The organism is Streptomyces sp. NPDC001443, assembly GCF_053597355.1.
The window spans coordinates 1-57671 of sequence record NZ_JBSFIA010000036.1 but is presented as its reverse complement, the minus strand read 5'-3'; the positions used below and the strand labels follow the sequence as shown (position 1 = coordinate 57671).

At 73.0% G+C, this 57671-nt stretch carries 46 protein-coding genes (1 of these 46 running past the window's edge); 24 read left to right on the top strand and 22 right to left on the bottom strand.

The features are described 5' to 3' along the window. On the top strand, window positions 1-849 hold the 3' portion of the coding sequence (locus ACWC24_RS30845) for an acyl-CoA dehydrogenase family protein (protein ID WP_450666218.1). The gene continues 324 nt to the left of window position 1, outside the view; 849 of the gene's 1173 nt are visible here — the last part of the coding sequence; its start codon lies beyond the left edge, outside the window; the stop codon is at window positions 847-849. Here the strand turns inward: ACWC24_RS30845 and ACWC24_RS30840 are convergent. Together ACWC24_RS30840 and ACWC24_RS30835 are read right to left on the bottom strand one after the other, a co-directional pair. Further along, complete coding sequence (locus tag ACWC24_RS30840) at window positions 812-1060, bottom strand: hypothetical protein (protein WP_450666173.1); 249 nt, start codon at window positions 1058-1060, stop codon at window positions 812-814. The genes ACWC24_RS30845 and ACWC24_RS30840 overlap by 38 nt on opposite strands. Before the next feature lie 355 nt (window positions 1061-1415). Continuing rightward, window positions 1416-1850, bottom strand: a complete 435-nt coding sequence (locus ACWC24_RS30835; RefSeq protein ID WP_450666172.1) for a hypothetical protein — start codon at window positions 1848-1850, stop codon at window positions 1416-1418. Window positions 1851-2153: 303 nt separating this feature from the next. Here ACWC24_RS30835 and ACWC24_RS30830 point away from each other — a divergent pair, with 303 nt between their 5' ends. The 4 genes from ACWC24_RS30830 to fxsA all read left to right on the top strand — a co-directional run bounded on the left by ACWC24_RS30830 (window position 2154) and on the right by fxsA (window position 6400). Then, entirely contained in the window at window positions 2154-2594 is a 441-nt protein-coding gene (locus ACWC24_RS30830; protein WP_004002750.1) for an Lrp/AsnC family transcriptional regulator, read from the top strand. Window positions 2595-2640: 46 nt separating this feature from the next. Continuing rightward, window positions 2641-4257 (top strand): amidohydrolase, encoded by a 1617-nt coding sequence (locus ACWC24_RS30825; protein WP_450666171.1) that lies wholly within the window; start codon window positions 2641-2643, stop codon window positions 4255-4257. 645 nt (window positions 4258-4902) lie between these two features. Next, window positions 4903-5712, top strand: coding sequence for a polyprenol monophosphomannose synthase (locus ACWC24_RS30820; protein ID WP_450666170.1), 810 nt, complete (start codon window positions 4903-4905; stop codon window positions 5710-5712). Window positions 5713-5812: 100 nt separating this feature from the next. Continuing rightward, window positions 5813-6400, top strand: coding sequence for an FxsA family membrane protein (gene fxsA, locus ACWC24_RS30815; protein WP_450666169.1), 588 nt, complete (start codon window positions 5813-5815; stop codon window positions 6398-6400). Between the two features lie 114 nt (window positions 6401-6514). On the opposite strand, the gene ACWC24_RS30810 is transcribed toward fxsA, so the two are convergent. The 4 genes from ACWC24_RS30810 to yczE all read right to left on the bottom strand — a co-directional run bounded on the left by ACWC24_RS30810 (window position 6515) and on the right by yczE (window position 9970). Beyond that, window positions 6515-6889: an RNA polymerase-binding protein RbpA gene (locus tag ACWC24_RS30810; RefSeq protein ID WP_152894188.1), complete on the bottom strand. Its 375-nt coding sequence runs from the start codon at window positions 6887-6889 to the stop codon at window positions 6515-6517. A gap of 255 nt (window positions 6890-7144) precedes the next feature. Further along, window positions 7145-8491, bottom strand: a complete 1347-nt coding sequence (locus ACWC24_RS30805; protein WP_450666168.1) for an MFS transporter — start codon at window positions 8489-8491, stop codon at window positions 7145-7147. A gap of 61 nt (window positions 8492-8552) precedes the next feature. Further along, a complete protein-coding gene (locus ACWC24_RS30800) occupies window positions 8553-9320 on the bottom strand; it encodes a glycerophosphodiester phosphodiesterase (RefSeq protein WP_450666167.1) in 768 nt (255 codons plus the stop codon). Further along, the gene (gene yczE, locus ACWC24_RS30795; RefSeq protein WP_450666166.1) at window positions 9317-9970 is read right to left on the bottom strand and encodes a membrane protein YczE; all 654 of its coding nucleotides are present in this window, start codon (window positions 9968-9970) and stop codon (window positions 9317-9319) included. The genes ACWC24_RS30800 and yczE overlap by 4 nt, the downstream gene beginning before the upstream one ends. Before the next feature lie 97 nt (window positions 9971-10067). Between yczE and ACWC24_RS30790 the strand changes: the two genes are divergently transcribed. Continuing rightward, on the top strand, window positions 10068-11567 hold the full coding sequence (locus ACWC24_RS30790) for an SCO1417 family MocR-like transcription factor (RefSeq protein ID WP_450666165.1): 1500 nt from the start codon (window positions 10068-10070) through the stop codon (window positions 11565-11567). Window positions 11568-11603: 36 nt separating this feature from the next. Here ACWC24_RS30790 and ACWC24_RS30785 read toward each other — a convergent pair whose 3' ends face one another. Together ACWC24_RS30785 and ACWC24_RS30780 are read right to left on the bottom strand one after the other, a co-directional pair. Beyond that, entirely contained in the window at window positions 11604-13214 is a 1611-nt protein-coding gene (locus ACWC24_RS30785) for a hypothetical protein (protein WP_450666164.1), read from the bottom strand. 40 nt (window positions 13215-13254) lie between these two features. Next, a complete protein-coding gene (locus ACWC24_RS30780) occupies window positions 13255-13449 on the bottom strand; it encodes a hypothetical protein (RefSeq protein ID WP_152894702.1) in 195 nt (64 codons plus the stop codon). Window positions 13450-13803: 354 nt separating this feature from the next. On the opposite strand from ACWC24_RS30780, the gene ACWC24_RS30775 reads away from it, so the two are divergent. The 5 genes from ACWC24_RS30775 to ACWC24_RS30755 all read left to right on the top strand — a co-directional run bounded on the left by ACWC24_RS30775 (window position 13804) and on the right by ACWC24_RS30755 (window position 19483). Further along, a complete protein-coding gene (locus ACWC24_RS30775) occupies window positions 13804-14196 on the top strand; it encodes an ankyrin repeat domain-containing protein (RefSeq protein ID WP_450666163.1) in 393 nt (130 codons plus the stop codon). 322 nt (window positions 14197-14518) lie between these two features. Further along, a complete protein-coding gene (locus ACWC24_RS30770; RefSeq protein WP_450666162.1) occupies window positions 14519-15937 on the top strand; it encodes a HEAT repeat domain-containing protein in 1419 nt (472 codons plus the stop codon). A 338-nt stretch (window positions 15938-16275) separates the two neighbouring features. Beyond that, window positions 16276-17448 carry a glycosyltransferase family 4 protein gene (locus ACWC24_RS30765; RefSeq protein WP_450666161.1) on the top strand — a complete coding sequence of 391 codons (1173 nt, stop codon included), beginning with the start codon at window positions 16276-16278 and terminating at the stop codon, window positions 17446-17448. Next, window positions 17445-18611: a glycosyltransferase gene (locus ACWC24_RS30760; RefSeq protein WP_450666160.1), complete on the top strand. Its 1167-nt coding sequence runs from the start codon at window positions 17445-17447 to the stop codon at window positions 18609-18611. Before ACWC24_RS30765 ends, ACWC24_RS30760 begins: the two co-directional genes overlap by 4 nt. Continuing rightward, window positions 18608-19483 (top strand): SGNH/GDSL hydrolase family protein, encoded by an 876-nt coding sequence (locus ACWC24_RS30755; RefSeq protein ID WP_450666159.1) that lies wholly within the window; start codon window positions 18608-18610, stop codon window positions 19481-19483. Before ACWC24_RS30760 ends, ACWC24_RS30755 begins: the two co-directional genes overlap by 4 nt. Before the next feature lie 45 nt (window positions 19484-19528). On the opposite strand, the gene ACWC24_RS30750 is transcribed toward ACWC24_RS30755, so the two are convergent. From ACWC24_RS30750 to ACWC24_RS30730, 5 genes are all read right to left on the bottom strand, one after another. After that, window positions 19529-20419: a 5-oxoprolinase subunit C family protein gene (locus tag ACWC24_RS30750; RefSeq protein ID WP_450666158.1), complete on the bottom strand. Its 891-nt coding sequence runs from the start codon at window positions 20417-20419 to the stop codon at window positions 19529-19531. Next, the gene (locus ACWC24_RS30745; protein WP_450666157.1) at window positions 20416-21033 is read right to left on the bottom strand and encodes a 5-oxoprolinase subunit B family protein; all 618 of its coding nucleotides are present in this window, start codon (window positions 21031-21033) and stop codon (window positions 20416-20418) included. Before ACWC24_RS30745 ends, ACWC24_RS30750 begins: the two co-directional genes overlap by 4 nt. Continuing rightward, window positions 21030-21788 (bottom strand): LamB/YcsF family protein, encoded by a 759-nt coding sequence (locus ACWC24_RS30740; RefSeq protein ID WP_450666156.1) that lies wholly within the window; start codon window positions 21786-21788, stop codon window positions 21030-21032. Before ACWC24_RS30740 ends, ACWC24_RS30745 begins: the two co-directional genes overlap by 4 nt. Window positions 21789-21793: 5 nt before the next feature. After that, window positions 21794-22606, bottom strand: a complete 813-nt coding sequence (locus tag ACWC24_RS30735) for a putative hydro-lyase (RefSeq protein WP_450666217.1) — start codon at window positions 22604-22606, stop codon at window positions 21794-21796. A 92-nt stretch (window positions 22607-22698) separates the two neighbouring features. After that, on the bottom strand, window positions 22699-24018 hold the full coding sequence (locus ACWC24_RS30730; protein ID WP_450666155.1) for an MFS transporter: 1320 nt from the start codon (window positions 24016-24018) through the stop codon (window positions 22699-22701). 248 nt (window positions 24019-24266) lie between these two features. Here ACWC24_RS30730 and ACWC24_RS30725 point away from each other — a divergent pair, with 248 nt between their 5' ends. From ACWC24_RS30725 to ACWC24_RS30710, 4 genes are all read left to right on the top strand, one after another. Next, entirely contained in the window at window positions 24267-24989 is a 723-nt protein-coding gene (locus ACWC24_RS30725) for a GntR family transcriptional regulator (RefSeq protein ID WP_450666154.1), read from the top strand. A 225-nt stretch (window positions 24990-25214) separates the two neighbouring features. After that, a complete protein-coding gene (locus ACWC24_RS30720) occupies window positions 25215-26741 on the top strand; it encodes a hypothetical protein (protein WP_450666153.1) in 1527 nt (508 codons plus the stop codon). 52 nt (window positions 26742-26793) lie between these two features. Beyond that, window positions 26794-27672, top strand: a complete 879-nt coding sequence (locus tag ACWC24_RS30715; protein WP_450666152.1) for a hypothetical protein — start codon at window positions 26794-26796, stop codon at window positions 27670-27672. 139 nt (window positions 27673-27811) lie between these two features. Further along, window positions 27812-32428, top strand: coding sequence for a hypothetical protein (locus ACWC24_RS30710; protein ID WP_450666151.1), 4617 nt, complete (start codon window positions 27812-27814; stop codon window positions 32426-32428). 136 nt (window positions 32429-32564) lie between these two features. Here ACWC24_RS30710 and ACWC24_RS30705 read toward each other — a convergent pair whose 3' ends face one another. After that, window positions 32565-33134: a hypothetical protein gene (locus ACWC24_RS30705; protein WP_450666216.1), complete on the bottom strand. Its 570-nt coding sequence runs from the start codon at window positions 33132-33134 to the stop codon at window positions 32565-32567. Between the two features lie 420 nt (window positions 33135-33554). On the opposite strand from ACWC24_RS30705, the gene ACWC24_RS30700 reads away from it, so the two are divergent. Genes ACWC24_RS30700 through ACWC24_RS30680 form a run of 5 tightly spaced genes read left to right on the top strand, consistent with a single transcriptional unit; the run spans window position 33555 to window position 41564 of the window. Further along, window positions 33555-36482 (top strand): nitrate- and nitrite sensing domain-containing protein, encoded by a 2928-nt coding sequence (locus ACWC24_RS30700; RefSeq protein WP_450666150.1) that lies wholly within the window; start codon window positions 33555-33557, stop codon window positions 36480-36482. Next, the gene (locus tag ACWC24_RS30695) at window positions 36479-36913 is read left to right on the top strand and encodes a roadblock/LC7 domain-containing protein (RefSeq protein WP_450666149.1); all 435 of its coding nucleotides are present in this window, start codon (window positions 36479-36481) and stop codon (window positions 36911-36913) included. The genes ACWC24_RS30700 and ACWC24_RS30695 overlap by 4 nt, the downstream gene beginning before the upstream one ends. 9 nt (window positions 36914-36922) lie before the next feature. Beyond that, window positions 36923-37318 (top strand): DUF742 domain-containing protein, encoded by a 396-nt coding sequence (locus tag ACWC24_RS30690; RefSeq protein ID WP_450666148.1) that lies wholly within the window; start codon window positions 36923-36925, stop codon window positions 37316-37318. 24 nt (window positions 37319-37342) lie between these two features. Continuing rightward, window positions 37343-40978: a hydantoinase B/oxoprolinase family protein gene (locus ACWC24_RS30685; protein ID WP_450666147.1), complete on the top strand. Its 3636-nt coding sequence runs from the start codon at window positions 37343-37345 to the stop codon at window positions 40976-40978. After that, window positions 40959-41564: a GTP-binding protein gene (locus ACWC24_RS30680; protein ID WP_450666146.1), complete on the top strand. Its 606-nt coding sequence runs from the start codon at window positions 40959-40961 to the stop codon at window positions 41562-41564. Before ACWC24_RS30685 ends, ACWC24_RS30680 begins: the two co-directional genes overlap by 20 nt. 27 nt (window positions 41565-41591) lie before the next feature. On the opposite strand, the gene glpK is transcribed toward ACWC24_RS30680, so the two are convergent. The 5 genes from glpK to ACWC24_RS30655 form a co-directional block, all read right to left on the bottom strand. Then, window positions 41592-43115 (bottom strand): glycerol kinase GlpK, encoded by a 1524-nt coding sequence (gene glpK / locus ACWC24_RS30675; protein ID WP_450666145.1) that lies wholly within the window; start codon window positions 43113-43115, stop codon window positions 41592-41594. Window positions 43116-43137: 22 nt separating this feature from the next. After that, window positions 43138-43431 carry a hypothetical protein gene (locus tag ACWC24_RS30670; protein WP_450666144.1) on the bottom strand — a complete coding sequence of 98 codons (294 nt, stop codon included), beginning with the start codon at window positions 43429-43431 and terminating at the stop codon, window positions 43138-43140. 769 nt (window positions 43432-44200) lie between these two features. Continuing rightward, the gene (locus ACWC24_RS30665; RefSeq protein ID WP_450666143.1) at window positions 44201-45853 is read right to left on the bottom strand and encodes an EAL domain-containing protein; all 1653 of its coding nucleotides are present in this window, start codon (window positions 45851-45853) and stop codon (window positions 44201-44203) included. Between the two features lie 144 nt (window positions 45854-45997). Continuing rightward, on the bottom strand, window positions 45998-47188 hold the full coding sequence (locus ACWC24_RS30660) for a lipid-transfer protein (protein WP_450666142.1): 1191 nt from the start codon (window positions 47186-47188) through the stop codon (window positions 45998-46000). A gap of 4 nt (window positions 47189-47192) precedes the next feature. Beyond that, window positions 47193-47612, bottom strand: a complete 420-nt coding sequence (locus tag ACWC24_RS30655; RefSeq protein ID WP_450666215.1) for a Zn-ribbon domain-containing OB-fold protein — start codon at window positions 47610-47612, stop codon at window positions 47193-47195. A gap of 141 nt (window positions 47613-47753) precedes the next feature. Between ACWC24_RS30655 and ACWC24_RS30650 the strand changes: the two genes are divergently transcribed. Both ACWC24_RS30650 and ACWC24_RS30645 read left to right on the top strand, forming a co-directional pair. Continuing rightward, window positions 47754-48578: a M15 family metallopeptidase gene (locus tag ACWC24_RS30650; protein WP_450666141.1), complete on the top strand. Its 825-nt coding sequence runs from the start codon at window positions 47754-47756 to the stop codon at window positions 48576-48578. A gap of 46 nt (window positions 48579-48624) precedes the next feature. After that, window positions 48625-49161 carry an NUDIX domain-containing protein gene (locus ACWC24_RS30645; RefSeq protein WP_450666140.1) on the top strand — a complete coding sequence of 179 codons (537 nt, stop codon included), beginning with the start codon at window positions 48625-48627 and terminating at the stop codon, window positions 49159-49161. Here ACWC24_RS30645 and ACWC24_RS30640 read toward each other — a convergent pair. Further along, a complete protein-coding gene (locus ACWC24_RS30640) occupies window positions 49152-51521 on the bottom strand; it encodes a glycoside hydrolase family 31 protein (protein WP_450666139.1) in 2370 nt (789 codons plus the stop codon). The two genes, ACWC24_RS30645 and ACWC24_RS30640, sit on opposite strands and share 10 nt — an antisense overlap. 213 nt (window positions 51522-51734) lie before the next feature. On the opposite strand from ACWC24_RS30640, the gene ACWC24_RS30635 reads away from it, so the two are divergent. Further along, window positions 51735-53702: an acetoacetate--CoA ligase gene (locus tag ACWC24_RS30635; RefSeq protein WP_450666138.1), complete on the top strand. Its 1968-nt coding sequence runs from the start codon at window positions 51735-51737 to the stop codon at window positions 53700-53702. 260 nt (window positions 53703-53962) lie between these two features. After that, complete coding sequence (locus ACWC24_RS30630; protein ID WP_450666137.1) at window positions 53963-54856, top strand: hypothetical protein; 894 nt, start codon at window positions 53963-53965, stop codon at window positions 54854-54856. Between the two features lie 68 nt (window positions 54857-54924). Here ACWC24_RS30630 and ptsP read toward each other — a convergent pair whose 3' ends face one another. Further along, window positions 54925-56595 carry a phosphoenolpyruvate--protein phosphotransferase gene (gene ptsP / locus ACWC24_RS30625; RefSeq protein ID WP_450666136.1) on the bottom strand — a complete coding sequence of 557 codons (1671 nt, stop codon included), beginning with the start codon at window positions 56593-56595 and terminating at the stop codon, window positions 54925-54927. 75 nt (window positions 56596-56670) lie between these two features. Then, on the bottom strand, window positions 56671-57120 hold the full coding sequence (locus tag ACWC24_RS30620; protein WP_450666135.1) for a PTS sugar transporter subunit IIA: 450 nt from the start codon (window positions 57118-57120) through the stop codon (window positions 56671-56673). Between the last annotated feature and the right edge of the window lie 551 nt (window positions 57121-57671).

The following is a 57671-nucleotide window of genomic DNA, read 5'->3' as shown; positions in this document are numbered from 1 at the left end:
TACGGCACCAAGGAGCAGCAGGTCGAACACCTGCCCGCCATGCTCGGCGGCGGGCTGCTGGGCGCCTACTGCCTCTCCGAGCCGTCGTCCGGCTCGGACGCCGCGTCCCTGCGCACCAAGGCGGTGCGGGACGGTGACGGCTGGGTGATCACCGGCACCAAGGCCTGGATCACCCACGGCGGGGTCGCCGACTTCTACACGGTCATGGCCCGCACCGGCGAGGACGGCCCGCGCGGGATCACCGCGTTCCTGGTGCCGGCCGACGCCGAGGGGCTGAGCGCGGCGGCGCCCGAGAAGAAGATGGGCATGAAGGGCTCGCCCACCGCGCAGGTCAACTTCGACGGCGTACGGGTCCCCGACGCGCGGCGCATCGGCGAGGAGGGCCAGGGCTTCGCCATCGCGCTGTCCGCGCTCGACTCCGGCCGGCTCGGCATCGCGGCCTGTGCGATAGGCGTGGCCCAGGCCGCGCTCGACGCGGCGGTCGCGTACGCCACCGGGCGCCAGCAGTTCGGGCGGCCGATCGCCGACTTCCAGGGTCTGCGCTTCATGCTGGCCGACATGGCCACGCAGATCGAGGCGGGCCGGGCCCTGTACCTGTCGGCGGCGCGACTGCGGGACGCCGGGCGGCCGTTCGCGAAGCAGGCGGCGATGGCCAAGCTGCACTGCACGGACACCGCGATGAAGGTCACCGTCGACGCCGTCCAGGTCCTCGGCGGCTACGGCTACACCGCGGACTTCCCCGCCGAGCGCTACCTGCGCGAGGCCAAGGTCCTCCAGATCGTCGAGGGCACCAACCAGATCCAGCGCATGGTCATCGCCCGTCACCTCGCGGGTCCGGAGACCCGCTGAACTGACCCGGCCGCACCTGCGGGGCCGCCAGCCTGACCCACTCCGGGTCGTGGCGGCCCGGCAGGGTGCGGCCCCGGTCGGCCCAGGCGCGCATCAGAGCGCGGTAGATGGGCGGGTCCGGGGGCTGCGGGGGTGGCAGCGGAACCGATTCCGCGGGCGCCGGGACGAACACCCGGCGCGTGACTGCGGGCACCGACTGGGCAAGGGTCATACCAGGGCAACGCGACGGCGCGCGGCAGGTCACCTTCCCGCGCAATCGACCGTGAGTTCGCGGTGTGCCCCCAGGGTCGGAGTGTCGTGCGCGAGGCTGCCGCCGCGCATCTGACGTACCGTCAACTGTGTTGTGTGCAGGGCGGTAAGTCGAACTCACCAAGCATGCGCCGAAGTCCAGGACGTCAACGTCCGGTGCGCGGCGCCGGCGCGCGCCCTCGTCATGCCCCGGACCGCCTGCCGCCGGGCGCACTTCGGCGGGATCGCCGTCCCGGTGGATCCGGACACACCGAACCCGCACCACGGCGGCCTGCGGGCCATGGTGCGGGGCGGCTACGAGGATGGGGCGAGGGGCCTCAGGCGGCCCGGCGCATCACCGGCACGCGCATCGGGCGCGAGCCCGGGCCGCCGACGTGCGAGAAGGGCTGCGTCCGCCAGTCGAGTCCCTGGGGAAGCGTCAACAGCAGTGCGGTGTCCTGCTCCTGGGGCTCGATGGACTCGTCCGCGGGCTGCGCCGCGGAGGCCTCCCGGCCCGTACCGGCGCACACCGTGAGCCCGAAGGGGTTCCACGGCGAGGCGCACAGCGCGTGCTCCGGCAGGAACTCCTCGTCCGCCAGCAGGGCGATGGGCTGCGCGCAGTCCGGGCAGATCACCCGGAACATCTCGAAGGTGTCGTACGCGTCGAACTCGTCGCCGTCGAAGTCGTCGGGTTCGACGCCCTCCGGCGCGGGCTCGACGACGGGCTGCTGCCGCTTGGCAAAAGTACGACCAGGGCGCTTAAGACTCTGCATGGGATTCTCCCCCTCGGGCTGGGCCGTGAAGGCACTGCGGCCTCGACCACAGCAAGCACTTCCCGTCCGGTCTCGGCGGTAATCGCGAGACCAGCACGGAGACGGTCCGGGTGCTGTGGCGTTCGTCACATGCCGCTCGCAGATGCCGCGTGCGGAGGGACGCGGGCGCCCCGCGCGCGGGATCCGTCCCCCGCCGGGGGCGCCGTCCGGCGCCCCCGGCGGGCCCCTCCACATCACGAACCGGGTATGACCTGGGCTGCTCGGGTTTCGGAGGAGATCAAGCGCACTGTAGGTTCTTGCGCCATGGAGGAGCTCGACCGTCAGATCGTGCAGCTGCTCGTCAAGGACGGGCGGATGAGCTACACGGACCTCGGCAAGGCCACCGGCCTGTCCACGTCCGCCGTGCACCAGCGGGTGCGCCGGCTGGAACAGCGCGGCGTGATCCGCGGCTACGCGGCCGTCGTCGACCCCGAGGCCGTCGGGCTGCCCATGACCGCCTTCATCTCGGTGAAACCCTTCGACCCCAGCGCGCCCGACGACATCGCCGACCGCCTCGCCGGGGTCCCCGAGATCGAGGCCTGCCACAGCGTCGCGGGTGACGAGAACTACATCCTCAAGGTGCGCGTGGCGACCCCGCACGAACTGGAGGAACTGCTGGCCCGGCTGCGCTCCCTGGCGGGCGTGTCCACCCGGACCACCGTGGTGCTCTCGACGCCGTACGAGGCCCGGCCGCCGCGCATCTGACCCACCTGCGTGCGGCGCCGCCGTGGCGAGGCGCGAGACTGTTCCCATGAGTGAGCGCACCACCGAACCGAAGACCGTCCTGCTCCGCCGCGGAGAGGTCCACAGCCCCGCCGACCCCTTCGCGACCGCGATGGTCGTCGAGCGCGGCCAGGTCGCCTGGGTCGGTTCCGAGGGCGCAGCCGACGCCTTCGCCGACGGGGTCGACGAGGTGGTCGACCTGGACGGCGCCCTGGTCACCCCGGCCTTCACCGACGCCCATGTGCACAGCACCGCCACCGGCCTCGCGCTGACCGGCCTGGACCTGTCGTCCGCGCCGTCCCTGGCGGCGGCGCTCGACCTGGTGCGCGAGTTCGCCGCCCGCCGCCCGGACGACCGGGTGCTGCTCGGCCACGGCTGGGACGCCGCGCGCTGGCCCGAACGGCGGGCTCCCCGGCGGGACGAGCTGGACGAGGCCGCGGCCGGCCGGCCGCTCTACCTCAGCCGGATCGACGTCCACTCGGCCGCCGTCACCACCGCCCTGCTCGACCTGGCGCCGCACGCGCGCACCGAGCCCGGCTTCGCGGACCGGGAGCCCCTCACCCGCGCGGCCCACCACGCCGTGCGCGCCGCCGCGTTCGCGGCCGTGACGCCGGCGCAGCGCGCCGCCGCCCAGCGCGCCGCCCTCGCCCACGCGGCCTCCCTGGGCATCGGGTCCGTGCACGAGTGCGGCGGCCCCGAGATCTCCTCCGAGGACGACTTCACCGGCCTGCTGCGGCTCGCCGCCCAGGAGCCGGGGCCGCGGGTCGTCGGCTACTGGGCCGACCGGGACCTCGACAGGGCGCGTGAGCTGGGTGCCCTCGGTGCCGCCGGGGACCTGTTCGTCGACGGCGCCCTCGGCTCCCACACCGCCTGTCTGCACCGGCCCTACACCGACGCCGACCACACCGGCACCGCCTACCTTGACGCCGCGGCGGTCGCCGCCCACGTCGCCGCCTGCACCGAGGCGGGCCTCCAGGCGGGTTTCCACGCGATCGGCGACGCCGCCGTGACCGCCGTCGTCGAGGGCGTGCGCGCGGCCGCGGAGAAGGTCGGCCTCGCCCGCGTACGGGCCGCCAGGCACCGGGTCGAGCACGCCGAGATGCTCACCCCGGAGACCATCGCGGCCTTCGCCGAGCTGGGACTGACCGCCTCCGTCCAGCCCGCCTTCGACGCGCTGTGGGGCGGCGAGGACGGCATGTACGCCGACCGCCTGGGCGCCGAGCGGGCCCGGACGCTGAACCCCTTCGCGGCGCTGCTGCGGGCCGGTGTGCCGCTGGCCTTCGGCTCGGACTCCCCGGTCACGCCCCTCGACCCCTGGGGCACGGTCCGGGCCGCCGCCTTCCACCGCACGCCCGAGCACCGCGTCTCCGTCCGAGCCGCGTTCACGGCGCATACGCGTGGCGGCTGGCGCGCGATCGGACGCGACGACGCGGGCGTCCTGGTGCCCGGCGCGCCCGCGGACTACGCCGTGTGGCGCACCGACGCCCTGATCGTCCAGGCCCCGGACGACCGGGTCGCGCGCTGGTCCACCGACCCCCGCTCCGGCACCCCCGGCCTGCCCGCCCTCACCCCCGGCGCCGACCTCCCCGTCTGCCTGCGCACGGTGGTCGGCGGACGGACGGTCTTCGTACGGCCGGGCGAGTGATCCGGCGGGGCGGGCGGGCGGTCGCCCGCCCGCCCCGGTTCGGCGCGCGACCTGTGTATCCCATGCGCTGACCTGCGCATTTGTGGAGAACCAGCAGGTCGGACGGCTGTTGACAGGTCACGGCCGGTGGCCGGTAGGTTCGGCGGAGTCCACCACCGGACGCCCGACCGGGGAACGTCCGCGCACTCGTCGCAGCGCCGCTGGGTCAGGGACGGTGTGCCTACCGGGGCACCTCCACTGGGAGCCAGGCTCAGCGTCCGCGCCGACGAGGGAACGTTCCGGCCGGTCGGCAGGGTGTGACCGGGATGGGGCCCGGGCGCTCAGTAGACAACGGCCTTCGGTCGACCCGCAGCCGGCGGGTCCCAGGTCGGCCCGAAGAGCGCCGGGCCCCCATCCGCCGTACCCGGTCGGCGATCGGACGGCCGCAGCCACCCCCCGGCGCGGCCCACCCCGGGTCCCCGCCGCTCCCGGACCGCCGCCGCCCCTCGGCCGCCATCGCCGGTCACCGACCGGTCGATCACGGGCGAAACATATGTTCTTACCCCGCTCTTGCCGAATCGACACCGCCATAGGTCCGTGCTGTCACGTCAGCGCAGGCGGTGGCCACTATGGTGGACCTCTGAGTACGGAAATGAAGGGGCAGCAGTGAACGACGGCGACGGGACCCTTGCGGGACAGGCCCGGGGCAGGCAGCTCGGTCCGCTCGGCACGGCCTTGGTGATCATCCCCACCTACAACGAGGCGGAGAACATCAAGGCGATCGTCGGCCGGGTGCGCAAGGCGGTTCCCGAGGCACACGTGCTCGTGGCCGACGACAACAGCCCCGACGGCACCGGCAAGCTCGCGGACGAGCTGGCGGCCGAGGACGGACAGGTCCATGTGCTGCACCGCAAGGGCAAGGAGGGCCTCGGCGCCGCCTACCTCGCGGGCTTCCGCTGGGGTCTGGAGCACGACTACGGCGTCCTGATCGAGATGGACGCCGACGGCTCCCACCAGCCCGAGGAGCTGCCCCGGCTGCTGACCGCGCTCAAGGGCGCGGACCTCGTCCTCGGCTCCCGCTGGGTGACGGGCGGCCGGGTGGTGAACTGGCCCAAGTCCCGCGAGTTCATCTCCCGGGGCGGCAGCCTCTACTCGCGCCTCGCCCTCGACCTGCCGCTGCGCGACATCACGGGCGGCTACCGCGCCTTCCGCCGCGAGACCCTCGAGGGACTCGGGCTCGACGAGGTCTCCTCCCAGGGCTACTGCTTCCAGGTGGACCTGGCCCGGCGCGCGGTCAAGGCGGGCTACCAGGTGGTCGAGGTCCCCATCACCTTCGTGGAGCGCGAGCTCGGCGACTCCAAGATGAGCAAGGACATCCTCGTCGAGGCGCTGTGGCGGGTCACGGCGTGGGGCGTGGGGGAGCGGGTCGGCAAGATCACGGGTCGTGGCGCAGCCGCGAAGCCGCCGAAGCGGTAGCCGTACGGAGCCCGCGGCCACAGGGTGCCCCGGTGGCCGCACGGGCACCCTTGATCCGCCCCTTATCCGGCGCTGAGCCCGGTCCAGGCACACTGGACGCATGACGACAGGCATTCCGACCCCCTCCTCCACCCGGCCCCCGCGTTCCCGGCTGCGGACCTTCCTGCCCCTGGGCGTGGCGGCGTGGGTGGTGCTGGAGATCTGGCTGCTGACCGTGGTCGCGGGCGCGACGAGCGGCTTCACGGTGTTCCTGCTGCTGGTGGCCGGATTCGTGCTGGGCGCGGTGGTCATCAAACGGGCCGGCCGACGCGCCTTCCGCAACCTGAACGAGGCGCTCCAGGGCGGTGGCTCCCCGTCGCAGGGCGGCGGCAACGGGTCGAAGAGCAGCGGCAACGGCCTGCTCATGCTCGGTGGGCTGCTGCTGATGATTCCCGGCCTGATCTCGGACGCCCTGGGCCTGCTCCTGCTGGTCCCGCCGGTCCAGAAGCTCGTGGCCCGCTACGCGGAGCGTTCCTTCGACCGCACCCTGGGCCGGTCGACCCCCGGTTCCTTCGGTGACGCCTTCCAGCAGGCCAGGATGCACCGCCCTGACGGCAAGGTCGTCCAGGGCGAGGTCATCAAGGGCGAAGTCATCAGGGACGAGCCGAGTGAGACGCCCCAGGGTCCGCGTCCGCCGCTGACGCGGTGAGCGCCGGTCGCCCGGCCGCAGACGCACAAGACGGCGGGCGCCCTACCGGAAATCCGGTAGGGCGCCCGCCGTCTTGTGCGTGGTGCGCTGTGTGTCGCTCGGATCCCGCGGGGATCAGGCGGACTTGCGGCTGTCGCGGGGATGGACCGCCAGGTTCATCGCCCCGGACCGCAGAACCGCCAGACGCTCCTCGAGGACCTCTTCGAGCTCCTCGCGGGTGCGCCGCTCCATCAGCATGTCCCAGTGGGTACGCGCGGGCTTGGCCTTCTTCTCCTCAGGGCCGTCGCCGTCAACCAGGAGTGACGTGGCCCCGCAGACCTTGCACTCCCACTCCGGCGGGATCTCCGCCTCGACCGAGAAGGGCATCTCGAAGCGATGTCCCTTCTCGCATGCGTACTCCACGGCCTGGCGCGGGGCCAGGTCGATGCCGCGGTCCGTCTCGTAGCTGGTCACCACGAGGCGCGTGCCGCGAAGAGCTCGCTCACTCATGAATCGTGCCTCCCGGGCTTGTCGCCCACAGGACAGGTGTCGCTGTCGTCGTCATCCGGTCAACGTCCGGTCGGCGGTAAAGATTCCCGTTCCGGGTCATGCGTCGCCGTCGTAGCCGCCCCTTGTTGTACCCACCAGCGCCCGGTTTGTCACATCTGCTAGCAGATGTCACACAGCGTTTCGGCATCTTTGACGCGCAGTAACGGTACGTCTGGCAGGCCAAACGCGTACACTACCGCCCTTTCGCCCTGAGTGCTAAATCTTCGCGGGTACGGGATTGCCCGCGTCGCCGATCGCCCGCCGGACCGGAACCCGTGCGAGCAGCACGAACCCGACGACGAAGAAGATCACCAGGGAGATGATGGCGTCCCGGTAGCTTCCGGTCAGCTGGTAGGTGATCCCGAACAGCAGGGGGCCCAACCAGCTCATGCCCCGGTCGCTCATCTCGTACGCCGAGAAGTACTCGGCTTCCTTGCCGGGCGGGACCAGATGGGAGAACAGGGAGCGCGAGAGCGCCTGGCTGCCGCCGAGCACCAGCCCGATCGCGGCCGCCAGGGCGAAGAACCCGGCCGGCGCGCCGGCGGGCAGGAAGTAGCCGGCGCCAAGGGTGACCGTCCAGGCCACCAGTGAGCCGAGGATCGTCCGCTTCGCCCCGTAGGTCCGGGCCAGCCGGCCCATCGCCAGCGCGCCCGCCACCGCCAGCACCTGGACCAGCAGCACGGCCCCGATCAGCGTGGACTGCCCGAGCCCCAGCTCCTCGGAGCCGTACACCGAGGCCTGCGAGATCACCGTCTGGATGCCGTCGTTGTAGATCAGGTACGCGAGCAGGAAGGCGAGGGTCAACGGGTGGCGGCGCATGTCCCGGACGGTCGCCACGAGCTGCCGCAGCCCGGGGGCCGTGGCCTCCCGCGTCGCCGAGGGCCGGTCGCGCAGTCGGCGCAGCGGCACCAGGGTGAACGCGCCCCACCACAGACCCGCCGACGCCAGACAGATCCGTACGGCCATGGTCTCCGAGACGCCGAAGGAGTCATGGGCCAGATAGAGCACCAGGTTCGCCACCAGGACCAGGGCTCCGGCCGCGTACCCGAAGGCCCAGCCGCGGGAGGAGACCGCGTCGCGCTCCTCGGGCGGCGCGATCTGCGGCAGGTAGGAGTTGTAGAGCATCATCGCCACCGACTGCGCGGCGTTCGCGACGACCAGCAGGGCACCGCCGAGGAGATAGCGGTCGCCGTCGAGGAGGAACATGCCCGTCGTCGCCGCGGCTCCCACGTAGGCCGCCGCGCCCAGCAGGGGCTTCTTGCGGCCGGTCCGGTCGGCGGCGGCCCCGACCAGCGGCATCACCACGACGGCCACGATCACCGAGAGGGACACCGAGTAGGCGAAGAACGAGCCCGCGCGCACCGGCACACCCAGCGGATGGACGTACCCGTCGGCGTCCGCGGCCGCCTTGGCGACCGAGGTCAGATAAGGGCCGAGGAACACGGTGAGCACGCTCGTCGAGTAGACGGAGCACGCCCAGTCGTAGAAGTACCAGCCGCGCTGCTCGCGCCGCCGGCCGGCGGCCTCGTCGGCCGTCGTGGTCCGCACGGTGTCGATGCCCACCCGCGCCCCTCGCTTCCCCGCTGGAGGTGGTGTGCGAAGGGCGGGGTCGGTGCTCCCGGGCTCAGACCCAGACGCCCCGGTCCTCCATGACCTTGCGCAACGTGTCGATGTGATCGGTCATGATGCCATCGACTCCCAGGTCCAGGAGCCGGTGCATCCGATCCGCCTCGTTGATCGTCCACACGTGCACCTGGAGCCCGCGCGCGTGGGCGGTGCGCACGAAGCGCCGGTCCACCACGGGGATGCCCGACTGGGCCTCGGGCACCTGGGCCGCGACGGCGGAGCCGCGCAGCGCGACCGGCACCCCCCAGGACCGCAGTCGCAGATTGAGCACCCCCAGGGTGCCGTACGACGTCGCCAGCCGGGGTCCGGCCAGCCGCTGCGCGCGCACGATGCGCGCTTCGGAGAAGGAGCCGACGCAGACCCGGTCCCAGGCCTCGGTCCGGGCGATCAGGTTCAGCAGCGGGTGCAGCGCGGGCTCCGCCTTGATGTCGACGTTCCAGCGCACCTCGGGGAACGTCTCCAGGAGCTCCTCGAACAGCGGCACCGGTTCCTTGCCGCCCACGCGCGCGCGGCTCACGTCCTCCCAGCGCAGGTCCGCGATCCGGCCCGCGCCGTCCGTCACCCGGTCCAGCGTCGAGTCGTGGAAGGCGACGAGCCTGCCGTCCCGGGTGGCGTGCACGTCCGTCTCGATGTAGCGGTAGCCCGTCTCGACCGCGCGCCTGAACTGCGCCACGGTGTTCTCCAGACCGTCCGCGGCCCCGCCGCGGTGGGCGAAGGCGATCGGGCTCGGGTGGTCGAGGTAGGGGTGGCGTATGCGCGTGGTCACGGACGCAGTATCGCTCTGCGGGGTGTCCCGGCGGCAACCACCGGGCTGCCGCCGGATGCCGCCGGAGCGGCGAACAACCGCAGGAAGAGCTGGGCGAGCGGACCGATCGCCACGGCGTACACCACGGTGCCGACCCCGACGGTCCCGCCGAGGCAGAAACCGGTGACGACGACCGTCACCTCGACGGCCGTCCGCATCAGCCGGATCGAACGGCCCGTACGGCGGTGCAGTCCGGTCATCAGCCCGTCGCGCGGGCCCGGTCCGAAGCTCGCCGTGATGTAGAGGCCGGTGGCCACGCCGTTGAGGAGGATCCCGGCCAGCAGCAGCGCGCCCCTCCCGGCGAGGTTGTGGACCTCGGGGAGCAGCGAGAGCGTGCCGTCCATGGCCAGGCCGACGACGAACACGTTGGAGACCGTGCCGAGGCCGGGACGCTGGCGCAGCGGTATCCACAGGAGCAGCACCGCCGCACCCACGACGATCGACACCGCACCGATCGTCAGACCGGTGCGCTCGGCGATCCCCTGGTGCAGCACGTTCCAGGGCTCCAGGCCGAGGTCCGCCCGCACCAGCAGAGCGGAGCTCGCGCCGTACAGCACGAGACCGGCGTAGAGCTGGATCAGCCGTCGTGCGAGGGGCTGTGACGCGGACACGGGGACTCCCTGTGGTGGTAATGGCCTGGCGCGTGACACTCTGTGGCTTGGAAACCAGAGCCAACCATGGCCAATTCGAGGAAGGTGGACTGGAAAAATGGCGCAGTGGACTTCCGCGGTGGGTGCAGCTCAGCTCGCCCGGCTGCTCAGGTCGCAGCAGGACCGCCCCGCGGGCCCCGGCACCCGCCGCCCGCCCGCCTACCGCGCGCTGGCCGACGGCATCCGGCTGCTGGTCCTGGAGGGCAGGGTGCCGGTCGCCGCCCGGCTGCCGGCCGAACGCGAACTGGCCCTCGCCCTGGCCGTGAGCCGCACGACGGTCGCCACCGCCTTCGAGACGCTGCGCACCGAGGGCTTCCTGGAGTCCCGGCGCGGGGCCGGGAGCTGGACGGCCGTACCGGCCGGGAACCCGCTCCCGGCCCGCGGCCTCGAACCCCTGCCGCCCGAGGCGCTGGGATCGGTGATCGACCTGGGCTGCGCGGCGCTGCCCGCGCCGGAGCCGTGGCTGACCCGGGCGGTGCAGGGCGCCCTGGAGGAACTGCCTCCGTACGCCCACACGCACGGCGACTATCCGGCCGGGCTGCCCGCGCTGCGCACGATGATCGCCGAGCGGTACACCGCGCGCGGGATCCCGACCATGCCCGAACAGATCATGGTGACGACCGGCGCGATGGGCGCCATCGACGCGATCTGCCATCTCTTCGCCGGCCGTGGCGAGCGCATCGCGGTCGAGTCGCCGTCGTACGCCAACATCCTCCAGCTGATGCGGGAGGCGGGCGCCCGGCTGGTGCCCGTCGCGATGGCCGAGGGGCTCGCCGGGTGGGACCTGGAGCGCTGGCGTCAGGTGCTGCGCGAGGCCGCGCCGCGGATGGCGTACGTCGTCGCCGACTTCCACAACCCGACCGGCGCCCTGGCCGCCGAGGACCAGCGGCGACGGCTGGTGGAGGCGGCGCGCTCGGCGGGCACCGTGCTCGTCTGCGACGAGACCATGAGCGAACTCTGGCTGGACGAGGACGTCGAGATGCCCCGGCCGGTGTGCGGTTTCGACCCGGCCGGATCCACGGTGATCACGGTGGGGTCGGCCAGCAAGGCCTTCTGGGCGGGGATGCGCATCGGCTGGGTCCGGGCGGCGCCGGACGTGATCCGCAGCCTGGTCGCCGCCCGCGCCTACGCCGACCTCGGCACCCCCGTGCTGGAGCAGCTCGCGGTGAACTGGCTGTTCAGCACCGGCGGGTGGGAAGAGGCCGTGCGGCTGCGGCGCGCCCAGGCCAGGGACAACCGCGACGCGCTGGTGGCGGCGGTACGGCGGGAGTTGCCGACGTGGGAGTTCGAGGTGCCCCGAGGCGGACTCACGCTGTGGGTGCGGGCGGGCGGGCTGTCCGGCTCGCGGCTCGCCGAGGTGGGGGAGCGGGTCGGGGTGCGGGTGCCTTCCGGGCCCCGGTTCGGCGTGGACGGGGCCTTCGAGGGCTATGTGCGGCTGCCGTTCACCGTGGGGGGCGCGGTGGCCGACGAGGCCGCGGCGCGACTGGCCGCCGCCGCGCGGCTGGTGGAGAACGGCGGGGGCACGGGGACGGAGGCGCCGCGCACCTTCGTGGCGTAGGAGCGGGGGTGGGCCGGGCGGGGGGTGCGGCCGCGGTCAGGCCTGCTCCACCACCACCGCCTTCGTCGGCGTCGACTCCGTGGGCGCCCGCTCGGGCCGCCGTTCCTGCTCCTGCTGTCCCGGCTGCGCGTCCGCCGATGTCGAGCGCCGGGGAAGCAGCGCCAGCACGGCCTGCCGGTGCGCGTCGGAGGTCGCGTCGTCGTACGGGTCGGGCGTCGCCGGGACCTGGAGGCGGTGCACCGGGCCGACGCCCAGCCGGGCGTACCCGCGGCCGGGCGGCACGTGGCCGGCGGGCGTGGTGTGCGGGGGAGCGCCCAGGACGGCCTCGACCTGCTGTGCCGTGACCGGACCGAGCACGGCACGGGCGCGGGTGTGCTGGCGCACCGCGTCGCTGAGCGTGTCCAAGGCGTCGAACTGTTCGGCCACGACCACCGTCACATGGGCCGCGCGGCCGTGCCGCAGGGGCGCCTGGAGCAGGGACTGCGGATCCGTGCGGCCGTCGGCGGCGGCGAGGTGCGTGAACGCGCCGGGCCGGTCGAGGAGGATCCACAGCGGCCGTCTGGTGTCCTCCGGCGGCGGGTGGCCCTCCTGACGGGCGCGGTTGGCGGCGATCAGCCGGCGTTCCGTCTCGTGGGCGGCCCACTCCAGGCTGGCCAGGGCCCCGGTCAGCCCGCACTCGACCGCCAGGACCCCGTCCCGGCCGGTGAGGCAGGTGTACTCGCCGGTGCCGCCGCCCTCGACGACGATCACGTCACCGTGCCGAAGGGCCTGCAGCGCGATGGAGCGCAGCAGCGTGGAGGTGCCGCTGCCGGGCTGGCCCACCGCCAGCAGGTGCGGTTCGGTGGAGCGGACTCCGGTGCGCCAGACCACCGGGGGGACGTCGCGCTGCTCCTCGCCGTAGGACAGGGGCAGGGTGCGCTGGATCTGGGTGGGGTCGGTGAAGCCGAGCACCACCTCGCCCGGTGCCGTCACGAAGCGCTGGGCGGCGGTGTCGGTGGGGAGCGGGTCGAGGGCCGTGACCGTCACCTGGTTGCCCTCCTCGTCCCAGTCGAAGTGGTACTCCCGGCCGCGGCCGGACTTCGCCGTGAGCAGGTTCTCGATCCGGGCGCGCGACGCGGCCTCGCCGTCCGTGAAGTAGGCCGGGTAGCGGATCACCAGGTGGGTGAGGCGGCCCGTGTCGTCGAACTCGTACGCCGGGAAGGTCTTCTCCCAGTCGCCGCCGTGCTCGTACAGCGGCGCGGGGTCCTTGGCGGTCGAGAAGTACGGGACCAGGGCCTCGTGCAGCGACTGGAGCCGCTGCGTCTGGGTCTCGTCGGGACCGTCGGGCTCCGGCGGGGTGCGGTCCCTGCCGTGCCAGGCTGCCGCCGCCATCAGGGTGACGGCGGCCAGCAGCGGGCCGTACGGCATGAGTACCACGACCAGGATCGCCGAGGTCACCATGAACAGCAGGGGGCCCCGCTTGTCCTTGGGGGTCTCGGCCACCTTGCGCCGCCCGGCCGAGGCCAGTCGGCGCAGACCGCGAGTGATCGTGATCAGCGGATGCAGGACATCGGTGGCGCTGTCCGCCGCCGTCCGGGCCAGCTCCCGGCTCCGGGCGATCTGCGCGCTGCCGTTGCTCAGAATGCGGGGGAGGGGGCGCCGGGCCACTGCTGTCTCCTGGAGGTGGGTGCGGGCGGGACGGACGGGGTCAGAACTTGATGCCTCCGAGGAGGCTCGCCAGACTCTCTCCGCCGGCCTTGATGCTCGGGGCGATGGCGGTGCTCGCCAGATAGAAGCCGAACAGGGTGGACGCCAGGCAGTGCGACGGCTTGAGGCCGTCCTTGCGGAAGAAGAGGAAGACGACGATGCCGAGCAGGACCACGCCTGAGATGGACAGGATCATTTGAGCTCTCCTGGTTCGTGGGGACAGTCACCATGAGTACTTCCAGAATCACAGGATGTATCCATAGGATAAAAGGTGCAACTGGGTGAAATCTGAGTGATTTCGCCCAGTCGGCGGAAGGTCTGGTGGGCCGCCTGAGCAGGAAGATTGCGTCGAACGGGTCCTGCGGGGATCTTTGCCCCGGCGGGCCCGGTCATGTGCGCGCCGAGCCAGTACGCTGACGAATCACCCGTACGGCCGCATCACCCGTGGCCGTAGGCTTGCTCCCCGCGGGGCCCGGGCTCCGCGGCCCGCGGGGAGCGGGCGCGTGGGTCCCGCAGTCCCCGACGTCCGAAGCGAGAGGCGGTCAGGCCGATGACCGATGTCCCCGACCCTGAGGTCGTGGAACTGGCGACCAGGATCTTCGACCTGGCTCGGCAGGGCCGGACCGAGGAACTCGTGGCGTACGTCGACGCGGGCGTACCGGCCGGCCTCACCAACGACCGCGGCGACTGCCTGGTCATGCTGGCCGCCTATCACGGCCACGCGGAGACGGTGCGCGCGCTGCTGGCCCGCGGGGCGGAGGCCGACCGGGTGAACGACCTGGGTCAGACCCCGCTCGCCGGCGCCGTCTTCAAGGGCGAGACGGAGGTCGTCACGGTCCTCCTGGAGGGCGGCGCCGATCCGGCGGCCGGCACTCCGTCCGCCGTCGACACCGCGCGCATGTTCGGTAAAGCGGAGCTGCTGGAGCTGTTCGGGGCGACCTGAACCGACCGCTCTGAGCAGCCAGGACTGGTTTTTTGACCAGACATGACACACCACACGGGGAGGCGGAGCGGGGCCGCCGGATATTTCGGTCGCGGCAGACGGAAGCGCCGGGTCATCATGACGTCGTGATTCACGGACGCGATGGCTGGGCAGACGTTGCCGCACCGCGCGGGCCGTGATGCGGTCCGCATGGGCCACCGACGAGAGGCAGAGGAAAATGGTCTACAGCAAGCAGGAAGCGGCGGGCGCCCCGACGTGTTGTCACGCGGCCAGGTAATGCACGTCCCCGGTTGCGTCGACGCTTGATGTGAGGCTGTTTCCCATGTTCGATCCGGTCATAGCGCCCAGCGGTACGCTGCTCGGCCTGCTCCAGCGGGGGCGCGGCGACGGCACACTGCACGCGCTCACCGCCCCGCGCGCCGAAGCGCTCGCGGCCCTGAACCACTGTGTGCTGCGGGACCCCCGCCACGACTGGCAGGTGGAGAACCGCTCCCTCTACTACGCCCGTCTCCACCTCGATCTCGACGGCGACCTCGACGCGATCGAGGCCCATCTCTTCGACGCCGAGGACGCCTTCGACACGGGCGAGTCACGCACCGGGCTGGCCCTCGCCGTGCTCGGCCATCTCGCCTCCTACGGCCGGCGGGACGCCCTCGACCTGCTGCGCAGATACGCCGCCTCCGGCTCCAACTGGGCCTGGGCCCTGGACGAGCTGGCCCTGCGCGACGACGACGCCGGCCTGCGCGCCCTGGCCGCCCCCGTCCTCGCGCGGTTCGCCACCGACGCCGAGGGCGAGGCCGAGCTGGCCGCCGTGGTGCGCGACGCCTTCGAGCCCCGGCCCTGGCGGCTGTGGGCCGAGGATCCGCGCGAGTACGTCTCCGCCCGCGTGCGCGCCGCCCACGAGGCCGGCTGCTTCGACCGATGGCAACGCCAGATGCGGCCGAGCGGCCCCCGGCCGGGCTGGAGCGTGCGCGCCGTCTTCGAGTGGGCCCAGCAGGGCATCGAACGGGGCGCCGCCCTGCATGTGCCCGCCGCCCGCTGCCTGGTCGCCGTGGCCGGCCCGGAGGACCGGCCCGAGATCCTCCAGGCCGCCCGGGACGGCGACGACGGCGCCCGCTGTACCGCGTTGCGCTATCTCGCCGACCGCGACGACCCGGACGCCCTCGACCTGATCGAGGCGGCCGTGGCCACCGGCTCCACGACGGTCGTCGAGGCCGCCGTCGACGCCTTCGAACGCATGCGCGGTGCCGCCGTCGTCGACCGCGCCCGCGGCTGGGCCCGCCGGCCCGATCGACTCGGCGCCGCGGCCGGGCGTGTGCTCGCCTGCCGCGGCGGTGCCCAGGACAGCGACCTGGTCCTCGGGGCCCTGCGCGACGCCGTACGCGGCGAAGGCCCCGACGCGCCGACCCTGTGGACCCTCGTCGACGGCGCCGGTCGGCTCGGCATCGCCTGCGCGGCTCCCGTCCTGCGCCACATCTACCGCGAGACGGCCTCGTCCCATCTGCGGGGACGCTGCGCACGGGCGCTGGCCGCCACCGACCCCTCCTTCGCCGTCGGATTCGCCGTCGAGTGCCTCTGGGACTGCGAGGAGTCCACCCGCGAGGTCGCCGCCCGGCACGCCGAGACAGGCGACGCGCGCGTGGCCGAGCGCCTGCGCCGACTGGCCGCGGACCCGGCGGAGGAGGACGAGGTCCAGACGGCCGTCCGCAGCCGCATCGGCCCGGACGCCGCAGCGATGTGAACCGGCCGGGGCCGCCCGCGCGGGCGGCCCCGCCCCGGCCGCATCGGCCGGGGCGGTGGGCGTCGTGCCCCCGGGCCGGATCGGGGCGGTGGTTCCGGGGCGGTGCCCCCTGGCGGGACCTGATCGGGGCGGTGGTTCCGGTGCGGTGATCCGGGCGGGTCCGGATCGGGCGCGCTCCGCGGTGCGGCGCGTCATGTGAACTGGGGATGACCCGCGGACCAGGGGTGCATGGACGAGATCTGGCCTGCTCGGGTGTGCAGTGCAACGCTCATGGGACGTTCCTCGTTCGGAAAGATCCACGTTGTCGCGACCACGTCCAGCACGGCGAGAACACCCGTATGCGTGTCGTCATCGTGACCGAATCCTTTCCCCCCGATGTGAACGGCGTGGCCCACTGCGCGCTCCAGACCGCCCGGCACCTCGTCGATCGCGGTCACGCCCCTGTTGTCGTCGCTCCGGCAACCTCCCCGAAGTTCACGGCCCCGCTCGAACAGGCAGGAGCCGCCATCGGCAGCGGGCCCGACGCCCACGCGCCGTGCCCCGTCGTCCGCATCCCTTCCCTGCCGCTCCCCGGCTACCCCCAGGTCCGCGTGGCCCTCCCCAGCCGACGTGTCGCCGCGGCCATCCACGAGCACCGCGCCGACATCGTCCACCTGGCCAGTCCCTTCGTCCTCGGTGTCCGCGGCATGGCGGCGGCCGCGCGGCTGGGCCTGCCCGCCGTGGCCGTCTACCAGACCGACCTCGCCGGATACGCCCGTACGTACATGGGCGCGGGCGAGGCCGCGGCCTGGCGGCGCATCCGCTCCGTCCACGCCGCCGCCGACCTCACCCTCGCCCCCTCCAGCGCGGCCCTGCGCGACCTGGAGGCCCATGCCGTGCCCCGGGTGAAGCTGTGGCCGCGCGGGGTGGACACCGAGCGCTTCCGCCCCGAGCACCGCGACGAGGCACTGCGGCGCGAACTCGCCCCCAACGGCGAGCTGATCGTCGGCTACGTCGGACGGCTCGCCCCCGAGAAGCAGGTCGAGCTCCTGGCCGGGGTCTGCGGCCTGGACGGCGTACGGGTCGTGGTGGTCGGCGACGGACCCAGCGGGACGAGCCTCGGCGAGGCGCTGCCAGGCGCCGTCTTCCTGGGCCGCCGGACCGGCCACGACCTCGCCCGGATCTTCGCCTCCCTGGACGTCTTCGTGCACACCGGCCCCTTCGAGACCTTCTGCCAGACCGTGCAGGAGGCCATGGCCAGCGGGGTGCCCGTGGTGGCGCCCGCGGCCGGCGGCCCGCTGGACCTGGTGGACCACGGCCGCACCGGGCTGCTGGTGCCGCCGCGCGACGCCGACGCCGTACGGGACGCGGTGGCGGCGCTGGCCGCAGACCCCGCCCGGCGCGCCGCCTACGGCGCCGCCGGACACGCCACGGTCGAGGGCCGCACCTGGGCGGCCGTCGGCGACCTGCTCATCGGGCACTACGCGGACGTCCTGGCCGCGCGCAGGCGGAAGCCGGTGGTGGCGGCATGAGCGGGTTGCGCATCGTCAGGCTCGCCAACTTCGTCGCCCCCGCCTCCGGCGGGCTGCGCACCGCGCTGCGCGAGCTCGGCAAGGGCTTCAAGGCCGCGGGGCACGAACCGGTCCTGATCGTCCCCGGCGAGCGGCACACGGACAGCGAGACCGAGCAGGGCCGGGTGATCACCCTGCCCGGCCCGCTGCTGCCCGGCACCGGCGGCTACCGCGTCCTCACCGACCGCCGGCGCGTGGCCCGGCTCCTGGAGGAACTCGGCCCCGACCGGCTCGAGGTGTCCGACCGTACGACCCTGCGGTGGACCGGCAGGTGGGCGCGGCGCGCCCGGGTCCCGGCCGTGATGGTCTCCCACGAGACCGCCGACGGGGTGCTGCGCACCTGGGGCCTGTCGGAGCGGGCGGCGCGCCGCACCGCCGACGCCCTCAACGTGCGCACGGCGCACACCTACGCGCGCGTGGTGTGCACCACCGAGTTCGCCGAGCGGGAGTTCGTCCGCATCGGCGCCCGCAACGTCGTACGGGCTCCGCTCGGCGTCGACCTGGTGGAGCGGCATCCCGCGCTGCGCGACCCGGCGCTGCGCGAGGTGCACGCGCGCGAGGACGAGACACTGCTGGTGATGTGCTCCCGGCTGTCCGTGGAGAAGCGCCCCGGCACGGCGCTGGACGCCCTGGAGGCGCTGCTGCGGCGGGGCCGGCGGACGGTGCTGGTGGTCGCGGGCGACGGGCCCCTGCGGCCCCGCCTGGAGCAGCGCGCCAAGGAGCGGGGACTGCCGGTCACCTTCCTCGGACACGTCGCCGACCGCTCCCTGCTCGGCGCGCTCCAGGCCTCCGCGGACGTGTCGCTGGCACCCGGCCCCGCCGAGACGTTCGGGCTGGCCGCGCTGGAGGCGATGGCGTGCGGCACCCCGGTGGTCGCGAGCGCGTCCTCCGCGCTGCCCGAGGTGATCGGGGCGGCCGGCGCCACCGCGGCCGACAGCGGCGAGGCCTTCGCGGACGCCGTCGAGACCCTCCTCGCCCGGTCCGAGACCGAGCGGCGCGAAGTGGCACGCGCGCGTGCGGAGTGCTTCGGCTGGGACGCGGCGGTCGAGGCGTTCCTGGCCGCGCACGACGCCCACGTGCCGTCGGTCCGTACGCGTCCCGCCGTGCCGGAGGGCGCCGCATGAGACCCGTCCGTTTCGTGGCCCTCGGCGACTCGCTGACCGAGGGCGTGGGCGACCCGCTGGGCGACCCCGTGCGCGATCCGGCGGACGCCGTGAAATGGCGTGGCTGGGCCGCGCTGCTCGCCGACGGACTCGCCGCCGGGCCCGTGGAGTTCACCAACCTCGCGGTCAGCGGGGCGCAGACGCGTGACGTGCTGGAACGCCAGACGCAGGACGCGCTCGGGCTGGAGCCGGACGTGGTGTCCGTCGTGATCGGCGTCAACGACACGTTGCGCTGCACCTTCGACATCCACGCCGTCGCCGCCCGGCTCGACAAGGTGTACGCGGCCTTCACCGCACAGCGCGCGGTCCTGCTCACGGCCTGCCTGCCCGACCCGGGGTCGATGCTGCGGCTCCCCGGCGCTCTGGCCCGGCCGCTCGCCCGGCGGCAGCGCGCGGTCAACGCCGTGGTGCACGCGCTGTCCGAACGCTACGGGGCGGTGCATCTGCACGCCGCCGACGAGGAATGGCTGACCGACCGCGCCATGTGGAGCTCGGACCGGCTGCATCCCGGCGAGCGCGGGCACCGGCAGCTCGCGGTGCGCTTCCACGACCTGCTGGCGCAGGCGGGCGTCGCCACGGGGGCCGCGCCCTCGCCCGAGCCCGAGTTCCCCGCACCGACCCGATCGGCGAGTCTGCTGTGGCTGGCCACCGCGGGCACCGCCTGGGTGATGCGGCGGTGCACCGACCTGCTGCCGCAGCTGCTCACGCTGGCTGCCGACGAGATGCGCCACCGGGCCCGCGGCACGAGCGCCCGGCTCGATCTGCGGGCCTCCGCGGCGGTCTCCACGGCACTCGCCGCGCTGTCGTCGGTCGACCAGGTGGACGCGGCGTAGGGCCGGTCCCGTCGTCCACCCGGGGGCGGCGGGGCGGCCGGGAGGTCAGACAGGCCCCGGGCGCCCGGAGCGCCGGCCCACGGCCACGAAGCGGACCGGGATCCCGGGCAGCGCCTGCGCGGCCGCGGGGAGGTCGGCGGCCCGCACGACCCCGATCACCGGGTAGCCCCCGGTGGTCGGGTGGTCCGCCAGGAAGACCACGGGACGCCCGTCCGGGGGTACCTGGACCGCGCCCAGGACCATGCCCTCGCTGGGCAGTTCACCGGGGCGGGCCCGTTCCAGGGCGGGCCCCTCCGTGCGCAGGCCGATGCGGTTGCTCGCCGCCGACACCCGGTAGGTGCCGGTGGTGAAGGCCCGTACGACCCGCGGTGCGAACCAGTCGTCACGCGGGCCGAGCGACACCCGCAGGACGAGTTCCGTCGGCGGCCTGGGCTGCGGAGCGGTGTCCACGCGCGCGTACCGACCGGCGGCCCGGCCCACGGGCAGCACCGAGTCGTCCGTGAGCGGCGGCGGGCCCAGCCCCGACAGCAGGTCCGTGGAGCGGCTGCCGAGGACCGGCTCGACGGCGATGCCGCCGCCGACGCCCACGTAGCTGCGCACGCCGTGCACGGCGGCCCCCACGTCCAGGAGAGCCCCGGCCGGCACCCGTACCGGTGCTCCCCAGGCGACCGGCCGCCCGTCCACCGTGACCGGGCAGGGCGCGCCCCCCACCGCCACGGTGACCGCCGAACGCGGGCGCAGCGCACAGCCGTTCAGGGTGGTCTCCAGGACGGCGGCCTCCGGCGGGTTGCCGACCAGCCGGTTGACGAGCGCCGCCGCCGGCCCGTCGAGCGCTCCCGAGCGGGGCACCCCGAGGTGGGCGTGCCCGGGACGCCCCCGGTCCTGGACGGTCGTCAGCGCCCCGGCCCGTACGACGGCGAGCGCACGGTCCGTCATGCGCCCTCCACCGCGACGAAGCGCACCCGGGTCCCCGGCGACAGCAGCGCGGCCGGCACCCGCGCGGGGTCCCACAGCTCCGTGTCCGTACGGCCGATCAGCTGCCAGCCGCCGGGCGACGACCGCGGGTACACCCCCGTGTACGGGCCCGCCAGCGCCACCGCCCCGGCCGGGACGGCCGTACGCGGCGTGGCGCGCCGCGGGACCTCGCGGCCCGGCGGCAGCCCGGTGAGATAGCCGAAGCCGGGGGCGAACCCGCAGAACGCGACCCGGAACTCGACCGCCGTGTGGACACGGGCCACCTCGGCCACCCCGACACCCCAGTGCGCGGCGACGTCCGCGAGGTCGGGTCCGTCGTAGCGCACCGGGACGTCGACCACCTCGGCGGCGCGCGGGACGGCGGCAGGCAGCTCGGCGCGGGCCAGTTCGCGGGCCAGCCGGTCCGGGTCGGCGACCCCGTCGAGCAGGACCGTACGGGCCGCCGGGACGATCTCGCGGACGACGAGCAGGCCCTGCGCCCGCCTGCGCACCAGCTCGGCGTGCAGGGCCTGGGCCTCCTCGCCCGAGGAGACCTCGACGAGCAGAGCGTCCTCACCCACGGGCAGCGCCCTCATACGAACGCCTCCACCCGCACGCCCGACTCCTCGAGCCGCCGCCGTACCTGCCGGGCCAGGTCCACCGCACCGGGCGTGTCGCCGTGCAGGCACAGCGACCGCGCGCGTACCTCGATCCGCACCCCCGAGTGGGCGGTGACCGTGCCGGAGCGGGCCAGGCCCACCGAGCGCGCCACGACCGCCGCCGCGTCGGTGACCACCGCGCCGTCCCGGCCGCGCGGCACGAGGGTGCCCTCCTCGGTGTACGCGCGGTCCGCGAAGGCCTCCGCGACCGCCGGCAGCCCGGCCTTCGCGGCCAGTTCCAGCAGGCGCGAACCGGGCAGTCCGAGCACCGGCAGCCCCGGGTCGGCCAGGCGCACGCCGTCCACGACTGCGCACGCCTGCTCCTCGTCGTGCACCACGCGGTTGTACAGCGCGCCGTGCGGTTTGACGTACGCCACGCGCGCGCCGGCCGCGCGGGCGAAGACCTCGAGAGCACCGATCTGGTACGCCACCTCGGCGGCCAGTTCGGCGGCGGGCACGTCCATCGCCCGCCGCCCGAATCCGGCCAGGTCCCGGTAGGAGACCTGCGCGCCGATCGCCACCCCGCGCTCGGCCGCCTGCGCGCAGACCCGCCGCATGGTGGCCGCGTCCCCGGCGTGGAAGCCGCACGCCACATTGGCGCTGGTGACGACGGACAGCAACTGCTCGTCGTCGGTCAGCCGCCAGCGGCCGAAGCCCTCGCCGAGGTCGGCGTTCAGGTCGATGGAGGTCATGGATGTCACGTCTCTCCTGTCCAGGCCACTCGGTACTGCTCGTCGCGGGCGTCGGTGAGGAACATCTGCCCCGGCGCGTGCGTCAGCGCGAACGGCGGACGCGAGGCCACCACCGCGGCCTGCGCCGTCACCCCGCAGGCCCAGAACACCGGGATGTCGTCCGGTTCGGCGTCCACCGGGTCGCCGAAGTCGGGCCGGGCCAGGTCGGCGATACCGAGCCCCGACGGATCACCGCAGTGCACCGGAGCGCCGTGCACCGCCGGAAGCAGACTGCTCTCCCGGATCGCGGCCGCCAGGTGCTGCGGCGGCACCTGGCGCAGGGACACCACCAGCGGGCCGTGCAGCCGGCCCGCCGGGCGGCACCGGCGGTTCGTCACGTACATCGGGACGTTGCGGCCCTGCTCGATGTGCCGGATCGGGACGCCCGCCCCGGACAGCGCCCACTCGAACGTGAAGCTGCATCCGATCAGGAACGACACCAGGTCCTCGCGCCAGTACGCGCGTACGTCCGTCGGCTCGTCCACCAGCTCGCCGTCCCGCCACACCCGGTAGCGCGGCAGGTCGGTGCGCAGATCGGCGCCGTCGGCGAGGACGGTGGTCCACGAACCGGCGTCCGTGACGTCCAGGACGGGGCAGGGCTTGGGGTTGCGCTGGCAGAACAGCAGCATGTCGTACGCCCAGTCGGCGGGGACCGAGATCAGGTTGACCTGGGTGTGGCCGGCCGCGACCCCGGCCGTCGGACCCGACAGGCCGTCACGGAAACGGGTCCGGGCGGCTCTCGGGCTCCACGCGTGCGCGTGCTCGTCGGCGAGGAGCAGGGGACGGTCGGCGGTACCGGGCGAGGGGTGCTCCGTCGTGTCGGGCCGAGGCCGGTCCGTGGTGCCGGGCGAGGGCCGGTTCTGCGTACGGTTCACAGCAGTTCCTTCCCGCGCGTCTCCGGCAGTCCCAGGAGCGCGAGTGCCGCGATGCCGTAGCCGATCGCGCCGAAGACCAGTGCGCCGCCCACGCCCCAGCTGTCGGCCAGGAAGCCGACTGTGGTGGGGAAGACGGCGCCCACGGCGCGGCCGGTGTTGTACGTGAAGCCCTGGCCCGTGCCCCGCACGGCCGTCGGGTACAGCTCGCTCAGGTACGAGCCGAAGCCGCTGAAGATCGCCGACATGCAGAAGCCGAGCGGGAAGCCGAGCACCAGGAGCAGGGTGTCGGCGCCGTCCGGGATGTGGGCGTAGGCCAGGATGCACACCGCCGACAGGAGGGCGAAGAGCCAGATGTTGGGCCTGCGGCCCAGCCGGTCGGTGAGCTGGCCGCCGGTGAGGTAGCCGACGAAGGCGCCCGAGATCAGGAAGGCCAGATAGCCGCCGGTGCCGACGACCGACAGACCGCGCTCCGACTTCAGATACGTCGGGACCCAGGTGGCGAGGGTGTAGTAGCCGCCCTGGACGCCGGTGGAGAGCAGTCCGGCGAAGACCGTCGTGCGCAGCAGGCCCGGTGTGTCGGCCGTGCCTCGCCGGAAGATCGCGGCGAACGACCCCCGCCGCGGGTTCCGCTCGCGTGCCGCGGCCGCCTCGGGCGCGTCCTGCACCCGGCGGCGCAGCCACACCACCAGCAGCGCGGGCAGGGCGCCGGTCCAGAACATCACGCGCCAGGCCAGGTCGTCGCCGAGGAACGAGAAGACCAGGGTGTACACGACCGCGGCCAGCGCCCAGCCCACGGCCCACGCGCTCTGCACCGCGCCGAGCGTGCGGCCGCGGTGCCGGGAGCTCGCGTACTCGGCCACCAGGATCGCGCCGACCGCCCACTCGCCGCCGAAGCCGAGGCCCTGGAGGGCACGGAGGACCAGCAGGGTCTCGTAGTCGGGTGCGAAGCCGCAGGCGACGGTGAACACGGCGTAGGTGAGCACCGTGACCATGAGCGCCCGGACCCGGCCGACCCGGTCCGCGAGGACACCCGCGAGGGCGCCGCCGACGGCCGAGACGGCGAGCGTGACGGTGGTGAGCAGGCCGGTCCGGCCGCTGTCCAGGCCGAAGTGGGCGGCCAGCGCGACCATGGTCAGCGGGAGGGCGAAGTAGTCGTAGGAGTCCAGCGCATAGCCGCCGAAGGCGCCGGCGAAGGCGCGGCGGCCGCGTGGACCGAGAGCGCGCAGCCAGCCCGACGCGCCGTCGTCGACGGCGTGTTCGCCCGTGGCGGTGAGGTCGCCTGCGGCCAGGGCCTCGGGGGGAGGGGTCGTGCTCATGGGCACCTCGCAGAGGGATGACGGAGGGGTGCTGGGGTGAGCCGTGTCATGCCGTGCGTTGTCGTGCTGAGCGTTGCCGTGCCGTGCCGTGCGCGTTGTGCCGTGCGCGTTGTGTGGTGCCGTGCCGTGCCGTGCGCGCCGTGTGGTGCCGGGCGTTGTCGTGCCGTGCCGAGCACCGTAGAGGATTGTTCAACGATCCCTCAATACCCCTGTTGTTTCGTCCTGGTGTCTGCGGTTCAATTCCGGGCATGGCAGAGCAGCTGACGGGACTGGCCGACGACCGCGCGCTCCTGGGGCGCACCAGCACCGCCGAACGCGTCTCCGACATCCTCAGAAGCCGCATCGCCGACGGCTACTTCCCGCCGGGCACCCGGCTGTCGGAGGACAGCATCGGCGGGGCGCTCGGGGTCTCGCGCAACACGCTGCGCGAGGCGTTCCGGCTGCTCACCCATGAACGCCTGCTCGTCCACGAGCTCAACCGGGGCGTCTTCGTCCGGGTCCTGACCGTCGAGGACGTCGAGGACATCTACCGCACCCGGATCCTCGTGGAGTGCGCCGTCGTGCGCGGTCTGGGGGAGCCGCCGTACGCGGTGGAGGGCCTGGCCGCGGCGGTCGCCGAGGGGCGGACGGCGGTCGCCGAGAACGACTGGAAAGCAGTGGGTACGGCCAACATCCACTTCCACCGGGAACTCGTCACCCTGGCCGGCAGCGAACGCACCGACGAACTGATGCGCAGCGTCTTCGCCGAGCTGCGGCTGGCCTTCCACGTCGTGGACGACCCCCGGCGGCTGCACGAGCCCTACCTCGCCCGCAACCGCCAGATCCTCCGGGCACTGGAGAACGGGGACAAGGACGAGGCCGAAAAGCTGCTGGAGGTCTACCTCGCGGATTCGCTGGAGCGAGTGGTGGAGGTGTACCGGCGCAGGGTCGGGGAGGGCGAGCAGGGGGCGACCACCGCGGGGCTCGTGTGAGAGGGACCACGGTGGGCCTCGTGTGAGGGAGGCCACCGCGGGACGGGTGCGAGCGGGACCGCCGCAGTGGCCGTGCGGGCGGGACGGCCTCGGGGCCGGCGCGGACGCGACCGCTTCGGGACCGGCGGGAGACAGGCTGTCGCCGGGTCGGTGTGAGAAGCGTGACGCCGGGACCCATCTGCGTCGTTTGGGTCGTTGTCAGACCGAGGACCTAGTCTGTGCACCGTGACTTCGCCTGCAACGCCGGACAGCGTTCCGCCCCAGCTCAGCGTGGCGCCGCGACCCGCACCGGGTCCGGCCGCCGACGAGGGGCTGGCGCGGCGGCTGCGCGCGCTCGCCTGCACGGCGCCGATCCACGACCTCGACGCCCGCAAGGCCAACCTCGCGGGCGCGTACTCGGTGTACGGCATGGCGGAGATCGCCCTCGCCGCGATCGACCTCGTCACACTGAACATGGACTTCGACACGGGCGCCGACCACGACCAGATAGTGGCCAGGCTCGTCCCGCGCATCACCGCCCAGGCCCCGCAGCGCTCCGCCGCCGAGCACGAGCGGGTGGCCCGCTGGGTCCTGGAGAACCTGATCAACGTCGGCAGCGTCGACCGCGGCTTCCGGGCCGTGTACGGCACGTTCGCCACCGACGGCAGCTATGTGCGCCGCGACTACGACTTCAAGCTGATCGAGGAGGTCCCCGGCCCCGGCGGCAGCGTCTATCTGCGCACGACGGACGAGGCGGTCAACGTCCTGGTGGGCGCCCTCGACACCGATGTCACCAGCGCCCAGATCGCCGCCGAGGTCAAGCTGGAGGTGCTCATCAGCCGCGGCCGGCTTGCCGACGCCCAGCTCGCCGCCGAGCAGGCCCGCTACCGCACCGTGCAGTACTCGGAGACCCTGCGCCGCGCGCTGGACGCGACCCGGCGCAACGTCCGGGCCGTGGACTGGCTCAACTCCGTGCCCGACATGATCGCCGAGGCCCTCGACCACGTGGCCGACCGCTACCGCCACGAGAACGCGATCCTCACGAACATCCGCAAGGCCCGCGACGAGTCCGAGGACCCCGAGCAGAAGCGGCGCGCCGCCGAGCTCGTCGACATCGTGAAGGACTGCATCCGCCGCCACACGCAGTTGCAGTCGCGACTGCTGGAGGCCGGGCCGCTGTTCCGCGCGGAGCAGGACCGGCAGGCCTTCGCCACCCCGATGACGACGTCCGGGATCGACCTGTACGGACACCTCGTCGCCCCGGTGCTGCCGCTGCCGGTCGAGCAGGCGGTCCGGGTCACCGACGCCTTCTTCGCCCGCGGGACGGGTCTGCGCACGCCCGTGTCGGTGCGGGTCGGGGACCTCGTCGACATCCTGCTGACGCCGCCGGTGGAGCGCGAGCACCTCGGCGCGGAGATGCCCGAGCCCGACCTGATCGCCACGCCGGACGACAGCCGGTTCAGCGAGGAGCAGCTGGCGGCCGCGATGGAGCTGCTCGACCTGCCGGCGGACGCCCCGCGGCGGCTGTCGGGGCTGCTCGCCGACGCCCGGCGACGCGACGCGGAACTGCCCTATCTGGTGGCGCTGCTGGCCGTCCACGCGGCCAGCCCCGCGGTGGGCACGGCCTACCGTCAGGGCGAGGAGAAACTGCTGTTCGCCGTGGACGACGGCACCGAGCTGGACGACCCGGAGTTCGGCGGCGCCGACCTGATCGTCGGCACCGCGCTCCTGGACGCCGCCGGGATGGCGGCGGACCGGACGGAGGCGGCATGAGCCGGCCCGAGAACCGAACGAACGACCGTCGACGCAACAAGGAGTCCCGACCGTGAGCGAGTACGCCGAGTGGAGTGAGCCGGACGCCGGTCCCGTTCCGGCGACCGCCGCCGTCACCCCCGCCGACGCCGCCGACGCGGCGCGCCTCGTCGCCTTCGGGCTCCAGCCCAAGGTGCAGCCCGCGCGCGACCAGGAGTACGCCGAGCTGCTGCGGCGCTACCGGGAGGACCCGCCGTTCGCGCGGCTCGCCGACGCCGTGGCGGCCGGTCTCGGGCTCGTGGTGCTGGAGGTCTCGCCACGGGCGGGGATGGCCGTGACCGCGGCCGAGGACTCGGTGTTCGCCGTCCGCATGGGCGACTATGCGCGCCGGACGTCCGCGGACTCCGGGGACCGCTTCCTGCACGGCCTGGCCCACCTCGCCGTCGCCGCGCTGGCCTTCCCGCGGCCGGAGGACCTCGCCGACGACGGGTACATCGGCCGGGTGAGCGTCAACGGCGTCGACGCGTTCGTCCGCCAGGCCTGCCGTCGGCTGGAGGAGCGCGCGGACGAACAGGGCCGGAACAGCGACCCCGCGACCGACGCCCCCGGTCTGGAGGCCGCCTGGCGGATCTGGGCCAGACGCAGCGCGACCGGCGCCACCAAGGACGCGCGACGCCTCGCCGGCTCCACGACCGGCATCGTCGGCAAGGCGGTCGCCTTCCTCACCGACTCCGGCTTCCTCCAGCGCACCGGCGACGACGGCGGCGGCACCTACCGCACCACGGCCCGCTACCAGCTCCAGGTGCGGGACATGGCCGGCGGCGCGGCCCTGGCCGAGCTCATCGAACTGGGCGTCGTCCCGGTCACCGACGGCTCGCCGAGCCTGCTGCCCGCCGAGGACACGGACGACCTGGAACTGGTCGCCGACGCGGGCCTCCCGTTCCACTCCTGAAGCGCCCACAGCGCCCACAGCGCCCACAGCGCGTCGGAAGTCCCCGAAGGGCCCGAAGCGCGCCGCGAGCCGCTGGACCGCCGGAGGCTTCCGCCCCCGCCATGCCGACCGATCTGCCGAAGACTTACGAGAGTCCGCCATGTACGAGCTGTCCCGGGTCCGTCTCTACTCCATCGGGCCCGCCGGTGCGCGTTACGCCGACACCGTGCTTGACCTGCGAGGTGTGGGCGACGTCGTGCCCGACCCCGCGCCCACCCAGGCGGAGTTCTTCGAGGAGGAGCCCGTCGGGCCGCCGCGTCGGCCCGCACCCGCGGGCGTGCTCTTCCTGGAGAACGGCGGCGGCAAGTCGGTCCTGCTCAAGCTGATCTTCTCGGTGATGCTGCCCGGCCACCGCAACACGCTCGGCGGCGCCAGCTCCGGCGTGCTGCGCAAGTTCCTGCTCGCCGACGACTGCGGGCACGTGGCCCTGGAATGGCAGCACGTGCTGACCGGCGAGTGCGTCGTCGTCGGCAAGGCCAGCGAATGGCGCGGCCGTCAGGTCTCCAACGACCCGCGGAAGTTCGCCGAGGCCTGGTACTCCTTCCGGCCCGGTCCCGGGCTGAGCCTGGACAACCTGCCGGTCGCCGAGGCCACCGCGGTGCGGCCGCCCGTCGAGGGCCAGTCCGGCGCGCAGGGGCGGCGGCGCACCATGAAGGGCTTCCGGGACGCGATCACCGACGCGGGCAAGGCCTACCCGCACCTGGAGGTGCACTGGGAGGAGATCCACGACCGCTGGATCGAGCACCTCGGCGACCTCGGCCTCGACCCCGAACTCTTCCGCTACCAGCGCGAGATGAACGCCGACGAGGGCGAGGCCGCCGGCCTGTTCGCAGTCAAGAAGGACTCCGACTTCACCGACCTGCTGCTGCGGGCCGTCACCGACACCCGCGACACCGACGGACTCGCCGACCTCGTCAGCGGCTTCGGCAACAAGCTGGGGCGACGCGCCGAGCTGATCGCCGAACGCGACTTCACCGCCGGGTCGGTGGACCTGCTCGGCCGGATCGTCGAGGCCACCGAGGCACGCGCACGCGCGCGTGACATCCACACGGCGGCCGAACGCCGCACCCGCACGCTGGCGCGCCGACTGTCCACCCGCGCCGTGGGCGAACGCACGCGGGCCACCGACCTCGCCCAGCGGGTCACGGCCGCCGCCTACGCCGTCACCCACGCCGAGGGAGCGCGTGAGCGCAGCGCCCTCGTCGCCGCCGAACTCGCCTACCGGCACGCCTCGCTGGCGCTGGCCGCGGCCGAGAAGTCGGCCGCCGCGCAGAAGCGCGAGCTCGCCGAGGCGCGCACCCTGCACGCCGCCTGGCAGGCCGCCGAGGCCGTACTGCGCCACCGGGCCGCCACCGACCGGGTCACCCGGGTGTCCGCCGCGATCCAGGAGGCCGAGCGCGACGCCGCACCCGCGCTCGCCGCCCGCACCAAGGCCGCCGTCGACCTCGTACGGGCCCTGCACACGGCCGCGGAGAACGCCGAGACCCTCGCCAACGAGGAGGAGGAGCGGTCCGCGGCGCTCCAGGAGGCCGGCGACTCGGCCCACCGGGACTCCACGTCCGCCGCGACCGAGTCCCAGCGCGCCCGCAGCGAGATCGGACACCTGCGCCAGCGCTTGGCCGAGGTGGAACAGGAGACGGCCGAGGCGGTGCGCGCGGGCTGGCTCGACGACAGCGCGCCCGACGCCGACCCCGCGCGCGCGGCCCTCGCCGCGAGCGACGCCGAGCAGACGGCCGTCGCGGCCTGGGACACCGCACGCGAGGCGTCCCGCCGGGCGGGCGAACACGCCCGCGAGGCGGCCTCCGCGGAGTCCCGCGCCGAACTGACCGCGGCCCGCGCCGCGGACGCCGCGACGGCCGCCGAGCGCTCCCGCGAGGCCGAACTGCGCCTCGCCGAGGCACTCGCCGCCGAGGAGCGGCTGGCCGAACTGCTGGGACTGGCGCACGGTGACACGCAGCCGGGCGGCCCGCGGACCCGGCAGGACACCGGCCCGGACGCCGGGGACGGCGTCTTCGCGCCCACGGACCTGGACCGCTTCGCCGACGAACTGCGCGAACTGCTCGCCGACGCCGTCTCCGCCGCGGAACGGCAGCTCTTCGAGCTGCGCACCGCGGCCGCCGACGACGCGCGCATCCTCGGCGCGCTCGGCGACGGGGGACTGCTGCCGCCCGGCCCGGACGTGCTGGCCACCGTGGAGTTCCTCGGTGAGCACGGCATTCCGGCGCTGCCCGGCTGGCGTTACCTCGCCCAGGCCGTGGACCCCGCCGACCACGCGCGGGTGCTGGCCGCCCGCCCCGAGCTGGTCGACGGTGTGATCATCACCGATCCGGACTCGCACGCGCGGGCCCGGGAAGCCCTCGGCAACGCGGCGCTGCTGCCCCGGTCGACCGTGGCGGTCGGCACCGCGGCCGCCCTGCTCGCGCCCACCCCGGCCGCGGAGTCGCAGGACAGCGGCGTCTTCCTCGTACCGCCGAACCCGGCCATGCACGACGAGCACGCCGCCGACGAGGAGCGGCAGGCCCTGCGGGCACGAGCCGCGGAGCGCGACGAGGAGATCCGCGGTCTGGCCGCACGCCTCGGCAAGGACCGGGAACTGGCCGCCCGGCTCGCCTCGTGGCGCACGGGCTGCCCGGCGGGCCGGCTCGCGCAGCTGGACCAGCTCGCCCAAGAGGCCCGCGCGTTCGCCGAGGAGGCCGAGGCCGACCTGGTCGAGGCGCGCACCGTGCGGGCCGAGGCCGAGGAGACCGCCGCCGAGGCCGCACGAATGCGTGACGAACGCCAGGAGGGCGCGCAGAAGGCCCGGCGGGCCGCGGACGCCCTCGCCGGGCTCGCCTTCCGGCTGCGCGAGCGCGCCGGCTGGCAGGTGAAACTGCGTGAACTGGCCGACGACGCGGCCGAGTCGGAGGCCCGCGCCCAGACCTGCCTGGAGCGCGCCCGGGCCGCCGACGAGGACCGCCGCGCCGCCCAGCGCGCCGCCGACGACAGCCGTCGCACGGCCCGCGCCCTGCGCGCCGAGCGCGCCGAGATCGCCGGCGCCCCCGACGACGTACCGCAGGACGACCCGAACGCCTCCCAGGCGTCCCTGCCCGCCCTGCGCGAGTCCTACCGAGCGGCCTCCCAGGTCTACGAGAAGGTAGGCGTCGGCGCCGACCTGCGCGCCGAGCAGGCCCGCGCGGAGAGCGACGAGAGCGCGGCACGGACCGAACTGGACCGGCTGAGCAACAAGGTCCGCACCCGCGCCGAACAGCTGCTCCAGTCGCCGGACGGCTCCGACGGACCGTCCCGGCAGGCCGCCGCCGCACGGGCCGAGGAGCTGGTGCAGCTCCTGGAGACCCGGATGTCCCACGCGAGCGAGCAGCTCGGGCGGCTGCGCGGCGAGGCCGAGCGGCACGCCCCGGAGGACGGCGAGGCGCACACCGAGCTGTCCGAGGAGCTCCAGCCGCGCGACGCCGACCACGCGCAGGCGCTGCGGCGCACCGCCGCCACCGAACTGGCCGCCCGCACCGAGGCGTTGGCCGAGGCTCGCGGTGCGCACGCCGAGCTGCTGGACACGCACCGGGCCGCCGAGGACGCCGTCGGCGGTTTCGAGGAGACCGCCGCGATGCTCCGCGACCTGCTGCGCGAACACGCGTCGGAGGAGGAGCAGGAGGAGGTCGAGCCGTATCCCGGCAGTCTGGAGGAGGCCCGGCAGTCGGCCGCCGAGTCCCGCCGTTCGCTGCGCGGCTGCGCCGCCGACCTGTCCACCGCGGAGGCGGCCGTACGCGAAGCCGGCGACGTCCTGGTCCGGCACGCCAACTCCACCCGCTACGAACAGGTCCGCACCCCGGCCCGCCAGCAGATCCGCGAGCTGCCCGCCGCGGCCCTGCCCGAGCACGCCCAGAAGTGGGCCGACGCCTTCGCGCCCCGGCTGCGCGTCCTCACCGACGAACTGGCCCAGCTGGAGCGGAACAGGGACTCCATCGTGGACCGGCTGAGGGGACTGGTGGAGTCGTCCCTGGCCACCCTGCGCTCGGCCCAGCGTCTGTCCCGGCTGCCCGAGGGGCTCGGCGAGTGGTCAGGACAGGAGTTCCTGCGCATCCGTTTCGAGGAACCCGACCAGGCCACGCTGACCGAACGCCTCGGTGAGGTCGTCGACGAGGCGACCCGGGCCGCGGTGAAGAAGAACTCCGACCTGCGGCGCGACGGCATGTCCCTGCTGCTGCGCGGGGTCGGCGCCGCCCTCCAGCCCAGGGGCATCGCGGTCGAGATCCTCAAGCCCGACGCCGTGCTGCGCGCCGAGCGGGTCCCCGTCGGCCAGATGGGCGACGTGTTCTCCGGCGGCCAGCTGCTCACCGCCGCCATCGCCCTGTACTGCACGATGGCCGCCCTGCGCTCCAACGACCGGGGCCGGGACAAGCACCGGCACGCCGGCACCCTGTTCCTCGACAACCCCATCGGCCGCGCCAACGCCACCTATCTGCTGGAACTCCAGCGTGCGGTGTCCGACGCGCTCGGCGTCCAGCTCCTCTACACCACCGGTCTGTTCGACACCACCGCGCTGGCGGAGTTCCCGCTGGTCATCCGACTGCGCAACGACGCCGACCTGCGCGCCGGTCTGAAGTACATCAGCGTGGAGGAGCACCTGCGGCCGGGTCTTCCCCAGCAGGCCCCCGCCGGGGAAGGCGAGTCGGTGCACAGCGAGATCACGGCGACCCGAATGTTCAAGCGGCCCGTATAGCCCTGGCCCGGACGGGCCGTCACACTGCCGTGGCCCGCGCCGTGGCCCACGCCCTGGGGCGCACTGTCGTCCGCGCTGTGGTTCGTGGGGAGAGCCGCTCGGCTCTCCCCACGAGCGGGACCGACGCCGAACCCGGTCAGGAGTGCGACAGCCGTCCGGTGCCGTCGGCCGCGCCTATGCGCTTCCTCGTCCGCTCGGCGGCGCGTGCCTGCCGCCGGGCCCGGCGGCGCTCGCGGCGCAGCGACCGGGCGGTGCTGCTGGGGACCGACACCACGCCGTTGCGCTGGTTCCAGACCTGGCGCGTGACCCAGACATCGAGCGCGCCCCAGGTGGCGACCACGGTGCCGGCCACGCTGCCGATCACCATCGGGAACGCCAGCCACGAGTCGGCCAGGGTGCACAGCACAGCCGTCATCGCCAGGATCAGCGTCACCGAGATGATCAGCACGGCGCGCACGGCCGCGGTGCGCACCGGGTCCGGCATCCGGCGTCGACGGGCGGGTTCCTCGATCCACAACGGCCGGTGCCGCGACCGGTCCTGGGCCGTCTCCCGCACCGCGCCCCGAGCCGCGTCCCGGGCCGCCTCCGGTGCCGGTCCGTGTCCGTCCGCCGGAATGTCGTGATCCGGTGCCTCGCGCCGCCGAGGCACCGTCCTGTGCGCCACCGCACCGTACTCCGGCGCGTCATGCCGCTCCGCCGTGCCCATCACCGTGTCACTCCCCACCGCCAGCAGACCCCTCGCCCGGTCCGAAGACCCCGACTCCCCAGTGGCTGCCCGGCTTGCGCTGTTTTACGCCGCCCGGGTGCGAGATGCGGCTCCTGTGGCCGATTCCGCCCCCGACTCCCGTAGAAAAAGACGAACGAAGCCTCCCGAAGATTCCCAATGAACGAAAAATTCTGGCCAACTACCCGTACGGAAAGACGGGAACGGACTCTTCGATCGCTGCCGGTTTCGGGGAGGCAATCTCCCGCAATGGCAGGACAACTCGCCATGTCTCGACGCTGGTTCGGAATTTCTGCTTCCGGATGACTCTTCGAGTTACTCGTGCGTCAGTAGTAGGCTCGCGCCGTTTGTTGACGCACAGGTGTACCCCCCTTCCCTGTGGGGGTCGAGCTGGGGGAGGCCATGCGCTTTCGCGGGAAGTCGATCCGCCGGAAGATCGTGGCGCTGCTTCTCGTGCCGCTGGTGTCGCTGACCGCCGTCTGGGGCTTCGCCACGGTACTCATGGGCCGCGAGGTGAACCGCCTGTTCAACGTGTCGTCGGTGGTGGACAGGATCGGCTACCCCGTCGAGGACACGGCTCGCGCCATCCAGCAGGAACGCCGCCAGACCCTGGTCTACCTCGCCGACCCGCGCGCCGCCGACGCCCTCGCCGCGCTCCGCCGCACCCGTCGGGCGACGAACGCGGTCATCGCCGAGTTCCGCGGCAACTCCGACAGCGCCGACGTCCGAGATGTGCTGGACCAGGACGACACCGACGCCCTCACCGCTGTCCTCGACGCCTTCGACGGCATCGGCTCGCTGCGCCGCAGCGTCGAGGAAGGCACCCTCTCCCGGGCCCAGGCCCTCGATCTCTACAACCGTCTGATCGATCCCTGCTACGCCCTGCTGGCCACCATCGACGTGGTCGACAGCGTGGACATGGACAAGCAGTACCGGGCCCTCGTCAACGTCTCGCGCGCCCGCGAACTGCTCTCCCAGGAGGACGCCCTGCTCGGCTCCGCCCTGGTCGTGGGCCGGGTCACCCGCGAAGAGATCCACCACCTCTCGAACATCGAGGCCCAGCGGGCCGCTGTGTACGACATCAGCCTCGCGCAGCTGCCCACCGCCGAACGCGACCGCTACGAGCGCTTCTGGAAGAACGCCACCACCGCCCCGCTGCGCACGGCCGAGCAGTCCGTCCTGGCCACCCCGCCGGACGGCATGCCCCGTGGCGTGACCGCCAGGAACTGGGACGTCGCAGCGGGCAACGTGCTCGACGAACTCGCCCGCCTCGACGACCAGGCCAACGACCGTTTCCAGGAGCGGGTCCGCCCCATCGCGATCGGCGTCATCGTCCAGTCGGCCGTCGTCGGCGTCCTCGGTCTGATCGCCCTGCTGCTCTCGATCTTCCTGTCCGTGCGCATCGGGCGCGGTCTCATCCGCGACCTGCGCCAACTGCGCCTGGAGGCCCACGAGGCGTCCGGTGTGCGGCTGCCCAGCGTGATGCGCCGGCTGTCCGCGGGCGAGCAGGTCGACGTGGAGACCGAGATGCCGCGTCTGGAGTACGACAGGAACGAGATCGGCGAGGTCGGCCAGGCGCTCAACACCCTGCAACGGGCCGCTGTCGAGGCCGCCGTCAAACAGTCCCAGCTGCGCGCCGGGGTCTCCGAGGTGTTCGTCAACCTCGCCCGCCGCAGCCAGGTCCTCCTCCACAAGCAGCTCACCCTGCTCGACACCATGGAACGACGGGCCGACGACACCGAGGAACTCGCCGACCTCTTCCGCCTCGACCACCTCACGACCCGTATGCGGCGGCACGCCGAGGGCCTGGTGATCCTCTCCGGCGCGGCCCCCTCGCGGCAGTGGCGCAAACCCATCCAGCTCATGGACATCGTGCGCGCCGCCGTCGCAGAGGTCGAGGACTACGAACGTATCGAGGTGCGCCGTCTGCCCCGCACGGCCATCACCGGCCCGGCGGTCGCCGACCTCACCCATCTCGTCGCCGAACTCCTCGAGAACGCCACGGTGTTCTCGCCGCCGCACACCGCCGTCCAGGTACTGGGCGAACGGGTCGCCAACGGCTTCACCCTGGAGATCCACGACCGCGGCCTCGGCATGACCGCGGAAGCACTGCTGGACGCCAACCTCCGGCTCGCCGAGACCCCCGAGTTCGAGCTGTCCGACACCGACCGGCTCGGTCTGTTCGTGGTGAGCCGGCTCGCCCAGCGGCAGAACGTCCGGGTCTCCCTCCAGCCGTCCCCCTACGGCGGCACCACCGCCGTCGTCTTCATCCCGGACGTCCTGCTGACGGACGACGTCCCGGACACCAACGGCATCGGATTCCGCCTCGACCGGCCCCGGCCGTCGCCCCAGGGACCTCCCGCCGAGAGTCGGCGCGCCACCCTCTCCCCGGCGCCCGTGCACCTGCCCGGTCTGCCGGCCTCGCTCCTGGACGGGCCGGTCGAACTGGACGGCCCCCTCGACCTCGACGGCCTCGACGGCTACCCGGGCGTGCTCGACAGCGAGGACGGCGAGGACGACGAGGTCGGCGGGCTGTTCCGCCCGCGCCGCTCGATCGTCCCCGCGCCGGACGGGGCGAGCCGGGCCGAGGGGGCGAGCGCGGCGGCCGCACCGAGCGGCCCCGACGGCGACCGGAACCGCAGATACACCGACCCCCAGCGCCCGACGGACCGCGTCGACCCCGGCGAGCGTCCGAGCGCCCCGCTTCCGCTGCCCCGCCGCGGTTCCCCCAAGCTGGTCAGCTCCCACGGCCGCCCCGTGGCCGAGCAGCGCCCCCGGCGCCGGGAGCCGGACGAGGAACCGTCCACGGTGCCGGGCCCGCGCGGCCTGGGCACCGGCAGCCCGGTCACGGACGGCCCCGCGCCCCTGCCGACCCGCCGCCGCGGGGCCACCGCGCCCCTGAACCGGGCCCGAGGCACCGCCGACCGCAGCGACGGGCTCCTCGACTTCACCGCCCCCCGGGCCGACGGGCCGGACGAGTCGCAGGCCGCCCCGGCACTTCCCGCCCGCACCCGGCGCCGCACGGACCCGCCGGGCGGCCCGGACACCACCGAACACCCCCTGCGCACCCCGGCTCACGAGACAGCCCCCGGCACCGGCCCACTGCCCCGCCGGGTGCGGCAGGCCAGCCTGGCACCGCAACTGAAACAGGATCCCGGACGGGGCGCGCAGGACAGCACGGAGCTCGCGGAACGCGACGCCGACGAGGTACGCAGCCGCATGGCCTCACTCCAACGCGGCTGGCAACGCGGCCGCCAGGAGAACGCCGAGAGCGACGACTCCCACAGCGACACGGCATCACAAGGAACGACAGAGGGGGACGGTCGATGACCGCACCGAAGGCAACCGGCCACACCACGAGCGGCAAGGGCGAGCTGAACTGGCTCCTCGACGAACTGGTGGACCGTGTCGCGAGCATTCGCAAGGCCGTCGTGCTCTCCGGAGACGGTCTCGCCATCGGGGTCTCCAAGGACCTGACCCGGGAGGACAGCGAGCACCTCGCCGCCGTCGCGTCCGGATTCCACAGCCTCGCCAAGGGCGTGGGGCGGCACTTCGACGCGGGCAACGTCCGCCAGACGGTCGTCGAACTCGAGGAGGCCTTCCTGTTCGTGACGGCCGCCGGCGACGGCAGTTGCCTCGCCGTGCTCGCGGACGCCGACTCGGACGTGGGCCAGGTCGCCTACGAGATGACGCTGCTGGTCAAGAGAGTGGGCGCACATCTGGGTGCCTCCCCGCGCACCGACCTGCCCTCGGGCGGGTAGTGAGATGGCATGAGCACAGACGGTCAGCGCAGAAGCCTCTGGTTCGACGACGACGCCGGACCGGTCGTCCGTCCGTACGCCATGACGCGCGGCCGCACCGCGGGTGCGGCTCAGCACCGCCTCGACCTGATCGCGGTGGTCGTCACCGAGCCCCACGGAGACGACCCCGAAGGGGACCACAGCCTGTCCCCGGAACACGTGGACATCGTCGAGTTGTGTCGCGACACCCCGCAGTCGGTCGTCGAACTCGCCGCCGAGCTCGATCTGCCCATCGGAGTGGTCCGGGTCCTCGTCGGTGACCTCGTGACCGGTGAATTCGTCCATGTGAACCGGCCCGTACCCCCTGCCGAACTGCCGGACGAGAGTATTCTGCGCGACGTGATCGACGGCCTCCGGGCGCTGTGAGCAGCGCGGAAGCGGGGTGAAGACGTGACAGGCTGGCAGTTCTGGGTGGACCGGGGCGGTACCTTCACCGACATCGTCGCGCGGCACCCCGACGGCCGGCTGCTGACGCACAAACTGCTGTCGGAAAGCCCCGCGCGCTACGCCGACGCGGCGGTCGCGGGGGTGCGCGCACTCCTCGACGGCTCCCGGGACCCCGTGACGGCCGTCCGGATGGGGACGACGGTCGCCACCAACGCCCTCCTGGAACGCAAGGGCGAACGCACACTGCTCGTCATCACCCGCGGCTTCCGCGACGCCCTGCGCATCGCCTACCAGAACCGGCCCCGCATCTTCGCCCGCCGCATCGAACTGCCCGAGCTGCTCTACGAGCGGGTCCTCGAGGTCGACGAGCGCATCGCCGCCGACGGCACCGTCCTGCGCGCCCCCGACCCGGACGCACTCGCGGGTCCCCTCCAGGAGGCCTACGACGACGGCATCCGGGCCGTCGCCGTGGTCTGCATGCACAGTCACCTCCACCCCGGACACGAACACGCCGTCCGCGCGGTGGCCGCCCGCATCGGCTTCCCGCAGATCTCGCTGTCCAGCGAGGTCAGCCCGCTGATGAAACTGGTCCCGCGCGGCGACACCGCCGTCGTCGACGCCTACCTCTCGCCGGTGCTGCGCCGCTACGTCGAACACGTCGCCGGCGAACTCGAAGGCGTACGGCTGATGTTCATGCAGTCCAACGGAGGACTCGCCGAGGCACACCAGTTCCGCGGCAAGGACGCCATCCTCTCCGGCCCCGCCGGCGGCATCGTCGGCATGGCCCGCATGTCGCAGCTCGCCGGCTTCGACCGCGTCATCGGCTTCGACATGGGCGGTACCTCCACCGACGTCTCGCACTTCGCGGGGGAGTACGACCGCGTCTTCACCACACAGATCGCCGGGGTACGGCTGCGCGCGCCGATGCTGGACATCGACACGGTCGCGGCCGGGGGCGGCTCGGTCCTGCACTTCGACGGCTCGCGCTACCGCGTGGGCCCCGACTCGGCGGGCGCCGATCCCGGCCCGGCCTGCTACCGCGGCGGCGGTCCGCTCGCCGTCACCGACGCCAACGTCATGCTCGGCCGCATCCAACCCGCCCACTTCCCGCGGGTGTTCGGACCCGACGGCGACCAGCCCCTCGACGACGCCCTCGTCCGCCGCCGCTTCGCCACCCTCGCACGCGAGATCCACGAGCGGACCGGCGACGACCGCAGCCCCGAGCAGGTCGCCGAGGGGTACCTGCGGATCGCCGTGGCCAACATCGCCAACGCGGTGAAGCGGATCTCGGTCCAGAAGGGCCACGACGTCACCCGCTACACCCTCACCACCTTCGGCGGCGCGGGCGGCCAGCACGCCTGCAAGGTCGCCGACTCGCTCGGCATCCGCACGGTCCTCGTACCCCCCATGGCCGGCGTCCTGTCCGCGCTCGGCATCGGCCTCGCCGACACCACGGCCATGCGCGAGCAGTCCGTCGAGGCACCGCTGGAGCCGTCCGCCATGCCCGGGATCCACAAGACGGCCGCCGACCTGGAGGCCGCGGGCCGCGCCGAACTCCGGGCCGAGGACGTCCCCGAGGACCGTATCCGGGTCACCCGCCGCGCCCAGTTGCGCTACGACGGCACCGACACCACCCTGACCGTCGAGCTGACCGAGCCCGACACCATGAGACACGCCTTCGAAGAACGTCATCGCGCCACGTACTCCTTCGTCCTGGACCGCCCGATCGTCGTCGAAGCCCTCTCCGTCGAAGCCACCGGCCTCACCGACCCCCCCGATCTGTCCGCCCTCGCCCCGTACGAAGGCCGCACCCGCCCGCCGGAGACCGTCCGCCTCCACACCGGCGGCGTCTGGCGCGACGTACCCCTGCATCACCGCGAGGACCTGCCTCCCGGCGAGACCGTCACCGGCCCCGCGATCATCGCCGAGGCCGGCGCCACGACCGTCGTCGACGACGGCTGGCGGGCCGCGACGACCCACGACGGGCATCTGGTCATGGAACGCGTGACGGTCACGCAGAGTTCCGACCTCGACACGAAAGCCGACCCGGTTCTGCTTGAGGTCTTCAACAACCTCTTCATGTCGATCGCCGAACAGATGGGCGCCCGACTGGAGTCAACGGCCCAGTCCGTCAACATCAAAGAGCGACTGGACTTCTCCTGCGCCCTGTTCGACCCGGACGGGAACCTGGTGGCCAACGCCCCGCACATCCCCGTCCACCTGGGCTCGATGGGCACCAGCGTCAAGGAGGTCGTCCGCCGTCGACGCGACACGATGCGGCCCGGCGACACCTACGCGGTCAACGACCCGTACCACGGCGGTACCCACCTCCCGGACGTCACCGTGATCACCCCGGTCTTCGGCACCGGAACGCCCGACGGCACGGAGAGTGACCGGATCCTGTTCCACGTCGCCTCCCGCGGCCATCACGCCGAGATCGGCGGCATCGCCCCGGGGTCCATGCCGGCCGGCAGCCGCACGATCGAGCAGGAGGGCGTCCTCCTCGACAACTGGCTGCTCGCCGAAGGGGGCCGGTTCCGGGAGGAGGAGACCCTCCGCCTGCTCACCGAGGCCCCGCATCCCTCGCGCAACCCGAGGACCAACCTCGCCGACCTCCGGGCCCAGATCGCGGCCAACCAGCGGGGCGTGGAGGAGGTCGGCCGCATGATCGAGGACTTCGGCCTCGACGTCGTCCAGGCCTACATGAGGCACGTACAGGACAACGCCGAGGAAGCGGTGCGCCGGGTCATCGCCACCCTGGACGACGGCGAGTGCGCCTACGAGACCGACTCGGGCGCCGTCATCCGGGTACGCGTGCGCGTGGACCGCGACAACCGCCGGGCGACCGTCGACTTCACCGGCACCTCGGCCCAGCTCGCCACCAACTTCAACGCGCCGTTCTCCGTGGTCAACGCGGCCGTCCTGTACGTCTTCCGCACCCTGGTCGACGACGACATCCCGCTCAACGACGGCTGCCTGCGCCCCCTGGACATCGTCGTGCCGCCGGGCTCCATGCTCGCCCCGCAGCCACCGGCCGCCGTCGTCGCGGGCAATGTGGAGACGTCCCAGGCGATCACCGGCGCCCTCTACGCGGCGCTCGGGGTGCAGGCGGAGGGCTCCGGCACCATGAACAACGTCACCTTCGGCAACGAACGCCACCAGTACTACGAGACGGTCGCCTCCGGATCCGGCGCGGGGGACGGCTTCCCCGGCGCCTGCGTCGTCCAGACCCATATGACCAACTCGCGGCTGACGGATCCCGAGGTCCTGGAGTGGCGGCTGCCGGTCCGGCTGGAGGAGTTCGCCGTCCGGCCCGGCAGCGGCGGCGCCGGACGCTGGTGCGGCGGGGACGGAGCCGTCCGCCGGATCCGGTTCGGTGAACCCATGACCGTCTCCACACTGTCCCAGCACCGCAGAGTGCCCCCGTACGGCATGGCCGGCGGCGCGCCCGGCGCCCTGGGCGCCAACCGGGTGGAACGCGCGGACGGCACCGTCGTCCGACTCCGCGGCAGCGACTCCGTGGACGTCCGTCCCGGCGACGTGCTCGTCGTCGAAACCCCCGGCGGCGGGGGCTACGGCCCGCCGCCGGCCGACCCCCACACAGCAGGAGAAGAGATCGATGATCCTCGGGCGTTCTGAGCGCGGCAAGCACCTGATCGAGCCCGTCACGCTCAAGATCCTGGTGGCCGGCGGCTTCGGCGTCGGCAAGACCACGCTGGTCGGCGCGGTCAGCGAGATCAGGCCGCTGCGTACCGAGGAACTGCTCACCGAGGCCGGGCGCCCGGTCGACGACCTCAGCGGCGTCGAGGGCAAGCACACCACCACCGTCGCCATGGACTTCGGACGCATCACCCTGCGCGAGGACCTGGTCCTGTACCTGTTCGGAACACCTGGCCAGGAGCGATTCTGGTTCATGTGGGACGAACTCTCCGAGGGCGCGCTCGGCGCCGTCGTCCTCGCCGACACCCGGCGCCTGGAGGACTGCTTCGCCGCCATCGACTACTTCGAGCGGCGCTCCATACCTTTCCTCGTCGGCGTCAACTGCTTCGAGGGGGCCGCGCGCTACCCGGCCGGGGACATCCGCAAGGCCCTCGACCTCGACGACGACGTGCCGCTCGTGCTGTGCGACGCCCGCGACCGCGAGTCGGTCAAGGACGTCCTCGTCGGTGTCGTCGAGCACGCGATGGCCCATGCGGCGGACCGCCGCCGCGCCGTCACCACCTGACCGCGCGTCTGGCCCGGATGACAGGCCTCAATGGTCGCCGTCGTCCTCCATCCAGCCGAAGCTCTTCTCCACCGCCTTGCGCCAGTTGTGGTACTCGCGGTCGCGCACCGAGGGGTTCATACCGGGTGTCCACTCGACGTCCTGCTGCCAGTGCGCCTCGAGTTCACCGAGGTCGTTCCAGACGCCGGTGGCCAGCCCGGCCGCGTACGCGGCGCCCAGGCAGGTCGTCTCGGAGACCTTGGGCCGGATCACGGGAACGTCGAGCACATCCGCCTGGTGCTGCATGAGCAGGTTGTTCTTCGTCATGCCGCCGTCCACCTTCAGGGTCGTGATCTGCACCCCGGAGTCCTGGAACATGGCGTCCACGACCTCGCGCGTCTGCCAGCTCGTCGCCTCCAGCACCGCGCGCGCCAGATGTCCCTTCGTGACGTACCGGGTCAGGCCCGTGATGACACCGCGCGCGTCGGAGCGCCAGTACGGCGCGAACAGACCCGAGAACGCGGGCACGATGTAAGCGCCGCCGTTGTCGTCGACGGACTCCGCCAGGGTCTCGATCTCGTCGGAGGTCCGGATGATGCCGAGCTGGTCGCGGAACCACTGCACCAGCGCACCCGTTATCGCGATGGAGCCCTCCAGACAGTAGACGGGCGCCTCGGTACCGATCTTGTAACCCATGCTCGTCAGCAGCCCGCTCTTGGACGGCACGGGCCGGTTGCCGGTGTTGAGCAGGAGGAAACTGCCCGTGCCGTACGTGTTCTTCGCCGTCCCCACGTCGTAGCAGGCCTGGCCGAACAGGGCCGCCTGCTGATCGCCCAGTGCCGAGGCGACCGGCACGCCGGTGAGCTGGCCGACGGCGGTTCCGTACACCTCGGCGGACGACTTGATCTCGGGCAGGACGGCTTCCGGCACGTTCATCGCGGACAGGATCGAAGGGTCCCATTGCAGGGTTTCCAGATTCATCAACATGGTGCGGCTGGCGTTGGTGACGTCGGTGACGTGCTGCCCACCGTCGGTCCCGCCGGTCAGGTTCCAGATCAGCCAGGAGTCGATCGTGCCGAAGGCGATCTCGCCGCGCTCGGCGCGGTCCCTCAGGCCCGGCACGTTGTCGAGCAGCCACGCGGCCTTGGGGCCGGAGAAGTAGCTGGCCAGCGGGAGCCCCGTCTGGTCGCGGAAGCGGTCCTGCCCGTCCCTGCCGCCCAGTTGGTTGCACAGGCCGGCGGTGCGGGTGTCCTGCCACACGATGGCGTTGTGCACCGGCTTGCCCGTGGCCCGGTCCCACAGGACCGTCGTCTCGCGCTGGTTGCTGATACCGAGCCCGCTGAGATGGTCGGCCCGCAGACCGGCGTTCGCTAGCGCCCCGGCGACCACCGCCTGCACCCTGGCCCAGATCTCCGTGGCGTCGTGCTCCACCCAGCCGGGCTTGGGGAAGATCTGGCGGTGTTCGCGCTGGTCGACGGCGACGACCGCACCGTCCTGGTTGAAGACGATGCAACGGCTGGACGTGGTGCCCTGGTCGATCGCGGCCACGTACTTCTCGGCGCTGTCCGTCATGGCTATCCCTTGGGGCTCGGGTTCAGAAGGCTGCGGTGCGGAGGAGGCCCGTCAGTACCCCGCCGGCCGACGGACCGGCGATCGGAACGCGGGCGTACGCCCGGTCGGAGGTGCCCTTGTCCGGGATCGGCAGGAATGTGTGCATGGTGCACCGGCCGAGGTCGCGCGCCGGGCCGGCGGCGTGGCCGGCCGGCCCGGCGCGCGAGAGGCCGATACCGGCCGTGGGCAGGATGACGGCCGCGCGGGCGCCGACGCCGGACAGGATGAGGCACGCGGCACCGACGATCTCGCGGTCGACTGTGTCTCCACTGCTCATGGCGGCTCCTAGGCCGGGCCCGGGGGCCCCGACTGCTCCGTGCAGCGTGCGGTTCCCTCGGTGACTTCTGCCAGGGCAGGGGAACCGCGCCCCGCCCGGCGTCCGTGACGAGCGTGCCGTCGCAGCCGAACCGCCCACCGGGAAGCGGCCCTCGACCCAGGGACCCGCGTGGCGCCGTGCCGGAATCCGCCGAGAATGTACGGCGATGTCGACTGACACCGGGAAGTTTTCACCGGCACCCGAGGAGCGTCAAGCGCACCGACGGCAACGGTTGCGCCCGACGTGCCGGAGCGTGCGGCCCGCACCGCGACCGCCCGGTGAACTCGTCAGTGCCGGAGCGGCCTTCGAAATCAGGCTACCCCGGGCCGGGCTCGGGGGCCCGTCCGGCACGTTCCGCCCCGGGCCGGAGACCACGGGCCCGCGCCGACGCGGATGCGCCGACCCGTGCCTTCCGCGCCTCCCGTGCGTCCCGGGCCTCCCACGCCCCCGATCCACCGCGGACCCGCCGCCGACCGGCCCTGGACCAGCCCCTGACCGGCCCTGGACCGGTCGGACAGCACGCGTCGGGGTCCGCTCGACCGGCCGGCCGACCTCGGACCGGTGGGACAGCACGCCCCCGGGTCCGCTCGACCGACCGATCCCGGACCGGCCGGACAGACCGCCCCCGGCGTCCGCCACGGCGTGAGCAGTCGTGCCGTCGGGATTTGCCACCCCGCCGAGATCCGCCCGTCCCGTGGAACCCGGGCTCCGCCCCGGCGCCCCGCCCCGGTCACCCCGTTCCGGGTTCGGCCACCGCCCACTGGGTTCCGGCGGGGGCCGCCCCCGAGCCGCGCAGGACCTCGTACCCGGACAGTCCCGCGTGCCCCAGGACCCAACTGGCGCCCTGCAACGCCTTCGCGGTCTTCTTCAACGGCGCCAGCCAGGCGGCGGCCTGCCGGTGATCCGGCACGCTGCCGGGCATGCACACGACCGTGGCCAGGGAGAGCGTGACGGGACGGCCGCCCGCGGACCAGGGCGCGTCCAGCACGGCACAGGCCAGCGGCTCCAGGCCCTCCGGATCGGCGAGCACCAGGAAGTCGTCCCCGCCGATGTGCCCCACCCGGGCCCCTGCGGACGCGGCCCGTTGGAGCACGTGGGCCACCGACCGGATCAGCTCGTCGCCGGCCGCGAACCCGGCCCCGTCGTTGACCTGCTTGAAGTGGTCCACGTCCAGCCAACTCAGCGCGAACGTCCGGCCGGCCGCGATCCGCCGGTCGACCTCACCGGTGATCGCGTCGGAGCCCGGCAGCCGCGTCAGCGGGTTGAGCCCGGCCGCCTCCTCGACCCGGGACTCGGCCAGCGCCCGGACAAGATCCGCGAGCCGTACGACGCCCACGCACCGACCGTCGTGGTCGACCACCGCCACATCGTCGGAGGTCCGCCCGCGACCGCCCACCGCCACCACGTCGAGCACCTCCCATGCGGTGGCGTCGATGCCGACGGTGCGGGGCGCGTCGCCCAACTTCACGGCGGGCCGATCGGCGTAGAGCGCGTGCCCGTACCGCCCCGACATCGACAGCAGGAACCTGGAGCGGTGCACGGACCGGACGGGCACCCCGGCCCGGTCGACGAGCAGCACCCCGGACACCTCCGGCGCCCCGGTCAGCAACTGCCGTACCTGTGCGGCGGACGCGGTCACCGGCAGCAGCGCGGCCGGGCGCACGAACTCCCGGATCGACGGACCCGAGCGCGGATGGGGCACGGCATCGCGGGCACGCGGCGGAACGTATACGTCCACCGCGGGCAACCGGGACGGCGCCGCGAACAGCTCGCCCTGCGCCAGCTGTGCACCGGCCGAGAGCGCGGCGGCACACTGGAGTTCGGTCTCCACCGCCTCGACGCACACCAGCGCTCCGAGTCCGTCGCACAGGGTGCGCATCGCTCGTACCGCGGTCGGCCGCGCCAGCAGTGACGCGTCGAGTTTCACCAGGTCGGGCGCCATGTCCGTAAGCAGGCGCAGGGGTATGTCCCCGTCCCCGACCCCGTCCGCGCTGATCCGGAAGCCCTGACCGCGGAGCGTGTGCACCGCCTCCAGGAACGCGGTCTGCGGCACATGGGTGAAGGGCGGTCCGACATCGACCGTCACCTCCCAGGGCATCCGCCCGGCCTGCCGCACCGCGTTGTGCAGTGCGGTGAGTCCGCCGAGGTCGGCCAGCGTGCCCGCGAACACGTTCACGTGCAGGGGCAGCAGCGCCTCCCTGCGAGCCGCCGCCCGGATCGCCAGCACCGCCAGCCTGCCGTCGACCTCGGGGTTGCGCCGGGCCTCGGCCAGGATGTCGCCGGTCTCGGGGCGGGCAAGGATCTCCAGCCCCGCGACCCCGCCGGTCGAGAGGTTGATCACCGGTTGGAATGCGAAACGGAGAGTGTCCGCCCAGGAGTGCACGGGAAGCATGATGGCGCTGCCGGCGTACGCCCAAGCCCAGTTCATAAGACGTTCACGCAGGATTCCCAGGTGATCACACAGAGTGGGAGAACCGGGGTGTGCGCCCGGGTCCGCCCCCGGTCGCCGCTGCCGTCCGGCCCGCGCTCAGCGGACGGCGATGACCGCCGACCCGTGACCGAACAGCCCCTGGTTGGTGCTGATCCCCACGCGCGCACCCGGGACCTGGCGTTCCCCCGCGGTGCCCCTCAACTGCCAGGTCAGCTCGCACACCTGGGCGATCGCCTGGGCCGGAACCGCCTCCCCGAAGGAGGCCAGCCCTCCGCTCGCGTTCACGGGTATGCGCCCGCCCGGCCCCGTCGCGCCCTCGCGCAGCAGTTTCGCGCCCTCGCCCTCGCCGCACAGCCCCAGATCCTCGTACCACTGCAACTCCAGGGCGGTGGACAGGTCGTACACCTCGGCCAGGGACAGGTCCTCGGGACCGATGCCCGCCTCTTCGTAGGCGGACCGCGCGATCGACGCGCGGAACGGGTCGGCGGCGGGCGCCACCACGGCCGCCGAGTCCGTGGCGATGTCCGGAAGGTCGAGGACGGTCTGCGGATACCGCGGTGTCACCGTGGAGACCGCGCGGATCCGCACCGGTTCGGGCGACGAGTTGCGGCGCGCGAACTCCATGCTGGACAGCACCAGTGCCGCCCCGCCGTCCGAGGTCGCGCAGATGTCGAGCAGCCGCAGCGGATCGGCGACCACCGCGGAGGCGGCGACCTCCTCCGCGGTGACCCGCGAGCGGTAGCGCGCGTACGGATTCAGCGACCCCATCGCCGCGTTCTTCACCTTGACCTGCGCGAAGTCCTCCGGGGTGTCTCCCTGCACGGCCATGCGCCGGCGCGCGAACAGCCCGAAGTACACCGGATTCGTCGCCCCGAGCACCCGGAAACGCAGCCAGTCGGGATCGTCGGGCCGGTCCCCGTCCGCGGGCCGGAAGAACCCCTTGGGCGCGGCGTCCGCCCCCACCACGAGCACGACGTCCGCCAGGCCCGCGAGGATCTGTGCCCGCGCGGTGCTCACGGCCTGGGCACCGGACGCGCAGGCCGCGTACACGCTGGTCACCCGGGCCCCCTGCCAGCCCAGCGCCTTGGCGAAGGTCGCCCCCGCCACATACCCCGGATAGCCACCGCGGACCGTGTCCGCACCCACGATCGAGCCGATGTCCCGCCAGTCCAGCCCCGCGTCGGCGAGGGCCGCGCGGGCCGCCACCGCCCCGTACTCCACGAAACCGCGGCCCCACTTGCCCCACGGGTGCATCCCCGCGCCGAGCACCGCCACGTCGTCCGTCATGCCCTCACACCCCCGTCGGCCGCCAGTTCCAGGTCGTCCAGGTCGTCTCCGGGTCCTCGTGCAGCACGCCGGGGACGACCTCCACCTCCATGCCCACCGCCAGATCGGCGACGGTGACCCCGGGAGCCGCCTGACCCAGCACCACGATCCGTTCGGGCTCCAGCTCCACAGCGATCAACGCGTACGGCTCCCAGGGAAGTTCCGGATCGGTCACATAGGGTGACGGTGGCCGGTATCTGCTGTCCGTGTACGACCAGACACGCCCGCGCCGCGACAACGGCACCTCCGTCAACTCGCCACCCGGGCAGCCGGGATTGCGGCAGTGGGTGTCCTCGCGCGGGAAGAAGACACAGGCGCAGACGGAGCAGCGGGTGCCGAGGAGTCTGAAGTCCCCCGGACCGCCGGTGAACCATCCGGCGACCACCGGTGTGCGGGTACGCGCCACGGCGCCTCCTCGACAGCAGATCTGACGGGATGTCAGAAGTGTGCCACGGGTCACCGGAATTGGGCAGGACCGCATACGACCGCTTCCCCGCCGAACCTGTTCTTGATAGACGCATGAGGCATGACACGACTTTCCGGCGCCTTACGCGCTCTGATCACCGTGCTCGCCGCCCTGCTTGCCGTGACCGCCGCCTCCGTGACCGCCGCCTCCGTGACCGCGCGGGCGGGGACCGCCCCCGAGGCGCCGGCCGACTTCGTGGCCCTCAGAACCGTCGACCCCACGATCATCCAGGAGATGCGCTACATCACTCCGCACAATTTCGTCGGCGCGCGCATCGACGGCTACGAGCAGCCGATGTGTCTCCTCACCCGCCCCGCCGCCGAAGCACTCCACCGGGCCCAGACCCGCCTGCTGCGCCAGGGCTACAGCCTGAAGGTCTACGACTGCTACCGGCCGCAGCGTGCCGTCGACCACTTCGTGCGCTGGGCCGAGAACCTCGACGACCAGCGGATGAAGAGCGAGTTCTACCCCGAGGTGGACAAGACCCGGCTGTTCGAGGACGGCTACATCGCCGAGAAGTCCGGCCACAGCCGCGGCTCGACGACAGACCTCACCATCGTCAGGCTCCCGGCCGTGCCGACCCGGCCCTACGCCCCGGGCGAGCCCCTGGTGTCCTGCCGTGCGCCCAGGAGCGAGCGCTTCCCCGACAACTCCGTCGACATGGGCACCGGGTTCGACTGCTTCGACCCCCTGGCCCACACCCTCGACCCGCGCGTCCAGGGCGAGCAGCGCGCCAACCGACTGCTGCTCAAGAACACCCTGGAAGGCCTCGGCTTCGTGAACCTCGCCGAGGAATGGTGGCACTACACCTTCAAGCCCGAGCCCTACCCGGACACCTACTTCGACTTCCCCGTCTCCGTCAGGTCCCTCACCGGACGCCGCTGAGCAGCCAGGGGCGACGCCCTCTCCGTCATCGGATACAGTCCGCCGCGTGTCCGAAAATCCACATTCCGCGCCCAACTCCGCACCCGGCACCCACTGTTCGAGCTGCGGAACGCCTTACGGAGAGGGCGTCTCCGGCTGGCCCCGCGCCTGCCCCGCCTGCGGCGGCGTGACCTACCGCAACCCGCTGCCCGTGGCGGTCGCGCTCCAGCCCGTGTACGACACGTCGGGCACTGCGCTGGTCGTCATCACCCGGACCATCGCCCCCGCGCGCGGGGGCACCGCGTTGCCGGGCGGCTTCATCGACGACCGCGAGGACTGGCGGCACGCCGTCGTACGCGAGCTCATGGAGGAGACCGGCATCGACGCCACGAGCCGCGAGGTCCGGCTCGCCGACGCGATGAGCTCCCCGGACGGCCACCTGCTGCTGTTCGGACTGCTCCCCGAGCGCCCGGCGGACCGGCTCCCCGCACCGGCGGCCACGGACGAGACCGAGGGCTGGCACCTGCTGCGCCGGCCCGAGGAGCTCGCCTTCCCGCTGCACACCCTGGCGGTACGGGCGTTCTTCGAGGGCCGTTACGCCTGAACCCCGCGTCCGGCGAGTCCCCGTACGCGCACCGGGTAGGACGGTTCGCGCCCGCCGTCCCGCTCGACGACCACGCGCCGGTCCTCCCAGCGGGTCGTGTAGCGCTCCGGCTCCGCCTCGTCCCAGCCGTCGCCACTGTCCCGGACGACCAGGCCGCCTCCCGTGCGGTCCGGGGCCGGTGCCCACACCTCCAGCTCCAGGCGGTCGTCCTCGCCCCGCACGGGAATCACCGCACCCGCGCGCGCGAACACCGGTATCCGTGACAGGGGGGCGTCCACCAGCACCTGGCCGGGCCCCTCGTACGACTGTTCCGTCGCCGTGTCGTACCAGAGACCGCGCGGCAGCTGCACCGCACGCCGGTTCGCCCCCGGATCGAGCACTGGTGCCACCAGCAGACAGTCGCCCAGCAGGAACGCGTCCCCGCAGTCACGCAGCATCCGGTCCCCGGGAGTGCTCCACCATAGGGGGCGTACATACGGCGCACCCGTACGTCTGGCCAGATGCGCCAGCGTCATGAAGTACGGCAGCAGCCGGCGGCGGCCCGCGAGTGCCACGCGCGCGTGCCCCAGCGTGTCCGAGCCGAACTCCCACGGCTCCGCCTGTCCCGCGCGCAGGCTCGCCCGGGTGCGCAACAGCGGCAGATACGAGCCCAGCTGGAGCCAGCGCACATACAGCTCGGGTGACGGAGTCCCGCCGAAGCCGCCCACGTCCGGCCCCGAGTACGGCACCCCGCACAGCCCCAGCCCCATGACCAGCGACAGCGACACCCGCAGTCCGGGCCAGCCGGTCGCCACGGCCCCGGACGACGTGCCCCCGTACCGCTGCATGCCCGCCCACCCGGACCGGGAGAGGACGAACGGACGCTCCTGGGGTGCCAGTTCCCGCAGCCCCTCGTGCGCGGCCCTCGCCATGCACAGCGCGTAGACGTTGTGCGCCTCGCGATGGTCGCCGCCCCGCCCGTCGAGCGAGTGCCGGGCCGACCGCGGCAGGGTCGACTCCCCGAACGCGGTGAACGAGGTCGGCTCGTCCATGTCGTGCCAGAACCCCGAGAAACCCTGCGCCAGCCGCTCCGCGTACAGACCACCCCACCACTTGCGTACGCGCGCGTGCGTGAAGTCCGGGTACACCGCATCCCCGGGCCGCGCGACCCCCTGGACGAACTCCCCGGCGGCGTCCCGGACGAAGGCGTTCAGGGCGTCCCCGCCGTCGTACACCGGATTCCCCGCGGTGGCCCTGACCGCCGGGTCGACGATCGACACCAGGCGGATCCCGTCCCGGCGCAGCTCCTTGGCGAGCCCCGGCAGCCCGGGAAAGCGGTCGCGGTCGACCGTGAACACCTGGTGCTCGTCGCAGTGGTCGACGCCGAGGTGGACGGCGTCGAGCGGCAGACCGTGCTCCTGGTGGCCCGCGACGATGCGCCGGACCTCCTGCTCACCGCCGACCCCCCGGCGCACGTGCTGGTGACCGAGTGCCCAGGCCGGCGGCAACGCGGGCGCACCGGTGAGCGAGGCCCAGGCGAGCAGCACGCGCGCGGGGGTGCCCACCATCACCCAGCAGCGCAGCGGGCCGCCGTCCATCCGCAGCTCGCATCTGCCGGGCCGGTCGTGCCCGGAACCGGCGCCCTCCTCACCCTCCCGCAGAGCCACCGTGCCGTCCCACGAGGTGTCGTGGAACACCAGATGAGTGGCCGCGTCGGCCACGACGAGCTGAACCGGCATGGTGACGTGCAGCGGGTCGTCGCCGCCCGTGAAGGGCCGATCGGGTCCGGAGTTCCACAGGCGGTACGTCCCGTTCCGCAGCCGGGGGCCGGACGCCCGCCCTCCCAGCCCGAAGAACCGCGCGTCCGCGGCCACCTCCGATCGCTGCATCCAGCGGGCCGGCCCGCCGGCGACGGGCTCCCACCAACGCGGCGGCAGGTCACGACGCAGCGTCACACCACCCGGGGTGCGCACCTCCACCGCGCCGTGCCGCGAGACCGTGATCGTCACCCGCTCCGCCACGACCCGCCAGCCACCGTCCTTGTCCGGCTCCAGCACCGCCCGCGGATCGGGCCGCGGACAACGCCCCGACAGCGCGTACGACGGCTCGGGACCGGCCCCGTCCCACCCCCAGAACACGGCCCCGTTCATGGCGACGAGAATCCGCAGCTCGGAGCGGCTGAACCGCAGCGTGCCACCGCCCGGACCCGGCTCGGCGCTCTGCACCGGACCGGGAACCCGGGCCCGTTCCACGCCTCGTGGCGGCAGGCCGACGGCATCGACACGCCTCCTGCGCCACGCGGCCCGCATGGTACGCAACCTCCGGGCCGCCCCCGCGGAGCCGACCGCCAACATCGAACGCACCAGGTCACGACCGTCCATGCTGCTCACCCTGCCATTGACTGCACCGCGAATGCGTGGCGTTCAACTTCCGTTCACCCTGGCTGGCACCACATCTTCATGACGCGGACTATGTGGGACTCACCCTGGTGCGGAAGTCGATCACATGGCATCGTCCGTGTCAGCCGCGTCACGCGCACACCCCAGCCCGTGCGCGACCGACGCACACCACGCGCACAGTCCGGGAGCCGCCCCATGTCGACCGAGAACCCCCAGCCGCTCTGGCAGCCCGATCCGGAGCGTAGTACCCAGGCACAGGTCACCAGGTTCCAGGCCTGGGCGGCCGAACGGCACGGAGCCCCGGCCGACGGCGGCTACCCGGCGCTGCACCGCTGGTCGGTCGACGAGCTGGACACCTTCTGGAAGGCCGTCACGGAGTGGTTCGACGTACGGTTCTCCACGCCCTACGCGCGCGTGCTGGGCGACCGGTCGATGCCGGGCGCCGAGTGGTTCCCCGGCGCGACGCTGAACTACGCCGAGCACGCGCTGCGCGCCGCCGCCACCCGCCCGGACGAACCGGCCCTCCTCCACGTCGACGAGACCCATGACCCGCGCCCGGTGACCTGGACCGAACTGCGCCGCCAGGTCGGCTCCCTGGCCGCCGAACTGCGCACGCTCGGAGTACGCCCCGGAGACCGCGTCAGCGGCTACCTCCCGAACATCCCGCAGGCCGTCGTGGCCCTCCTGGCGACCGCGGCCGTGGGCGGCGTCTGGACCTCCTGCGCTCCCGACTTCGGGGCCCGCAGCGTCCTCGACCGCTTCCAGCAGGTGGAACCCGTCGTCCTGTTCACCGTCGACGGCTACCGCTACGGCGGCAAGGAGCACGACCGTCGCGAGACCGTCGCCGAACTGCGCCGCGAACTGCCGACCCTGCGCGCCGTCGTCCACATCCCCCTCCTGGGCACCGAGGCACCCGAAGGCGCACTGGAATGGTCGACGCTGACCGCCGCGGACGTGGAGCCCGTCTTCGAACAGGTGCCCTTCGAGCACCCCCTGTGGGTGCTGTACTCCTCCGGCACGACAGGCCTGCCCAAGGCCATCGTCCAGTCCCAGGGCGGCATCCTGGTCGAGCACCTCAAGCAGCTCGGTCTGCACTGCGACCTCGGCCCCGAGGACCGTTTCTTCTGGTACACCTCGACCGGCTGGATGATGTGGAACTTCCTCGTCTCCGGCCTGCTCACCGGCACCACGGTCGTCCTCTACGACGGCAGCCCCGGCTACCCCGACACCGGCGCCCAGTGGCGGGTGGCCGAACGCACCGGGGCCACCCTCTACGGCACCTCGGCCGCGTACGTCATGGCGTGCCGCAAGGCGGGCGTCCATCCCTCGCGCGACTTCGACCTCTCCCGGGTCCGGTGTGTCGCCACCACCGGTTCGCCCCTGCCGCCCGACGGGTTCCGGTGGCTGCACGACGAGGTGGGCGACGACCTCTGGATCGCCTCCGTCAGCGGCGGTACGGACGTCTGCTCCTGCTTCGCGGGAGCCGTCCCCACGCTCCCCGTGTACATCGGGGAACTCCAGGCCCCGGGCCTGGGCACCGACCTCCAGTCCTGGGACCCCGACGGCCGGCCCGTCGTCGAGGAGGTCGGCGAACTCGTGGTCACCAACCCCATGCCCTCGATGCCCGTCCGCTTCTGGAACGACCCCGACGGCAGCCGCTACCACGACAGCTACTTCGACACGTATCCCGGCGTGTGGCGCCACGGTGACTGGATCACGGTCACCTCCCGCGGCTCCGTCGTCATCCACGGACGCTCCGACTCCACCCTCAACCGCCAGGGCGTCCGGATGGGCTCCGCCGACATCTACGAAGCCGTCGAACGGCTCCCCGAGATCAAGGAATCCCTCGTCATCGGCATCGAACAGCCCGACGGCGGCTACTGGATGCCCCTCTTCGTGCACCTGGCACCAGGAGCGGTCCTCGACGACGCCCTGCTGGACCGCATCAAGCGGACCATCCGGGAACAGCTCTCCCCCCGTCATGTCCCCGACGAGGTCATCGAGGTCCCCGGCATCCCGCACACCCTGACCGGAAAGCGCATCGAGGTCCCCGTCAAGCGACTGCTCCAGGGCACCGCGCTGGAGAAGGCGGTCAACCCCGGCTCCATCGACAACCTCGAACTGCTCCACTTCTACGAGGACCTCGCCCGCAAGCGCGCCTGACCCTCCTCCGGAGGCGTCGGTCATCCTCCGAGGCCGGCCCGGACCCGCCGAGTACGACGGCGAGGCCCGAGGCCGGCCGCCCACCCAACGTCACCATCGTCATGGTCGCGGGACCGGCAGGCCGGGCCTCCGTCGCCGACTTCATGGCCATGACCTGCATGTTTCAGCGGGATGCGGTCCGTGAGCACCTCCTCGAGCCCCATTGTCAGTGGCGCCGATTACTGTGAGTGAGAATTGATCGACCGTGCACAGGGGGAAACATGGCACTCACCGACGCCCGCACCATGCGACGTGTCCTACGCCGCGAAATCGCCGGCACCATCGGCCTGCTGACCGACGAGCACGACTTCCGCGCCATGCTCCGCTACCGCAGTTTCGCGTTCGACGATCACGCGACCTACCTCGAACAGGTGGAGACGCTCCTCAAGAACCGGGCGACGCAGGGCACCCACACCACGGTCGCGCTCTTCGACCCGCAGGAGTACGCCGAGTACTGCGCGGCCGCCGGCCTCGACCCCGACGACCCCGCCAGCCGTACCCGTTTCACCGCCGAGCTCGCCGCCACCGGCCCCACCGTCCCCTACGACGGCGGGCCGCTCAGCGAACTCGTGCCCGCCCTCGTCGACGAGGCCGTCCGACAGGCGACCTGGGAGTACGCGACGACACTCCTCGCCCGCCTCGGCGCCTGCGCATCCTGCGGCGAGGACATCGGCCGCGCCGCCTTCGCCCGCGCCTGGCATCTCGTGGCCCGCATCCTCGACACCGCCCCACCCGGCGACCGGCACCTCGTATGCAGCGTCTCCACCACACCCGAGACACTCGTCGCCGTCCTCCACGCGGACGACGACGCCCACGGGCACACACCACTGGACGAGGCCGAAGCACTCGAGTTCACCACGGTCCTGGCACTCGGCATCGGCACCCGGAGCCCCGGCGGCATCGTCATGAGGACCAGCGCACCCGGCAAGTCCGACCGGATCTACGGATGGCGCCTGCGCGGCGAGGACCTGGTACCCCTCACCGCGGGCGAGGTCTTCGACGCCTACTGCACCGACGTGGAGAACGGGGACCTGATCGCCCCGGAGTCCGACGTCGACTACTGCGAGCCACCCGACCTCGCAACGGACGGGCCGACCCCGGGCCACCACCACTGAACGGTGAGGGGCGCCCCACCCGGCGGTGGAGCGCCCCTCACGAACAGCCGACGGTCGGCACGGTCCGGTTACTCGCCGGACAGCACCGTCCGAGCCGCCTCACGTGCTTCCGCGGCACTGTCCGCGGCCCGCGCGGCGGCGGCGGCCCGCTCGCACTGGGCCAGCGTGTGCTTCGCCAGCGCTGCCCGGACATAAGGAAGCGACGCCGCTCCCATGGAAAGAGAGGTGACACCCAGTCCCGTCAGCACACAGGCGAGCAGCGGGTCCGACGCGGCCTCACCACAGACACCACAGCTCTTGCCCTCGGCCTTCGCCGCGTCCGCGGACAGCGCGACCAGGTCGAGCAGCGCGGGCTGCCACGGATCCTGCAGACGGGACACCGCGCCCACCTGCCGGTCGGCGGCGAAGGTGTACTGGGCGAGGTCGTTCGTGCCCAGCGACAGGAACTCGACCTCCTGGAGAATCGAGCGCGCCCGCAGCGCGGCCGACGGAATCTCCACCATCGCGCCGAACTTCGCCTGCAGTCCCGCCTCGCGACACGCGTCGGCGAACGCCTTCGCGTCGGCGCGATCCGCCACCATCGGGGCCATCACCTCGAGGTAGACCGGCAGTCCGTCGGCCGCCTTCGCCAGCGCGGTGAGCTGGGTGTGCAGCACGTCGGGGTGGTCCAGCAGCGTCCGCAGCCCGCGCACACCGAGCGCCGGGTTCGGCTCGTCGGCCGGGGTCAGGAAGTCGAGCGGCTTGTCCGCGCCGGCGTCCAGGACACGGACGACGACCCGGCCCTCGGGAAACGCCTCGAGGACCTGACGGTAGGCCTCGATCTGCTTCTCCTCGGACGGCGCCTTCTTGCTGTCGTCCAGGAAGAGGAACTCGGTGCGGAACAGACCGACACCCTCGGCCCCGGCCGCGACGGCGGCAGGCACGTCGGAGGGCCCTCCGACGTTCGCCAGCAGCGGGATCTTGTGTCCGTCGGCGGTGGCGCCCGGCCCGGTCGAGGCCGCCAGCGCGGCCTTGCGCTCGGCGGCCGCGGCCCGGAGCTGCGCCGTCTTCTCCTCGCTCGGGCGGACGAAGATCTCACCGGTGCTGCCGTCGACAGCGATGTGCGTCCCCTCGGCGAGCTCACCGGCACCGGGCAGCGCCACCACGGCCGGTACGCCGAGGGCCCGAGCCAGGATCGCGCTGTGGCTGGTCGGCCCGCCCTCCTCGGTGACGAAGCCGAGCACCAGGGTCGGGTCGAGCAGGGCCGTGTCGGCCGGAGCGAGGTCACGCGCGACCAGGACGTACGGCTCGTCGCTGTCCGGGACACCCGGCATGGGCACGCCGAGCAGCCGGGCGACGATACGGTTCCGCACGTCGTCGAGGTCGGCCACGCGACCGGCGAGGTACTCACCCGCGTTCGCCAGCAGCTCGCGGTAGGAGGCGAAGGCGTCGTACACCGCGCGCTCCGCGGTGCTGCCGACGGCGATACGCCGGTCCACATCCGCCATCAGCTCGGGGTCATGGGCCATCATGGCCTGGGCCTCCAGCACGGCCTGGGCTTCACCGCCGGCCAGGTTGCCGCGCGCCAACAGGTCGGCGGCCACCGCCTCGACGGCCTGGCGGGCACGGCCCTGCTCCCGCTCCGCCTCGTCCGGCCCGATCTGCTTGGCCGGCGGTTCCAGGACCGCCGTTCCCATGTGCCGAACCTCGCCGATCGCGACCCCGTGGCTCACGCCGACGCCTCGCAGAGTTGTCTCCATGTCACTCTCTCCGGCTAGTGCGGCGGGTTCCGCCGCGGTGGTTGTCCGACTCGCCGTCGCGGGACGGCGCTGACCTCAGTTCCAGACGAAGAGGCTGTCGCCGGCCTTCACGTCGCCGTCCTCGCGGAGTTCGGAAAGAGCCTCCGCCGTTGCCTCCAGTGCCACGATCGGGCACACCGCGGACTTGCCGGCGGCCTCGACGGCGGCAGGGTCCCAGCGGATGACGGCCTGTCCGCACACCACGGTGTCGCCCTTGCTGACGAGCAGTTCGAAGCCCTCTCCATTGAGCTGCACGGTGTCGATCCCGAGGTGGGTGAGAACGCCGTGACCGTTCTCGTCGACGACGACGAACGCGTGCGGGTGGAGGGAAACGATGACGCCGCCCACCGGAGCGACGGCCACCGAAGGCTCACGCACGGGGTCGACAGCGGTTCCCGGGCCGACCATGGCTCCGGAGAAGACCGGATCCGGCACAGCCGCCAGTCCGATGGCGCGTCCTTCTACAGGGGACGTCACGGTGGTCATAAGGAGCCTCCCGGAGGTGGAGATGCATACGGGCCGTCACTGCCTGTGCGGGTCGGCCCACTCGGCAGCAGGGTATGTCATATGAAGTGCCGGTTCCGCACGATAGGTACCAATGGTGGTCTAGACCACACCCCGTTTCGATTTGCACCGCCCCATGCGCCCGGGTACAGTCGTACTCCTGCTTGGGAATGAGCGGCGCTGCGAGGCGCCCTTGCCCGGCAGAAACCAACTTGTCAGATCCTATCTCGGGATCGTCTTCCGCATGCCTGCGGGACGGTGGTCAGGGAGACGGGAAAACGCTGATAGAGTTGGGAACACCGAAGGGAAGCGCCCGGAGGAAAGCCACGAGAGAGTCTCTCGGGTGAGTACAAAGGAAGCGTCCGTTCCTTGAGAACTCAACAGCGTGCCAAAAATCAACGCCAGATATGTTGATACCCCGTCTCCGGCCGATCGGCCGGGGCGAGGTTCCTTTGAAGTAAACACAGCGAGGACGCTGTGAACCATCGGATCATTCCTCCGGTGGTTCCGCTCTCGTGTGTGCGAACCCGATT

Excerpts from the sequence above, each read along its gene's own strand:
- ACWC24_RS30825 (WP_450666171.1), top strand. The coding sequence starts at position 2,641 with ATGAGTGAGCGCACCACCGAACCGAAGACCGTCCTGCTCCGCCGCGGA.
- ACWC24_RS30810 (WP_152894188.1), bottom strand. The coding sequence starts at position 6,889 with ATGAGTGAGCGAGCTCTTCGCGGCACGCGCCTCGTGGTGACCAGCTAC.
- ACWC24_RS30790 (WP_450666165.1), top strand. The coding sequence starts at position 10,068 with ATGGCGCAGTGGACTTCCGCGGTGGGTGCAGCTCAGCTCGCCCGGCTG.
- ACWC24_RS30660 (WP_450666142.1), bottom strand. The coding sequence starts at position 47,188 with ATGACGGACGACGTGGCGGTGCTCGGCGCGGGGATGCACCCGTGGGGC.
- ACWC24_RS30740 (WP_450666156.1), bottom strand. The coding sequence starts at position 21,788 with ATGACCTCCATCGACCTGAACGCCGACCTCGGCGAGGGCTTCGGCCGC.
- ACWC24_RS30695 (WP_450666149.1), top strand. The coding sequence starts at position 36,479 with ATGACCGCACCGAAGGCAACCGGCCACACCACGAGCGGCAAGGGCGAG.
- ACWC24_RS30770 (WP_450666162.1), top strand. The coding sequence starts at position 14,519 with ATGTTCGATCCGGTCATAGCGCCCAGCGGTACGCTGCTCGGCCTGCTC.
- ACWC24_RS30670 (WP_450666144.1), bottom strand. The coding sequence starts at position 43,431 with ATGAGCAGTGGAGACACAGTCGACCGCGAGATCGTCGGTGCCGCGTGC.
- ACWC24_RS30760 (WP_450666160.1), top strand. The coding sequence starts at position 17,445 with ATGAGCGGGTTGCGCATCGTCAGGCTCGCCAACTTCGTCGCCCCCGCC.
- ACWC24_RS30640 (WP_450666139.1), bottom strand. The coding sequence starts at position 51,521 with ATGGACGGTCGTGACCTGGTGCGTTCGATGTTGGCGGTCGGCTCCGCG.
- ACWC24_RS30680 (WP_450666146.1), top strand. The coding sequence starts at position 40,959 with ATGATCCTCGGGCGTTCTGAGCGCGGCAAGCACCTGATCGAGCCCGTC.
- ACWC24_RS30705 (WP_450666216.1), bottom strand. The coding sequence starts at position 33,134 with ATGGGCACGGCGGAGCGGCATGACGCGCCGGAGTACGGTGCGGTGGCG.
- ACWC24_RS30835 (WP_450666172.1), bottom strand. The coding sequence starts at position 1,850 with ATGCAGAGTCTTAAGCGCCCTGGTCGTACTTTTGCCAAGCGGCAGCAG.
- ACWC24_RS30650 (WP_450666141.1), top strand. The coding sequence starts at position 47,754 with ATGACACGACTTTCCGGCGCCTTACGCGCTCTGATCACCGTGCTCGCC.
- ACWC24_RS30630 (WP_450666137.1), top strand. The coding sequence starts at position 53,963 with ATGGCACTCACCGACGCCCGCACCATGCGACGTGTCCTACGCCGCGAA.
- glpK (WP_450666145.1), bottom strand. The coding sequence starts at position 43,115 with ATGACGGACAGCGCCGAGAAGTACGTGGCCGCGATCGACCAGGGCACC.
- ACWC24_RS30745 (WP_450666157.1), bottom strand. The coding sequence starts at position 21,033 with ATGAGGGCGCTGCCCGTGGGTGAGGACGCTCTGCTCGTCGAGGTCTCC.
- ACWC24_RS30840 (WP_450666173.1), bottom strand. The coding sequence starts at position 1,060 with ATGACCCTTGCCCAGTCGGTGCCCGCAGTCACGCGCCGGGTGTTCGTC.
- ACWC24_RS30725 (WP_450666154.1), top strand. The coding sequence starts at position 24,267 with ATGGCAGAGCAGCTGACGGGACTGGCCGACGACCGCGCGCTCCTGGGG.
- ACWC24_RS30775 (WP_450666163.1), top strand. The coding sequence starts at position 13,804 with ATGACCGATGTCCCCGACCCTGAGGTCGTGGAACTGGCGACCAGGATC.
- ACWC24_RS30830 (WP_004002750.1), top strand. The coding sequence starts at position 2,154 with ATGGAGGAGCTCGACCGTCAGATCGTGCAGCTGCTCGTCAAGGACGGG.
- ACWC24_RS30620 (WP_450666135.1), bottom strand. The coding sequence starts at position 57,120 with ATGACCACCGTGACGTCCCCTGTAGAAGGACGCGCCATCGGACTGGCG.
- ACWC24_RS30690 (WP_450666148.1), top strand. The coding sequence starts at position 36,923 with ATGAGCACAGACGGTCAGCGCAGAAGCCTCTGGTTCGACGACGACGCC.
- ptsP (WP_450666136.1), bottom strand. The coding sequence starts at position 56,595 with ATGGAGACAACTCTGCGAGGCGTCGGCGTGAGCCACGGGGTCGCGATC.
- ACWC24_RS30755 (WP_450666159.1), top strand. The coding sequence starts at position 18,608 with ATGAGACCCGTCCGTTTCGTGGCCCTCGGCGACTCGCTGACCGAGGGC.
- ACWC24_RS30765 (WP_450666161.1), top strand. The coding sequence starts at position 16,276 with ATGCGTGTCGTCATCGTGACCGAATCCTTTCCCCCCGATGTGAACGGC.
- ACWC24_RS30635 (WP_450666138.1), top strand. The coding sequence starts at position 51,735 with ATGTCGACCGAGAACCCCCAGCCGCTCTGGCAGCCCGATCCGGAGCGT.
- fxsA (WP_450666169.1), top strand. The coding sequence starts at position 5,813 with ATGACGACAGGCATTCCGACCCCCTCCTCCACCCGGCCCCCGCGTTCC.
- ACWC24_RS30730 (WP_450666155.1), bottom strand. The coding sequence starts at position 24,018 with ATGAGCACGACCCCTCCCCCCGAGGCCCTGGCCGCAGGCGACCTCACC.
- ACWC24_RS30750 (WP_450666158.1), bottom strand. The coding sequence starts at position 20,419 with ATGACGGACCGTGCGCTCGCCGTCGTACGGGCCGGGGCGCTGACGACC.
- ACWC24_RS30710 (WP_450666151.1), top strand. The coding sequence starts at position 27,812 with ATGTACGAGCTGTCCCGGGTCCGTCTCTACTCCATCGGGCCCGCCGGT.
- ACWC24_RS30700 (WP_450666150.1), top strand. The coding sequence starts at position 33,555 with ATGCGCTTTCGCGGGAAGTCGATCCGCCGGAAGATCGTGGCGCTGCTT.
- ACWC24_RS30780 (WP_152894702.1), bottom strand. The coding sequence starts at position 13,449 with ATGATCCTGTCCATCTCAGGCGTGGTCCTGCTCGGCATCGTCGTCTTC.